Annotated in this window: 54 protein-coding genes and 1 pseudogene (2 of these 55 running past the window's edge); 32 read left to right on the plus strand and 23 right to left on the minus strand. The window is 71.9% G+C overall.

The features are described from left to right. The 3 genes in view from ACIBZJ_RS19685 to ACIBZJ_RS19695 are tightly spaced (at most 56 nt apart) and all read left to right on the plus strand, a layout consistent with a single transcriptional unit that may run on beyond the window. Positions 1–1068: the final stretch of a hypothetical protein gene (locus tag ACIBZJ_RS19685; protein ID WP_395931466.1), read on the plus strand. The gene continues 1191 nt to the left of window position 1, outside the view; the window shows 1068 of its 2259 coding nt (coding positions 1192–2259); the start codon falls outside the window, past its left edge; it ends in the stop codon at positions 1066–1068. Between the two features lie 51 nt (positions 1069–1119). After that, the gene (locus tag ACIBZJ_RS19690; RefSeq protein ID WP_395931468.1) at positions 1120–1530 is read left to right on the plus strand and encodes a VOC family protein; all 411 of its coding nucleotides are present in this window, start codon (positions 1120–1122) and stop codon (positions 1528–1530) included. A 56-nt stretch (positions 1531–1586) separates the two neighbouring features. Beyond that, positions 1587–2708, plus strand: coding sequence for a 5-methyltetrahydropteroyltriglutamate--homocysteine S-methyltransferase (locus ACIBZJ_RS19695; protein WP_395931470.1), 1122 nt, complete (start codon positions 1587–1589; stop codon positions 2706–2708). Positions 2709–2724: 16 nt separating this feature from the next. Here ACIBZJ_RS19695 and mftF read toward each other — a convergent pair whose 3' ends face one another. Next, positions 2725–4152, minus strand: coding sequence for a mycofactocin biosynthesis glycosyltransferase MftF (mftF, locus tag ACIBZJ_RS19700; protein WP_395931472.1), 1428 nt, complete (start codon positions 4150–4152; stop codon positions 2725–2727). A 136-nt stretch (positions 4153–4288) separates the two neighbouring features. After that, the gene (gene mftR / locus ACIBZJ_RS19705; protein WP_395931475.1) at positions 4289–4915 is read right to left on the minus strand and encodes a mycofactocin system transcriptional regulator; all 627 of its coding nucleotides are present in this window, start codon (positions 4913–4915) and stop codon (positions 4289–4291) included. A gap of 103 nt (positions 4916–5018) precedes the next feature. Between mftR and mftA the strand changes: the two genes are divergently transcribed. The 12 genes from mftA (at position 5019) to ACIBZJ_RS19765 (ending at position 16127) form a co-directional block, all read left to right on the plus strand. Beyond that, positions 5019–5144 carry a mycofactocin precursor MftA gene (gene mftA / locus ACIBZJ_RS19710; RefSeq protein WP_395931477.1) on the plus strand — a complete coding sequence of 42 codons (126 nt, stop codon included), beginning with the start codon at positions 5019–5021 and terminating at the stop codon, positions 5142–5144. A 10-nt stretch (positions 5145–5154) separates the two neighbouring features. After that, entirely contained in the window at positions 5155–5472 is a 318-nt protein-coding gene (mftB, locus tag ACIBZJ_RS19715) for a mycofactocin biosynthesis chaperone MftB (RefSeq protein ID WP_395931479.1), read from the plus strand. Continuing rightward, on the plus strand, positions 5469–6722 hold the full coding sequence (gene mftC / locus ACIBZJ_RS19720) for a mycofactocin radical SAM maturase (protein WP_395931481.1): 1254 nt from the start codon (positions 5469–5471) through the stop codon (positions 6720–6722). The genes mftB and mftC overlap by 4 nt, the downstream gene beginning before the upstream one ends. A 7-nt stretch (positions 6723–6729) precedes the next feature. Next, a complete protein-coding gene (locus ACIBZJ_RS19725; RefSeq protein ID WP_395931483.1) occupies positions 6730–8661 on the plus strand; it encodes a mycofactocin system FadH/OYE family oxidoreductase 1 in 1932 nt (643 codons plus the stop codon). Between the two features lie 73 nt (positions 8662–8734). Further along, entirely contained in the window at positions 8735–9547 is an 813-nt protein-coding gene (locus ACIBZJ_RS19730) for a mycofactocin-coupled SDR family oxidoreductase (protein WP_395931485.1), read from the plus strand. A 19-nt stretch (positions 9548–9566) separates the two neighbouring features. Next, positions 9567–10406 carry a mycofactocin-coupled SDR family oxidoreductase gene (locus ACIBZJ_RS19735; protein ID WP_395931487.1) on the plus strand — a complete coding sequence of 280 codons (840 nt, stop codon included), beginning with the start codon at positions 9567–9569 and terminating at the stop codon, positions 10404–10406. Between the two features lie 51 nt (positions 10407–10457). After that, positions 10458–11405, plus strand: coding sequence for an AAA family ATPase (locus ACIBZJ_RS19740; protein ID WP_395931489.1), 948 nt, complete (start codon positions 10458–10460; stop codon positions 11403–11405). A 57-nt stretch (positions 11406–11462) separates the two neighbouring features. Continuing rightward, positions 11463–12416, plus strand: a complete 954-nt coding sequence (locus tag ACIBZJ_RS19745) for a VWA domain-containing protein (RefSeq protein ID WP_395931491.1) — start codon at positions 11463–11465, stop codon at positions 12414–12416. Between the two features lie 16 nt (positions 12417–12432). Continuing rightward, positions 12433–14328, plus strand: coding sequence for a mycofactocin system FadH/OYE family oxidoreductase 2 (locus tag ACIBZJ_RS19750; RefSeq protein ID WP_395931493.1), 1896 nt, complete (start codon positions 12433–12435; stop codon positions 14326–14328). Further along, complete coding sequence (locus tag ACIBZJ_RS19755) at positions 14325–15023, plus strand: FAD-binding protein (protein ID WP_395931495.1); 699 nt, start codon at positions 14325–14327, stop codon at positions 15021–15023. The genes ACIBZJ_RS19750 and ACIBZJ_RS19755 overlap by 4 nt, the downstream gene beginning before the upstream one ends. After that, complete coding sequence (gene mftE, locus ACIBZJ_RS19760) at positions 15020–15697, plus strand: mycofactocin biosynthesis peptidyl-dipeptidase MftE (protein WP_395931497.1); 678 nt, start codon at positions 15020–15022, stop codon at positions 15695–15697. The genes ACIBZJ_RS19755 and mftE overlap by 4 nt, the downstream gene beginning before the upstream one ends. Before the next feature lie 73 nt (positions 15698–15770). Next, positions 15771–16127, plus strand: a complete 357-nt coding sequence (locus ACIBZJ_RS19765) for a VOC family protein (protein WP_395931499.1) — start codon at positions 15771–15773, stop codon at positions 16125–16127. A 59-nt stretch (positions 16128–16186) separates the two neighbouring features. Here the strand turns inward: ACIBZJ_RS19765 and ACIBZJ_RS19770 are convergent, their stop codons facing one another. The 4 genes from ACIBZJ_RS19770 to ACIBZJ_RS19785 are packed head-to-tail and all read right to left on the minus strand — an operon-like array spanning position 16187 to position 18757. Further along, a complete protein-coding gene (locus tag ACIBZJ_RS19770) occupies positions 16187–16684 on the minus strand; it encodes a hypothetical protein (RefSeq protein ID WP_395931501.1) in 498 nt (165 codons plus the stop codon). Positions 16685–16730: 46 nt separating this feature from the next. Beyond that, positions 16731–17864: a WXG100 family type VII secretion target gene (locus ACIBZJ_RS19775; protein WP_395931503.1), complete on the minus strand. Its 1134-nt coding sequence runs from the start codon at positions 17862–17864 to the stop codon at positions 16731–16733. After that, positions 17857–18183, minus strand: coding sequence for a type VII secretion target (locus ACIBZJ_RS19780; protein ID WP_395931505.1), 327 nt, complete (start codon positions 18181–18183; stop codon positions 17857–17859). The genes ACIBZJ_RS19775 and ACIBZJ_RS19780 overlap by 8 nt, the downstream gene beginning before the upstream one ends. After that, positions 18176–18757 (minus strand): YbaB/EbfC family nucleoid-associated protein, encoded by a 582-nt coding sequence (locus tag ACIBZJ_RS19785; protein WP_395931507.1) that lies wholly within the window; start codon positions 18755–18757, stop codon positions 18176–18178. The genes ACIBZJ_RS19780 and ACIBZJ_RS19785 overlap by 8 nt, the downstream gene beginning before the upstream one ends. Positions 18758–18865: 108 nt before the next feature. Here ACIBZJ_RS19785 and ACIBZJ_RS19790 point away from each other — a divergent pair, with 108 nt between their 5' ends. The 7 genes from ACIBZJ_RS19790 (at position 18866) to ACIBZJ_RS19820 (ending at position 25768) form a co-directional block, all read left to right on the plus strand. Further along, positions 18866–19387, plus strand: a complete 522-nt coding sequence (locus ACIBZJ_RS19790; protein WP_395931509.1) for a SigE family RNA polymerase sigma factor — start codon at positions 18866–18868, stop codon at positions 19385–19387. Beyond that, a complete protein-coding gene (locus tag ACIBZJ_RS19795; protein WP_395931511.1) occupies positions 19384–20217 on the plus strand; it encodes a hypothetical protein in 834 nt (277 codons plus the stop codon). The genes ACIBZJ_RS19790 and ACIBZJ_RS19795 overlap by 4 nt, the downstream gene beginning before the upstream one ends. A gap of 34 nt (positions 20218–20251) precedes the next feature. After that, complete coding sequence (locus ACIBZJ_RS19800; RefSeq protein WP_395931513.1) at positions 20252–21073, plus strand: hypothetical protein; 822 nt, start codon at positions 20252–20254, stop codon at positions 21071–21073. Between the two features lie 84 nt (positions 21074–21157). After that, positions 21158–21670 carry a hypothetical protein gene (locus tag ACIBZJ_RS19805; RefSeq protein ID WP_395931515.1) on the plus strand — a complete coding sequence of 171 codons (513 nt, stop codon included), beginning with the start codon at positions 21158–21160 and terminating at the stop codon, positions 21668–21670. Positions 21671–21680: 10 nt separating this feature from the next. After that, entirely contained in the window at positions 21681–22799 is a 1119-nt protein-coding gene (locus tag ACIBZJ_RS19810) for a sensor histidine kinase (RefSeq protein WP_395931517.1), read from the plus strand. Continuing rightward, positions 22796–23515: a response regulator gene (locus tag ACIBZJ_RS19815; RefSeq protein WP_395931519.1), complete on the plus strand. Its 720-nt coding sequence runs from the start codon at positions 22796–22798 to the stop codon at positions 23513–23515. The genes ACIBZJ_RS19810 and ACIBZJ_RS19815 overlap by 4 nt, the downstream gene beginning before the upstream one ends. A 66-nt stretch (positions 23516–23581) precedes the next feature. After that, positions 23582–25768, plus strand: coding sequence for an MMPL family transporter (locus tag ACIBZJ_RS19820; RefSeq protein WP_395931521.1), 2187 nt, complete (start codon positions 23582–23584; stop codon positions 25766–25768). A 16-nt stretch (positions 25769–25784) separates the two neighbouring features. Here ACIBZJ_RS19820 and ACIBZJ_RS19825 read toward each other — a convergent pair whose 3' ends face one another. The 3 genes from ACIBZJ_RS19825 to ACIBZJ_RS19835 are packed head-to-tail and all read right to left on the minus strand — an operon-like array spanning position 25785 to position 30147. Beyond that, positions 25785–27764, minus strand: coding sequence for an ABC transporter ATP-binding protein (locus ACIBZJ_RS19825; RefSeq protein WP_395931523.1), 1980 nt, complete (start codon positions 27762–27764; stop codon positions 25785–25787). Then, complete coding sequence (locus ACIBZJ_RS19830) at positions 27761–29497, minus strand: ABC transporter ATP-binding protein (RefSeq protein WP_395931525.1); 1737 nt, start codon at positions 29495–29497, stop codon at positions 27761–27763. Before ACIBZJ_RS19830 ends, ACIBZJ_RS19825 begins: the two co-directional genes overlap by 4 nt. Next, positions 29491–30147 carry a TetR/AcrR family transcriptional regulator gene (locus tag ACIBZJ_RS19835; protein ID WP_395931527.1) on the minus strand — a complete coding sequence of 219 codons (657 nt, stop codon included), beginning with the start codon at positions 30145–30147 and terminating at the stop codon, positions 29491–29493. Before ACIBZJ_RS19835 ends, ACIBZJ_RS19830 begins: the two co-directional genes overlap by 7 nt. Positions 30148–30551: 404 nt before the next feature. Between ACIBZJ_RS19835 and ACIBZJ_RS19840 the strand changes: the two genes are divergently transcribed. Continuing rightward, positions 30552–31157 (plus strand): TetR family transcriptional regulator C-terminal domain-containing protein, encoded by a 606-nt coding sequence (locus tag ACIBZJ_RS19840; RefSeq protein WP_395931529.1) that lies wholly within the window; start codon positions 30552–30554, stop codon positions 31155–31157. Here the strand turns inward: ACIBZJ_RS19840 and ACIBZJ_RS19845 are convergent. The 6 genes from ACIBZJ_RS19845 to ACIBZJ_RS19870 form a co-directional block, all read right to left on the minus strand. Then, positions 31154–31765, minus strand: a complete 612-nt coding sequence (locus ACIBZJ_RS19845) for a hypothetical protein (RefSeq protein WP_395931531.1) — start codon at positions 31763–31765, stop codon at positions 31154–31156. The genes ACIBZJ_RS19840 and ACIBZJ_RS19845 overlap by 4 nt on opposite strands. After that, entirely contained in the window at positions 31752–33395 is a 1644-nt protein-coding gene (locus ACIBZJ_RS19850; RefSeq protein WP_395931533.1) for a substrate-binding domain-containing protein, read from the minus strand. The genes ACIBZJ_RS19845 and ACIBZJ_RS19850 overlap by 14 nt, the downstream gene beginning before the upstream one ends. A 17-nt stretch (positions 33396–33412) precedes the next feature. Beyond that, the gene (locus ACIBZJ_RS19855; RefSeq protein WP_395931535.1) at positions 33413–34585 is read right to left on the minus strand and encodes a toxic anion resistance protein; all 1173 of its coding nucleotides are present in this window, start codon (positions 34583–34585) and stop codon (positions 33413–33415) included. A gap of 13 nt (positions 34586–34598) precedes the next feature. Next, positions 34599–35717: a hypothetical protein gene (locus tag ACIBZJ_RS19860; protein WP_395931537.1), complete on the minus strand. Its 1119-nt coding sequence runs from the start codon at positions 35715–35717 to the stop codon at positions 34599–34601. A gap of 160 nt (positions 35718–35877) precedes the next feature. Next, on the minus strand, positions 35878–38316 hold the full coding sequence (locus tag ACIBZJ_RS19865) for an ABC transporter substrate-binding protein (protein ID WP_395931539.1): 2439 nt from the start codon (positions 38314–38316) through the stop codon (positions 35878–35880). A 9-nt stretch (positions 38317–38325) separates the two neighbouring features. Continuing rightward, a complete protein-coding gene (locus ACIBZJ_RS19870; RefSeq protein ID WP_395931541.1) occupies positions 38326–38952 on the minus strand; it encodes a TetR/AcrR family transcriptional regulator in 627 nt (208 codons plus the stop codon). A gap of 105 nt (positions 38953–39057) precedes the next feature. On the opposite strand from ACIBZJ_RS19870, the gene ACIBZJ_RS19875 reads away from it, so the two are divergent. Then, positions 39058–40116 carry an MBL fold metallo-hydrolase gene (locus ACIBZJ_RS19875; RefSeq protein WP_395931543.1) on the plus strand — a complete coding sequence of 353 codons (1059 nt, stop codon included), beginning with the start codon at positions 39058–39060 and terminating at the stop codon, positions 40114–40116. 89 nt (positions 40117–40205) lie between these two features. On the opposite strand, the gene ACIBZJ_RS19880 is transcribed toward ACIBZJ_RS19875, so the two are convergent. The 4 genes and pseudogenes from ACIBZJ_RS19880 to ACIBZJ_RS19895 all read right to left on the minus strand — a co-directional run bounded on the left by ACIBZJ_RS19880 (position 40206) and on the right by ACIBZJ_RS19895 (position 43427). Next, positions 40206–40382, minus strand: a complete 177-nt coding sequence (locus ACIBZJ_RS19880; protein WP_395931545.1) for a hypothetical protein — start codon at positions 40380–40382, stop codon at positions 40206–40208. Positions 40383–40390: 8 nt separating this feature from the next. Further along, positions 40391–41098: a GntR family transcriptional regulator gene (locus tag ACIBZJ_RS19885; protein ID WP_395931547.1), complete on the minus strand. Its 708-nt coding sequence runs from the start codon at positions 41096–41098 to the stop codon at positions 40391–40393. A gap of 46 nt (positions 41099–41144) precedes the next feature. After that, positions 41145–41858, minus strand: a pseudogene (locus ACIBZJ_RS19890) (aspartate/glutamate racemase family protein); the annotation flags it as partial. A 57-nt stretch (positions 41859–41915) separates the two neighbouring features. Further along, positions 41916–43427 (minus strand): NCS1 family nucleobase:cation symporter-1, encoded by a 1512-nt coding sequence (locus tag ACIBZJ_RS19895; RefSeq protein WP_395931549.1) that lies wholly within the window; start codon positions 43425–43427, stop codon positions 41916–41918. Positions 43428–43837: 410 nt separating this feature from the next. Here ACIBZJ_RS19895 and ACIBZJ_RS19900 point away from each other — a divergent pair, with 410 nt between their 5' ends. From ACIBZJ_RS19900 to ribA, 5 genes are all read left to right on the plus strand, one after another. Continuing rightward, the gene (locus tag ACIBZJ_RS19900; protein ID WP_395932283.1) at positions 43838–44389 is read left to right on the plus strand and encodes a sigma-70 family RNA polymerase sigma factor; all 552 of its coding nucleotides are present in this window, start codon (positions 43838–43840) and stop codon (positions 44387–44389) included. Then, positions 44386–45090, plus strand: a complete 705-nt coding sequence (locus tag ACIBZJ_RS19905) for an anti-sigma factor family protein (protein WP_395931551.1) — start codon at positions 44386–44388, stop codon at positions 45088–45090. Before ACIBZJ_RS19900 ends, ACIBZJ_RS19905 begins: the two co-directional genes overlap by 4 nt. Then, entirely contained in the window at positions 45087–45845 is a 759-nt protein-coding gene (locus ACIBZJ_RS19910) for a hypothetical protein (protein ID WP_395931553.1), read from the plus strand. Before ACIBZJ_RS19905 ends, ACIBZJ_RS19910 begins: the two co-directional genes overlap by 4 nt. A 68-nt stretch (positions 45846–45913) precedes the next feature. Continuing rightward, positions 45914–46684: a hypothetical protein gene (locus ACIBZJ_RS19915; protein ID WP_395931555.1), complete on the plus strand. Its 771-nt coding sequence runs from the start codon at positions 45914–45916 to the stop codon at positions 46682–46684. Between the two features lie 172 nt (positions 46685–46856). Then, positions 46857–47498: a GTP cyclohydrolase II gene (gene ribA / locus ACIBZJ_RS19920; protein ID WP_395931557.1), complete on the plus strand. Its 642-nt coding sequence runs from the start codon at positions 46857–46859 to the stop codon at positions 47496–47498. Between the two features lie 537 nt (positions 47499–48035). Here ribA and ACIBZJ_RS19925 read toward each other — a convergent pair. Then, complete coding sequence (locus tag ACIBZJ_RS19925) at positions 48036–49424, minus strand: MFS transporter (protein ID WP_395931559.1); 1389 nt, start codon at positions 49422–49424, stop codon at positions 48036–48038. Positions 49425–49483: 59 nt separating this feature from the next. Between ACIBZJ_RS19925 and ACIBZJ_RS19930 the strand changes: the two genes are divergently transcribed. Next, positions 49484–49969, plus strand: a complete 486-nt coding sequence (locus ACIBZJ_RS19930) for a winged helix-turn-helix transcriptional regulator (protein ID WP_395931561.1) — start codon at positions 49484–49486, stop codon at positions 49967–49969. Here the strand turns inward: ACIBZJ_RS19930 and ACIBZJ_RS19935 are convergent. Further along, positions 49947–50477: a BTAD domain-containing putative transcriptional regulator gene (locus ACIBZJ_RS19935; RefSeq protein ID WP_395931563.1), complete on the minus strand. Its 531-nt coding sequence runs from the start codon at positions 50475–50477 to the stop codon at positions 49947–49949. The genes ACIBZJ_RS19930 and ACIBZJ_RS19935 overlap by 23 nt on opposite strands. Positions 50478–50650: 173 nt before the next feature. On the opposite strand from ACIBZJ_RS19935, the gene ACIBZJ_RS19940 reads away from it, so the two are divergent. Then, entirely contained in the window at positions 50651–53443 is a 2793-nt protein-coding gene (locus ACIBZJ_RS19940; RefSeq protein WP_395931565.1) for a DUF4062 domain-containing protein, read from the plus strand. 108 nt (positions 53444–53551) lie between these two features. Here the strand turns inward: ACIBZJ_RS19940 and ACIBZJ_RS19945 are convergent, their stop codons facing one another. Beyond that, a complete protein-coding gene (locus ACIBZJ_RS19945) occupies positions 53552–54052 on the minus strand; it encodes a MarR family winged helix-turn-helix transcriptional regulator (protein WP_395931567.1) in 501 nt (166 codons plus the stop codon). A gap of 139 nt (positions 54053–54191) precedes the next feature. After that, the gene (locus ACIBZJ_RS19950) at positions 54192–55613 is read right to left on the minus strand and encodes a cation:dicarboxylate symporter family transporter (protein ID WP_395931569.1); all 1422 of its coding nucleotides are present in this window, start codon (positions 55611–55613) and stop codon (positions 54192–54194) included. Between the two features lie 588 nt (positions 55614–56201). On the opposite strand from ACIBZJ_RS19950, the gene ACIBZJ_RS19955 reads away from it, so the two are divergent. Continuing rightward, positions 56202–56830: the start of an ATP-binding protein gene (locus tag ACIBZJ_RS19955; RefSeq protein ID WP_395931571.1), read on the plus strand. The gene runs 937 nt beyond the window's last position; 629 of the gene's 1566 nt are visible here — the first part of the coding sequence; it begins with the start codon at positions 56202–56204; its stop codon lies off the right edge, out of view.

A 56830-nucleotide genomic window follows, 5' to 3' on the forward strand; every position in this document is an offset into this window, starting at 1 on the left:
GACGGCTCCGGCACGCTGCTGGCCCGGCCTCCGGCCGTCGTCTCCTGGTCGGCGGTGGCGTTCGGCCTGGAGGTGCTCCTGGTCGCGCTGCTCGGCCTGTTCCTGCTGGTTCGGGTCACGTGGTCGGTCCGCCGCAACTGGCGCGGGGTGCTGGACGAGTACCAGGTGACGGCGACGACGGACGAGACTCCCGGCAGTGGTCCGGTGCCGGCGATCTCGAGCCGGGCCCGGGCGCAGGCGAAGAAGATCGTCCGGATGCGGGCGATCGCCGACCTGACCGACAGCGCGGGCCGCTATCTCGCGCTGCTGATCCTGCCGCTGGTGCTGCTCGGGATCTACGGAGTCGTGACGACGCTGACCCACTGGGCTACTCCGCCGACCCCGGCGACCTACTCGGTGCAGTACGTCAACCCGGTGCCGGGCGCGGTGAACCTGCTCTACAACGCGGGCTCGTGGGTGGTCGGCGCGACCGCGCTCGGCCTGGTCTGGCTGCTGTCGCAGGCCTACCGCAACCTGGCGCTGCGCAAGGTCGTCGGCGTCCTGTGGGACCTGGGCACGTTCTGGCCGCGGGCCGCGCACCCGCTCGGGCCGCCCTGCTACGGCGAGCGCTGCGTGCCGGAGCTGGTCGCCCGCATCAGCAAGCTGACCGAGCAGGGGCACGGCGTGGTCGTGTCCGGCCACTCCCAGGGCAGCGTGCTCGCGGCCGCGACGCTGCTGAAGCTGCCGGCGGCGCAGGCCGAGCGGGTGGCGCTGCTGACCCACGGGTCCCCGCTGCAGCGGCTCTACGGGCGTTTCTTCCCGGCGTACTTCGACGCCGCCGAGCTCGAGGCGCTGGCCGGGCGGTTGCCGCGCTGGCGCAACCTGTGGCGGGAGACCGACCCGATCGGCGGCCCGATCGCCGCGGTCGAGCGTCACGGAGCGTTGGCGGATCCGCTGCGGTTCTTCCCCGACGAGCACGAGGTGGCCTACCCCCCGATCCGCTGGCACCTGGACTATCCGCTGGATCCGGCCTACGGGGAGGAGCTCGCCGCGGCGGCGGACGCTGTCCGTCAGGACAGCGGTGTGTGACGGGCCTCACTACACTGACCACACCCGTCACGACGATGAGGGAGTGTTCCCATGGCCTCACGCCTCAACCCGTACCTGAGCTTCCGTGGTAACGCCCGGGAGGCGATGGAGTTCTACCGATCCGTCCTGGGCGGCGAGCTGAACCTGATGACGTTCGGTCAGTTCGGCGGCGCCGCCGGTGCCGACGCCGACCAGATCATGCACGGCCAGCTCGAGACGCCCGCCGGCTACACGCTGATGGGCTCGGACACGCCGCCCGGCATGTCGTACCACCCGGGCGACAACTTCACGGTCAGCCTCAGCGGCGACGACGCCGAGGAGCTCCGGGGCTACTTCGCCGGGCTCGCCGAGGGCGGCACCGTGCAGACGCCGCTGGAGAAGCAGATGTGGGGCGACGAGTTCGGCGCGCTCACCGACAAGTTCGGCGTCCCGTGGCTGGTGAACATCGGCGCACCCCGGTAACGCCGGGGCATACTCGGGCGCAGTTACCCGTCTTCAGCGATGAAGGGGACCGACGCATGGCTGCCCGAGTGACCCCGCCGTTCCGTGCCGATCATGTCGGGAGCCTGCTGCGGCCCCCGGAACTACTTGCCGCCCGCGCCGATTTCGCGGCCGGACGCATCCCCGCCGACGAGTTGCGCGGGATCGAGGACGACGCGATCCGGACCGTCGTCCGTGAGCAGGAGAACACCGGACTCCGGACGGCGACCGACGGCGAATTCCGCCGGACGTCCTGGCACATGGACTTCATCTACCGCCTCGGCGGTATCCACCGTGCCGACGAGCAGTTGACGGTCAAGTTCCGCAACGCGCAGGGTGGCCTCGAGTTCACGTCGGCCGCCCTGCGTGTCGACGGGCCGATCACGCTGGACTCGCCGATCTTCGCCGACGACTTCTCGTTCTTGAAGGACCAGGTCACCACCGCGACGCCGAAGCTGACGATCCCGTCGCCGAGCATGGTCCACTACCGCGGTGGCAGGGCCGCGATCGATCCGGACGTCTACCCCGACCTCGACCAGTTCTGGGCCGACCTGTCCGCGGCCTACGCGTCCCAAGTCCACCAGATCGCCGCGCTGGGGTGCACCTACCTGCAGCTGGACGACACCAGCCTGGCCTATCTCAACGACCCGGCGCAGCGCGAGCTGGTGGCCGCCCAGGGTGGCGACCCCGACCACCAGCACGAGCGGTACATCGCACAGATCAACGCGTCGCTGGCCGGGCGTCCGCCCGGGCTGTCGGTGACGACGCACATGTGCCGGGGCAACTTCCGGTCGTCGTGGGCGGCCGAGGGCGGCTACGACTTCGTCGCCGAGGCGCTGTTCACGCAGCTCGACGTCGACGGGTTCTTCCTCGAGTACGACGACGAGCGGTCGGGCGACTTCTCGCCGCTGCGGTTCGTGCCGCCGGGCAAGCAGGTCGTGCTCGGGCTCGTGACGACGAAGAGCGGCGTGCTGGAGAGCAAGGACGACCTGAAGCGCCGGCTCGACGAGGCGAGCAAGTTCGTGCCGCTCGACCAGATCTGCCTGTCGCCGCAGTGCGGTTTCTCGTCCACCGTGGAGGGCAATGCGCTGTCCGCCGCCGAACAGTGGGCCAAGCTCCGCCTGATCGCCGAAGTAGCCCACGACGTCTGGGGTTCCTAGGTGGGCGGGCTCCGGGTCAGAGCCGAGATCGGCGGCGGGTGGTGGCGGGGAGTAGCGGGCCCGGGGTGCCGGCCCGCACCGCGCCTTCCCAGGTGCCCGCGGTGCTGACCACGTCGTCGAGGATTCGGGCGGCCAGGTAGCGGTCGAGGCGGGGGTGGCGCCCGGACCGCCACCAGTCGGTGAGGATCGGCGCGGCCAGGGCGGCGGCCAGCGGTGCCCGTAGTTTCGGGACCGCTACCGCCGCCGGGAGCAGCAGCGGCCACCAGACGCGGCCGGTGGCCCGGGCCAGGCCCATCGCGGTGGCCGGGAGGCCGGTGGCGACGAGCCGCGCGGCCTCGGGCACGGCGTCCGGCACCACCGGCTCGAGTTGCCGGGCGAGCAGCCCGACGCCCACCGCGACCGCCGTCGCGGCCGCGGCCGGGCGCCGGACAGCCAGCAGCGCCACCGCCGCGGCCAGCGCCGGGCTGACCCGCGCGGCCGGAAGTGCTCCGGGGTGACGACGCTCGAGCAGGCCGATCGAGCGGGCGTAGAGCCGCCGCCGGGCGACGAACGGGCGCAGGCGCGTCCGGTGCTCGTGGCCGATCGTCACCGACGGGACGTAGTGCACGTTCCAGCCCGCGTCGGCCAGGCGCCATTCGAAGTCGACGTCCTCGCCGATCGGGAGCTCCACGTCGAACGCGCCCCCGATGGCCCGGATCGCGGAGAGACGGACCAGCAGCGTCGCGGTCGGGACGTAGGGCACGAGCGCGCCGGCCCGCACCAGGCCCGCCGACGGTCCCATGTCGAGCGGCGAGTGCGCGGCCTCGTACCCACCGAGCCAGCCGTCGCCGTCGCCGTGGCCGGTGACGCGGGGTGCGACCGCCGCCACCTTCTCGTCCGCGAAGTACGGACGCAGTGCGTGCAGCCAGCCGTCCGGAACGACCACATCGGAGTCGACCAGCGCGGCGTACGGCGTGTCGACGGCGGCCAGCCCGGTGTTGCGGGCCGCGGACGGCCCGAGGTTGTGCGGGTGCGACACCAGCCGGGCACCGAACCGCGCGGCGACGTCCGGGATCGTCGTGTCCGCCGGAGACCCGTCGTCGACCACGACGACGGGTGCCTCGGGCGCGGTCCGGCGGATCGCCTCCAGGCAGCGGGCGAGTTCGGCCGGCCGGGCGTACGTCGGGACGACGACCGTGACGTCGGCGACCCCGGCGGCGGGCTCCCAGACCGGGTGCACCATCCCGGCGTCGAGCAACCGCCGCGCCAGCTTCCGGTGCGAGGCGGACGCGCCGACCGGCGTACCGTCGCCCCACGCCCGGAGGAGGGGCGCGCCGGCGGCCGCGACCCGCAGCAGCCGGCCGGGGGAGCCGCCGAGCAGTGTCCGCCCGTCGGGGCTGATCCGCAGCGCGCGGTCGAGGGCCAGCCGGATTCCGGCCGGCGGGAGCGCCACGCTCGCCGTCATCGGGCCGCGTCCGGTCGTGCGGCGCCCGCCCTCACCGCGGCCCGCCGGGCCGCGCGGCACCCGCCCTCACCGCGGCCTGCCGGGTCGTGCGGCACCCGCCCTCACCGCGGCCTGCCGGGTCGTGCGGCACGCGCCGTCACTGCGGCCTGCTGGGCGCTTCGTGCCCCGTGAAGCCGGAGGCCAGCTCTCCGATGGCCTCGTCGAGGAGCGCTTCCAGATCGGCGTCCTCGCGGGCCAGCCACTCCGTGTAGGCGGCGAGCGAGCAGCCCAGCGCGGCGTGCGCGACCAACTGCGGGAGCAGATCGGTGACCGGCCGGTCGACGCGCAGGGCCACGAACTCCGCGATCACCCCCCGCCACCCGGCGAATCGCAGCGTCGAGTACGCGATCAGCGTCGGCACGCCGATGATCAGGGCCATCCGCCGCCGGTGCAGCGCCACGTGGTCGGTGTCGACCCGGTTGAACGCGACGACCGCCTCGCGGACCGCGGCCATCATCGGGACGTCCGGCGGCGTCGCGGCCAGCCGCTCGCGCAGCCGCGCCAGCTCGGCGTCGAAATCGCCCCAGACGAGATCGTTCTTGGACGTGTAGTACCGGAAGAACGTGCGACGGCTGATGCCCGCGGCGGCCGCGATCTCGTCGATCGTCGTTTCGTCGAAGCCCCGGGTGGTGAACAGCTCCAGTCCGATTTGTTCCAACTCGTCGTGAGACGTCGCTGGTGGCCGACCCATCCGTACCGGGGGCGGACTGGGCCCGTTCGTCATCCGCTCTTCCTTTCTGCATCGAGTGTCATTAGTGTTACCGCTGTTCCTGAGTGACGCCCGCCGTCCCCACGGCGAGCTCCCAATCAGCGCAAAGGAGCTTTTCATGCCTGTCGAGGCTCTGGAGAACACGGCGGCCGCAGATGCTGCCGAGACCGTCGAGGTCGATCTGGTCGAGGAGGACCTGCTGGTCGAGGACGTCTCAATCGACGGGATGTGCGGCGTCTACTGAGGCGCCGATCATGACCGCGGTTCCGGACAGCCCCGCGGTTCTGAGCAGCTTCGACCTGGATCGCGCCTGGGACGTACACCCCCAGGTCGCGGTCCGGCCGGAGCCGTTCGGAGCCCTGCTCTACCACTTCGGCACGCGTCGGCTCTCCTTCCTGAAGGACCCGACCCTGCTCGGGGTGGTCACCACTCTGTCGGACCATCCGTCCGCCCGCGCCGCGCTCGCTGCGAGCGGCGCCGACGTGCCGCAGCAGCGGCGGCTGGCGCGTGCGCTGGCCACGCTGGCGTCCACCGACATGATCATCGCCCGGACTTCGGAGGCGTCCTCATGACCGCTCCCACCGCCACCCGTCTGATCGATCACTTCAAGCTCGGTCTCGACGCCCCGATCTGCCTGACCTGGGAACTGACGTACGCGTGCAACCTGTCCTGCGTCCACTGCCTCTCCAGCTCCGGACGCCGTGACCCGCGTGAGCTGACCACGGCCGAGGCGAAGGCGGTCATCGACGAGCTCGAGCGCATGCAGGTCTTCTACGTGAACATCGGCGGTGGCGAGCCCACCGTCCGGCCCGATTTCTGGGAGCTCGTCGACTACGCGACCGAGCACAGGGTCGGGGTCAAGTTCTCCACCAACGGTGTGAAGATCACGCCCGCGGTCGCGTCGCGGCTGGCGTCGAGTGACTACGTCGACGTGCAGATCTCGCTCGACGGCGCGACGGCCGAGGTCAACGACCACGTCCGGGGTCCGGGCTCCTACGCCACGGCCGTGCGGGCGATGGAGAACCTGTCGGACGCGGGCTTCCGCGGTTTCAAGCTGAGCGTCGTCTGCACCCGGCAGAACGTCGGGCAACTGGACGAGTTTAAGGCGATCGCCGACAGGTACGGCGCCCAGCTGCGGCTCACCCGGCTGCGCCCGTCCGGCCGGGGTGCGGACGTCTGGGACGAGCTGCACCTGCTCGGGCACCAGCAGCGTGAGCTCTACGACTGGCTGGTCGCGCACGGCGAGGACGTGCTCACCGGTGACTCGTTCTTCCACCTCGCCGCGTTCGGCGACGCGCTCCCGGGCCTGAACCTCTGCGGCGCGGGCCGGGTCGTCTGCCTGATCGACCCGGTGGGTGACGTCTACGCCTGCCCGTTCGCGATCCACGAGGACTTCCTCGCCGGATCGGTGCGGGACGAGGGCGGCTTCAGCGGGGTCTGGCGGACGTCCGAGCTGTTCCGGGAGCTGCGTCAGCCGCAGACCGGGGGTGCCTGCCAGTCCTGCCAGCACTACGACGCCTGCCAGGGCGGATGCATGGCGGCCAAGTTCTTCACCGGGCTGCCGCTGGACGGGCCGGACCCGGAGTGCGTCCAGGGGTACGGGGAATCGGCGCTGGCCGGAGTCGTGGCCGGGAGCACGCCGAAGCCGTCGCTCGACCACTCGCACCGCACCGAGCGCAAAGCCCGCACGTCCGGACCGGTGGCGCTCACGCTGACGACGAGACCACCCGACAAGGCCTGTGACGAGAACCCGCTCTCCGGGTTCGCGTCGGCAGGGCCGTCGTCGGGTTCGGGCTGCGCCTCCGGCGCCTGCGGCTGCTGATCCGGCCGTGCTCCTGACGGAGCCGGTCGCAGTCGCCGGCACCTTAGCCCCGTCCCGGGTCGTGTTCGGTCCCCACGAGACCAACCTGGCCCGGGGCCGGGCGCTGGGCGACCGCGCCTGCGCGTACTACGCCGAACGAGCTGCCGGAGGGGCCGGGGTGCTGGTCACCGAGGTCGCGTCGGTCACGCCCGACGACTGGCCGTACGAACGGGCACCGCTCGCGCACGAGTGCCGGGCGGGCTGGGCTACGATCGCCCGCGCTTGCCGCCCGTACGGCACTGTGGTGCTCGCCGGCCTCGGCCACGCCGGGCTGCAGGGCTCCAGCGCGTACTCGCAGCACGTCCTGTGGGCGCCGTCCGCGGTCGCCGACGTGGTGAGCCGCGAGCAGCCGGCCGCCATGGAGCAGGAGCAGATCGACGCGGTCGTGGCCGCGTTCGGCCGCGCGGCCGGGGACGCCGCCGAGGCCGGCCTGGCCGGGGTCGAGTTGAACGCCGGGCCGCACTCGCTGTTGCGTCAGTTCCTCTCCGGTCTCACGAACCTCCGGCCGGACGCCTACGGCACGGACCGCTCCCGCTTCCTGCGGGAGGTGATCACGTCGGTCCGGGCCGCCGCCGGCCCGGACCGGGTGCTCGCCCTGCGCCTGTCGTGCGACGAGGACGCCCCCTGGGCGGGCCTCACCCCGGCGGGCGCCACCGAGCTGGCCGATGTGCTGGCCGGCACCGTCGACCTGCTGACGGTGGTACGGGCCGGGCACTACTCGTCGTCGCGCTACCGGCCGACGGCCCGCACCGAGCCCGGCTTCAACCGCGAGACGTGCGCGTCCGTACGGCGGGCGGTCGCCGGCCGCACGCTGGTCGTTCTGCAGGGCAGCATCGTGGATCCCGCGATGGCCCAGGACGCGCTCGACGAGGGCGTCGCGGATCTGGTCGAGATGACCCGGGCGCAGATCGCCGACCCGCGCCTGGTGTCGGTCGTGCGCACGGGCGGGTCCCCGCGGCCCTGCCTGCTCTGCAACCAGGCCTGTCACGTCCGCGACGTCCGAAATCCCCTGGTCAGCTGCGTCGTCGAGCCTCGGGCCGGCCACGAGTCGGACGAGCCGGACGTTCCCGCCGACGCCACTGGCCGGGGCGCGGCGGGTGAGGTGCTGGTCGTCGGCGGTGGCCCGGCCGGCCTCGAAGCCGCGCGGGAACTCGCGCTCCTCGGTCACGCCGTCCACCTGGTCGAGCGTTCGGCCGCGCTCGGCGGCGCGCTGCGCACCGCGGCCACCGGCCCGGGCCGCGAACGGCTCGCGGCGCTGTCCGATTGGCACGCCGCCGAATGCCGGCGGCTCGGCGTCCGGATGAGCGTCGGCGTGACGGTGACCCCGGCGGACCTGCACGGTCCGGTGATCCTCGCGACAGGGTCGCGGCCTTCGGCCGCCGCGGAAACGGTCGACGTACTCGATGTGCTGAGCGGAGCAGCGGAGCTGCCGTCCGGAGCGGTCGTCCTGGACGACCCGGTGGGCGGACCGGTCGCGGTCGCGCTGGCCGAGGCCTTGGCGACGGAATCCGGGGGACCGGGCGGCCGCGAGGTCCATGTCGTCACGCCGGACCCGGTCCTGGGCGCCCGTACCCCGGAGCTCGCCGACGCGAACTTCCGGCTCGAAGCGCTCGGTGTGCACCGTGAGCTGCGCATGAAGGTCGTCGCGGTCCGCCGGGGCGAGGCGGACCTCGAACACGTCTGGACCGGCGCCCGGCGCACGGTCGCCTGCGTCGCGGTCGTCGACTGCGGTCACCGCAGGCCCGACGAGACGTTCGCCGCGGTCGACGCGCCCCGGGCCGGCGACTGCGTGGCGCCGCGGACCGTGCTCGAAGCCGTCCTCGAAGGCCGCCGGGCCGCCCGGCAGATCGCGGGCGACAGCTCGCCACCGTTACTCGCGGGGCTCGCGCCCCGCACTTGAGCGCTGCAGGTGACAACGATTACCGCGCAGTGGATCCACATCAAGGTAGGACAGATACAGAAGGAGGCGCGCGATGGGGCGTGTCGAAGGAAAAGTCGCATTCATCACCGGTGCCGCTCGCGGTCAGGGTCGTAGCCATGCGATCCGGCTGGCCGAGGAGGGCGCCGACATCATCGCGATCGACCTGTGCGGGCCGGTCCGCAACGTGCTCTACCCGGCCGCGACGCCGGACGACCTGGCCGAGACGGTCAAGCTCGTCGAGGCGCTCGACCGCCGGATCATCGCGACCCAGGTCGACACCCGCGACCGCGACGCGCTCAAGGCCGCGATCGACGGCGGTGTCGCCGAGCTCGGGAAACTCGACATCGTGGTGGCCAACGCCGGGATCTGCATCATCAACGGCTGGGACCAGATCACGCCCGAGGTCTGGCAGGACACGCTCGACATCAACCTGACCGGCACCTGGAACACGGTTCAGCTGGCCGCGCCGCACCTGGTCGCGAACGGCGGCGGCTCGATCATCATGACCAGCTCCGCCGCCGGGCTGAAGGGCCTGCCGTTCCTCGCGCCGTACGTCGCCAGCAAGTTCGGCGTCAACGGTCTCGGCAAGGCGATGGCCCACGAGCTGGCCGAGTACAACATCCGGGTCAACACCCTGCACCCGACCGGCGTCGAGACCGCGATGGGTGACCCGGCCGCGACTTCGGTGTTCGGGCCGCTGCTGGAGGCCCACCCGAAGCTCGGCGGCATGCTGACGAACAGCCTGCCGATCGAGACCACCCAGCCGGTGGACCAGAGCAACGCGGTGTTGTTCCTGGCCTCGGACGAGTCCCGCTACGTCACCGCGCTGTCGATGACCGTGGACGCCGGCAACACGCAGTACTGAGGTCACGGGAGGAACCGTCATGGGACGGGTAGAAGGCAAGGTCGCTTTCATCACCGGTGCCGCTCGCGGTCAGGGTCGTAGCCACGCGCTCCGGCTGGCCCAGGAGGGCGCCGACATCATCGCGATCGACATCGCCGAGGACATCCCCAGCGTCACCCGGTTTTACCCGGGCGCCACCGAGGCCGACCTCGCCGAGACCGTCACACAGGTCGAGGCGCTGGACCGCCGCATCATCGCCACCAAGGTCGACGTGCGCGACTACGACGCGCTGAAGAGCGCGGTGGACGCGGGCGTCGCCGAGCTCGGTCACGTCGACATCGTCAGCGCCAACGCGGGCATCTTCCTGCACAGCGACAAGACCCACGAGGTCAGCGAGACCGACTGGGACGACGTCCTCGACATCAACCTCAAGGGCGTCTGGCACACGGTCAAGGCCGCGATCCCGCACCTGATCTCGCAGGGCACCGGCGGCTCGATCATCCTGACGAGCTCGACCGCGGGCATCAAGGGCCTGGCGAACGTGGCGCCCTACACCGCGAGCAAGCACGGCGTCGTCGGCCTGATGAAGACGCTCGCGCTGGAGCTGGCCGAGTACAACGTCCGGGTCAACAGCGTCCACCCGACCAGTGTGGCGACGACCATGGTCCTGAACGAGACCACGTTCAAGCTGTTCCTGCCGGACGTGGAGCACCCGACCGAGGAGCAGGCGGCCGAGGTCTTCACGACGACGAACGCGTTGCCGGTGCCGTGGGTCGAGCCGGTGGACATCAGCAACGCGCTGCTGTTCCTGGCCTCGGACGAGTCCCGGTACGTCACCGGTCTCGAGATGAAGATCGACGCGGGCTTCACCACCAAGTGAGTGCTGGGCCGGCCCTCCGGGGCCGGCCACCCTCAACCGAAAGAGCGCTGAATGACCACAACCACCGCCCCCGACGTGGTCGCCGCCCGGGGAAGAGTCGGCGCCCGCCTGGTCGGGCGGGAACGTGAGCTCGACCTCGTGCTGGCCGCCGTCGCGGCCGGCCGGGACATCGTGCTGGAGGGCCCGCCCGGGACCAGCAAGACCACGATGCTCACCGCGATCACCCGCGAATGGGGCATCCCGCTGCTGTTCGTCGAGGGCAACGCCGACCTGACCCCGGCGAAGCTGGTCGGTCATCACAACCCGGCGCGGGTGCTCAAGGAGGACTACAGCGAGGACAACTTCGTCCCCGGCCCGCTGTCCGAGGCGATGCGCCAGGGCGGGTTCCTCTACATCGAGGAGTTCAACCGCGCTCCCGACGACACGCTGAACACCCTGCTCACCGCGATGGCCGATCGCCGCCTGTCGATTCCCCGGGTGGGGACGATCGAGGCACTGGCGACGTTCCGGATCATCGCGTCGATGAACCCGTACGACAACGTGGGCACGACCCGGCTGTCGTCGAGCGTCCATGACCGGCTGTGCCGGCTGGCGGTCGACTACCAGGACGCGGTCGCGGAGGAGGGGATCGTCGCGCTCCGGACCGGGCTTTCTCCGGGCGGTTCCTCGCTGGGCGCGTCGCTCGTCGCCGACGCGGTGGCGGTCACCCGGGCGACCCGCGAGCACCCCGACGTGCGGCAGGGCTCCAGCGTCCGCGGGGCGATCGACCTCGCGCTGGTCGCGGTGCAACTCGGCACGCTGCGCGGCCTTTCGGTCGCCGACGTGGTGACCCGAGGGTCGTCCGACCCGTATGCGCTGCTCGTTCTGGACGCGATGTTCGTCGCGTTGTCGGGCCGGATCCATTTGGACGAGGCCGCGGACACCACGCCGGAGCGCGTCCTCACCGAGATCTGGGAGGACCGGTTCATCCTGCAGCCGTCCGCGGCGCAGCCCGGTTGAAGAGCAGTCGAGGCCGACTCGCCGGTCCGGCGTCGTTCCGACCGGGCCGGGCGGGGGATGCCGCTGAAGCGCAAGCCGAAGCAGCTCGAGGAGGAACCGACGGAGTTCCGGCCGTCGCGGTCGTCGTCTGGGTCGGGCCGGGTGCTGACCGGGCGGGGCAGGCGCGACAAGCGCGGGCCGCAGTTGCCGGGCTCGGTGGCGCCGGGGACGACCGAGGAGGAGGCCGAGCTGGTCGTGCTGGACCCCTCGGAGAGTTCTGCTGACGCGGCCGTGCGGGCCCGTGCCCGGGAGATCGCGGCGCGGTTGTCGCTGCGGCGGCCGCGGCGGGACCGGCGCTCGCACCGGGGCGTCGGCGACCTGGCGTCGCTGCCCTACCGGGACTCCTCGGCCGACCTGGACCTCGACCGGACGCTCGACGCGTTGATCGGCAATCCGGACGAGGCCGACGACGCGTCCGGCATCGACCGGCGGATCATCGTGCGCGAGCGGGTGCAGACCAAGCGGTCGGTGGTGCTCGTCGTGGACGTGTCCGGCTCGATGAAGGGTGAACGGATCCGGACCGCGGCGGCGACCGTCGGTGCGGTCGCGGGGGAACTCGCCGACGACGACCTCGCGGTGATCGCGTTCTGGTCGGACGCCGCGGTGCTGCATCCGCTGGGACGCCCGGCGCGGCCGGCCGACCTGCTGGATCTGCTGCTGTCGGTACCGGCGCGGGGGCTGACGAACGTCGGGTTCCCGTTGCAGCTGGCGGCGCGCGAGCTCTCCCGGGTACCGGCCCGCGACGCCCGGGTGCTGTTGCTGTCGGACTGCGTGCACAACGCCGGGCCGGATCCGCGGGTGTTCGCCGCCCGGTTGCCGCGGCTCGACGTGCTGCTCGACGTCGGGACGCCGCCGGGAGAGCACGATCTGGAGCTGGGGCGGGATCTGGCTCACGCCGGTCGCGGCCGGCTCCGGCCGATCTACTCGCACCGGGACGTCGCCCCTGCGCTGACGTCGGTCTTCGGTAGTTGAGAGGAGCCGGGCCGGGATGAGCCTGTTGCACACGCCGTTGCGGCTGGGCCGGCTGACGCTCCGCAACCGGGTGGTGTTCTCGGCTCATCTGACGTCGTTCGCGTCGGAGGGGCTGGTGTCTTCGCAGCACGTGGAGTACTACGCGGCGCGGGCTCGGGGCGGCGCCGGGCTGATCGTCACCGAGGAGCACACCGTCCATCCGTCGGACCGGCCCTACGAGAAGATGATCCGGGGGTTCGACCCCGCGGTCCTGCCCGGTTACCGTGCGCTGACCTCGGCCGTGCACGACGCCGGGTCGTTCGTGCTCGCGCAGCTCAACCACAACGGCGGGCAGTCGTCGGGGACGTATACGCGCCGGCCGGTGTTGGCCCCGTCGGCGGTGGCGGATCCGTTGTTCCGGGAGGTGCCGGTCGCGGTGTCGGCCGGGCAGATCGCGTCCCTGGTGGACGGGTACGCCTCGACGGCCGCGCGGTGTCTCGAGGGTGGGTTCGACGGGGTCGAGTTGCAGGCGTCGCACTCGTCGCTGATCCGGGGGTTCCTGTCCGGGGCCACCAACCGGCGGACGGACGAGTACCGGGACCCGTCCCGGTTCCTGCTCGAGGTGATCGCGGCGGTGCGGTCGGCGCTCGGGCCCGGGCCCGTGCTGGGCGTGCGGCTCGGAGGCGACGAGATGATCGCGGCCGGGATCACGCTGGACTCGGCCGTGGACACCGCCCGGGCAGTGGCCGCGACCGGGGCCGTCGACTACCTGAACACCTCGATCGGGCTGGCCACCGAGACGTTGTTCCTGATCCAGGCGAGCATGCGGGTGCCACCCCGGTACGCGCTGCACATCCCGGCGGCGATCCGGGCGGCGGTGTCGCTGCCGGTCGTCGGCGTGGGGCGGTTCAAGGATCAGCGGCAGGCCGAGCAGGCGCTGTCGGACGGGGTCGCGGACCTGATCGGCGTGGTGCGGGCACAGATCGCGGACCCCTCGTGGGCGTCCGCGGACGACCCGCGGACCTGTCTGTCGTGCAACCAGGAGTGCGTCGGCCGGGTCGGTTTCAACCGCCGGCTCGGCTGTGTGGTCAACCCCAGGGCCGGACGCGAGTCCGTCGCGGTGGCGGCGCCCCGGCGACGGTTGCGGGTGAGCGTGGTCGGAGGCGGGCCCGCGGGATTGCAGGCCGCGGTGACCGCGGCTTCGCGAGGTCACGCCGTGACCCTCTACGAGCGGTCGTCACGGCTCGGCGGGGTCGTGCCGCTGGCGGCTCGGGCGCCGAGCCGGGCGGAGTTCGGGGAGCTGGCCCGCTCACTGGCTTCCGCGGTGTCGCGGGCGGGCGTCGCGGTGCGTCTCGGGGTCGCCGCCGGCCCGGCGTTGCTGGATGCCGATTCGCCCGACGCGGTCGTGCTCGCCACCGGCGCGCGGCCGGTGCGGCCCTCCTGGGCGGTTTCGCCCCGCGTCGTGGACGTGACCGAGGTGCTGTCGGGGCGGGTCGCGCCGTACGGACGCGTGCTGGTCTACGACGAACTCGGGTTCCACCAGGCGACGTCGGTCGCGGAGCTGCTCGCCGCCCGCGGGTGCGCGGTGGAGATCGCGACCCCGGGCATGATCGTCGGCCAGGACCTCGGGGTGACTCTCGACCTGGAGCTCTGGACGATCGCGGCGGCGTCGCTGGGGATCGTGTGCACTCCGGACGTGACGGTGGCGGCGATGGACCGGGACGTCGTGACGCTGGCCCATCACCCGACCGGCACGGTGCTGCGGCGGACCGTGGACTGGCTGGTCTCGGTGGTGCACCCGGCACCGGAGGATTCGCTGTGGCACGCGCTGCGCGGTGCGCCGTTCCCGGTGCACCGGATCGGCGACTGCCTGGCCCCCCGGCGGGCGGACGCGGCGGTGCGCGAGGGCGAGCGAGTGGCGGCGTCGCTGTGAGCGGGTTGTCCTCGGCGCGGGTCGTGCTGTGCGCGGGCGGTGGGCTGCTCGTGGCGTCGGGGTGGCTGGATCCGTTGAGGGCGGTGGCCGGGGCGCTCGGGGCCTCGATCGGTGCGACCCGGGCGGTGGTCGATGCGGTGCAGTTCGACGGGGGACAGTTCGATGCGTCGTCTCTGGTCGGGGCGAGTGGGGTGGTGATCGGGCCGGAGCTGTACGTCGGCCTGGGGGTGAGCGGGGCGCCGTTCCACGACGTCGGCGAGCCGGCGCACGTGGTGGCGGTGAACACGGACGTGGGCGCTGCGCTGATGCGCCGCGCCGACCTGGCCCTGCCCACGGACGCCGCGGCCCTGCTGGCTGCCCTGGCCGATCGCCTGGGCGGTTTCGCGCCGGGCGGTTTCGCGCCGGGCGGTTTCGCGCCGGGCGGTTTCGCGCCGGGCGGTTTCGCGCCGGGCAGTTTCGCGCTGGGGAGTTCCGCGGTGGGGGGTTTCGCGGTGGGCGGCAAGGTCGCGGGCGGCGCGCGGGTGGGCGTCCGGAAGAGGCACGTACCGGGCGGGGGGCCGCACGAGCGGTTGCGGGCGCTGATCGGGGAGTCCGGGCCGGTACGGCCCTCGGCGCCGCTCGGGGCGGCGGACGCCGCCGACGCGCTGATCGGGTTTCTCCGGCACCACGGGTACCTGGGAGACTCACCGGAATGAGCGAACTGGCCGACCGCACCTGGCCGGAGATCTCCGGCGACGACGTGCTGGCGATTCCGGTCGGGTCGACGGAGCAGCACGGTCCGCACCTCCCGTTCTCGACCGACACCGACGTCGCCGTGGCGCTCGCCCGTGCGCTCGCCGCCCGGCGACCCGACGTGCTCGTCGCCCCGGCCGTGCCGTACGGGTCGTCGGGGGAGCACCAGGCGTTCCCGGGGACGCTCTCGATCGGCCCGTCCGCGATCGAGACCGTGCTGGTGGAGCTGGGCCGGTCGGCGACCGAGACCTTCCGGCGCCTCCTGTTCGTGTCGGGTCACGGCGGCAACGCGATCCCGGTCAACCGGGCGGTCCGACGGCTGCGCAGCGAGGGACGCGACGCGCTGGCCTGGGCCCCGCGCTGGAAGGGCGACGCCCACGCCGGCCGCACGGAGACGTCGGTCCAGCTGGCGCTGGGCGCTGCGCGGGTGCGTCTCGACGACGCCGAGCCGGGCAACACCGAGCCGCTGGCCGACCTGCTGCCCGCGATGAGGGAGGCCGGCCTCCGGCCGGTCACGCCGAACGGCATCCTCGGCGATCCCGCCGGCGCGTCGGCGGACGAAGGGGCCCGCCTGCTGGCGGAAGCCACCGAAGACCTGGCCACGACGGTGGCCCGCTGGCTCGGCGAGGACGCCTGACTTCTCGCCCTTAGAACCCGCGAGGCGGGGTATCGCCCTGGAGTTCTGATCACGAAGAGGGCGGAGGGGCAGCATGGCCACAGGTGTCGCGTCGGTGTGGGTTCCGGTAGATGACATGGACCGGGCGGTCGAGTTCTACCGCGACGTGCTCGGACTGGAGCTCACGGATCAGCAGTCGCAGTGGAGTGAGCTCGACGCGGATGGTCTGCGGATCGGTCTGAACGCCCGGGAGGGGGCCTCCGAGCACGCGGACGGAGGCGCGGTGATCAGCTTCCGGCCGGACGGCGCCCTCGAGTCGGAGGTCGATCGGCTCCGGGACGCCGGGGTGCGCTTCACCGGCGAGATCAGTGAGCACGCGTGGGGGCGGATCGTTCCGTTCAAGGACAGCGAGGGCAACGACCTTCAGCTGTACGCACCGCCTCAGAGCTGACCGCCGCACGTCGTGGTGGCCTCGGGCCACCACGATGCGCCCCGGACCCGCACGCAGTACTACTGGGCCTGATCGGTCTCGGCCCGGCCGGTGAGGAGGTCGATCCGGAGTGCCGGTCCGTCCATCTGCTGGATGATCAGCGCGTTGCGCCGGCGCCAGTCGATGTCGGTGATGATGTCGGTCGATACCGACCAGCGGATGGTGACGTCATCGGCGAGGGCAACCACTCCGATTTCGTGCACGACGACGAGGATCCGCTGGGCCGGCAGGAGTCGAACCTCGTAGACGGGGGCGTCGAGCGTCCTCGAACGGACATCCTTGAGGTTCTCGGGGAACGCGTGGATGGTCCTGTCGTGCGCCAGCCAGAGGCAGCCGGCCCATTCGGTTCCGACGAGGAGCGGACCGCCGAGCGCCTTTCCGGACAGGATGACCGCGTCGTCCAGGGGTTGTCCGTCCACGGACAGCTCCCAGGCGGGCGCGTCCCGCTCCTCGACGTCCGGCGAAAGGACCAGCGCGTCGCGGTTGGCCTCGCGGGCCAGGTGGGTGCTGCTCCACACGGTTAGCGTGATCGTGCGCGAGGGATGGGCCAGGCGAAGCACAGCGTCACTCCGATCGGTACAAGAAGCCGGTGATCAGTCGATTGCCTTCCCAGACCGTCTCGGTTTTCAGAAAACCGAGTGGCCCGGCGAGGAGTCCTTCCCGGACCATCCGTCCGTTGTCTTGCTTGCCGACCACCGAGGTCGGATCGTCGTAGACCCTACGGAAATGCTGGTTCAGCAACGCGTGGCCGGCTGGGTCGTCGCGGATCCCGATCTTGTGGAGTTCGACTTCCATCGATCGAGAACGTTGGATGTTGTGTGGGTTGCCGGTCGCGTTGCCCAGGAAGAATTGAGTTTTGGCTCCGAGCTCGGCGGTCTTCGCCGGGTCCGCCGAGGGCGGACGGCGCGGTGTGGGCGGGGTCGGGGGCGCGGCTCGGCCTCCGCGGCGCAGGAGCTGGCGCAGGTTGGCAATGAGGTCCTCCAAGCGGCGGACCAGTGGGGTGAGGCGGCGGAGGCTGGCGGTCAGGGCGTGCAGCAGAGAGGCGATCCTGGTTATCCACTTGGACGCCAGGGTCGTGACCTGGGTGATCACCCAGGGGGAGGCCAGGCCCAGAGTGAGCCCGGCTTCGGCTAGCCACTCCCAGAGACGGACGGCCAGCACCGAGACGAAGTCGGCGATCAGGTCTCGGACGAACGTGCGCACCGCTGCCACCAGGAGGCCGACGCCGGTGGTGATTTCCGCCAGGGCGGTCGCGGCCGAATTCAGGGCGTCCAGCGTTTCGCCGTGCGACCGGGCGGCCGACCGGTAGGCGGAGCCTGCGGGGCCGGTCCAGGTCCGGGTCTCGGTGGCTACGGCGTGATCGAGCGCCGCGCGTTCGGACGACGCCCGGTGAGCGACGTTTCGCCAGGTGGCGGCATAGGCCGTGATCTGGTCGGGGTCCCCGGCCAGGGTGTCCAGCGCGTCCGACAGCGGCTTGACGTGTTCGATCAGCCAGCCGACGCCCCAGGAGACCAGCTGCCCCAACGGGTCGGTGACGAAGACCAGCGCGTCGAGGGACGAAGCGACACCGCCGATGGTGGAGTCGATCCAGCTGCCGCGGTGGAAGCCGGTGACCAGCTGGTCGATGTCTTCGGCGATCGGGATGCCGCTGAAGCCCCTGGTGGTGTCGTGCCTCGCGGCGACCAGTTCGTCAGCCATCTCCGATCAGCTCCGCGGTGCTCCGGTCCGCGCCCCGGTAGCCGGTGGCAGCGGCGCGCAGGTCGTCGGCGGTGCGCTGGAGAGCGTCCACCGAATCGCGGAAGGCATCGACGGCGGTGCGCTGGGCCGGGTCGAACAGCGACGGAAGCGCCGAGCAGAGGACGCCGTAGGCGTCCCGGCCGAGGCCGACGGTGGCCGAGGCGGAGCGGGCCTGGTCGACCCGGGTCGCGACGTCGTCGACGCTCGTCGCGTGCCGGATGACGTCGGCCGGCCGTACGCCGAATCCACCCGACGGATCGGACGCGGATTCCTCAGCCACGACCCTCACCCGGCCGGTCGCCGCCCGAACGGCCGTCGTCCGTCCAACGCCCGGTCGGGCCGTCGTCCGTCCAGCGCCCGGTCGGGCCGTCGTCCGTCCAGCGCCCGGTCGGGCCGTCCCCCGTCCAGCGCCCGGCCGGGCCGTCGTCCGCCCAACGGCCGGCTGGGCCGTCGTCGGGCCGGAAAGCCGGGCCGGGGGAGCGCCACGGGTCGGCCGGCGCGCTCGGCGGGGCCGGGAAGCGGGCCGCGTAGCTGCGGACGAGGGACCGGGCCGTTTCCGAGTCGGCACCCACCGTCCGGGCCGCGATCTCCGCCACCCGCTCGGCCAGGCCCGCCTGGGCCCGGTGCATCGTCGCCAGGATCTCCCCGGCCAGCCGATCGACCGGCCAGCCGCGGACCGCGTCCGCGAGCCGTAAGCCGGTCACGACCCCGGAGCCCGCCACCGTGACGGCCACGCCGGCCGAGCGGGCCTCGACCGAGAGGGCGGCGACCTCCTCCGCCAGCTGCATCGTCCGCGCCGCGCGCTCCGAGGCCGCTGCGGACCACCCGCGGATCCATTCGTCGCCGAAGTCCATGCGTCCCCCTCGTCTAGTGACGAGTTGCACGCGCTCGGTAACGGAAAAGTTCGGGGCAACCTTTGTGACGGTCCGGTCGTCCTTGGTGAGCGACGGAAGGAGTTGCCCGTGCGCGGGAAATCGGAAGCTTTCGCCGGACTGGACGCGTTCATCGCCGAACGCGGCGACGCCCTGCTGGCGACGGCGATCCTCCTGGCCGGCGGGCGGGACGCCGGACAGGACCTGCTCCAAGCCGCTATCGAGCGGTTGATGCGACGGTGGCACAAGATCGACGGCGACCCGGAGGGGTACGCCCGCCGGATCCTCTACCACCTCGCAGTGGACACCTGGCGCCGCCGCGCCCGCCGCCCCGAGCTGCTGACCAGCATCGATGCGAGAACGACGCCGGACGAAACCGAAATGCTCGACCTTCGCGACGCGCTGATCCGCGCGCTCTCCCAGCTGCCGCCGAAGCAGCGTGCGGTGCTGGTGCTCCGGTACTGGGAGCACCTCACCGAGGCCGAGGCGGCCGAGCGGCTGGGCTGCTCGGTCGGCACGGTGAAGTCCTCCACGTCCCGCGGACTGGCCCGCCTCCGCGACCTCACCTCCGGTTGGACCACCGACAAGGAAAAGAACGGAGCACCGGCATGACCACCGGCCTGGAACACGAACTCGAGGCGGCGATGCGCGCGCACGTCGCCGGCGCCCGCGTCACCACCGACCTGCTCACCCGCGCGGCCCGCGCCGAGCGGAAGCGCCTGGTGGCCCGGCGTACGGCGTTCGTGGCCGGCAGCCTCGGACTCGCCGCCGCGGTCACCGGGGTCGTCGCGCTGAGCGGACCCGAAAACCCGGCCCCGGCCCCCGCCCCGGAACTCCGGCCCGCCGGCTACGTCGCCGCCCAGGTCACTGACTCGATCGAGCGGAGCGCGACGAAGATCACCGCGGTGTCGGTGCGGCAGACCGCCGACGCGACGACGACCCGGTCAGAGCAGTGGTGGGACGGCAAGACCGGCAACTGGCGACGCCACTCGGCCGGCGGTGATTCGCTGATCACGTACACCGGCGGACGCGCGACGTTCACGGTGGTCGATCACACGACGAAAAGCTGGTGGGCGATCAGCTACCAGGCCGACCCGAACGAGGGCGGCCTCTGGACCAAGGAAGACCTCCGGGCCGCGCTGAAGAAGGACAGCGGGCTCGAGGTCGTCGGGCCGGAGACGGTCGACGGCCGACGGGTGATCCACCTGCGGGTGGCGAAGAACCCCAAGGGCGTGAACCTCGAGCTCTGGGCCGACGCCACGTCGTACGACCTGGTCCGGACCGTGGAGGAGGATCCGCACGGCGGGGTGAGCCAGTGGGACTACACGTTCCTGCCGCGAACCGAGCGAGACCTGGCGCGCTTCGCGCTCGACATCCCGCCGGGCTACACCCGCAATCAGGCCGACGCTCCGCAGAAGTCGAACGCCGAACCGGCGAACTGACGAAGACTGGACCATACGGGGCAGACTGGGTCGCATGAAGTTGATCAGCGCAACAGTAAAGCTGGGTGCGGCCGGTCTGCTGCTCGTCGGGGCGGCCGCGTGCTCGTCCGGCAACAGCACCGGCCCGGCCAAGGCCTCGGAACCCACCGCCTCCCGACCGGCGGCCTCCCAGTCGGCGGGATCCCAGTCCGCGGGATCCCAGTCCGGGGGTGCGGGGCCCGACGCGTCCCAGACCCCGGAGCCCGCCGGAAACGGCTGCCCGTCGAACAACGCCAAGGTCCCCTCCGGCGCCCACACCGCGGCCACCGCCGACCTGGACCTGGACGGCGATGCCGACACGCTCTGGATCGCCGACGTCGACAACACCCGGTACCTCGGCGTCCGCACCGCCACCGGCGCCACGTTCTCGACGACGTTCAACAGCGCGGCGCCGCAGGCCGCGGCCGCGGTCGGCCAGAAGCTCGACCCGGCCGGCCCGTCGATCGTCCTGCTCAACCTGGGCCGGTCGGTTCAGCTGTACGACGTCATCGACTGTGGTCTGGTGCCGGTCAAGAACGCCCAGGGTGCGCAGTACACGTTCGATCTCGGCTTCACCGGTTACGGCACCGGTGTGCAGTGCGTGCCGCAGGGCTCGCGGTACGCGCTGGCCGGCCTGCTCGCCGCGCCGGAGAAGTCGGGTGGTGGGTTCCGGGTGACCCGGACGACGATCACGCTCAGCGATTACGGCCGCCGAGCCCGGAACGGCACGAGCACGGTGCTGGCCCGGCATGCCGCGGTGGACAGCGCTGTCGTGAAGCAGGCCCACGCGGTGACCTGCGGCCCCGCCGCCCCGGTGACCGAACCCCAAACCAGCTGATCCGGCCGGCTGATCCGGACTACCACCCTCGGCACCAACCGGGGGTGGTACCCGAGCGCGGCGCGGTGACCGATCGTGAGCGGCATGACGTTCACGACGCTCACCGACATCGTTCTCGGCCTCGCGTTCCTCGCCTACATCGTGTCCCGGCAGCTCCGCTGGATCCCGGTGGACACCGCCTCGATGTGGCGGATGCCGATGATCCTCGGCGCCGTCGGCCTGCTCTCGCTCGCCGGCCACACGGCGACGATCACTACCGTCGACGTGGCGATCCTGGTTCTGTCCGCGATCCTCGCGGTCGGCTCCGGCCTCGCGATGGGCCGCCTGGCGACGTTCCGGCCGATCGCCGCCCCGGCGCCGAAGCCGCTCCGCAACGGCACGCTGCCGACGACCGAGAGCCGGGTCGGCTGGGTGGGCGCCGGGCTCTGGATCGGCCTGATCGCCGCCCGGATCGGCCTGGACGTCGCCGGCGCCGAGATGGGGGCCGGAACGGCCACGTCGGCCGGGGTGATCCTGCTGGTCGTGGCGATCAACCGGGCGGCCCGCGCGCTGGTCTTCTCGGCGCGGCTCGGTCACCACGTGACCCGCGTCGCGTGAAGATGGAGGCGTGATCCCCGCCAACTGGCGGCCCCTGACGATCGCGCTCAACCTCCTCGGGGCCGCGTTCATCTCGTACGACCTGGTCGACCGGGCGTTGAACGGTGATCCGCTCTGGATCGCCGTGATCGCCTGGTCGGCCATCGGGATGTGGGTGACCGTGACGCTGCTGCCGGAGCGCTTCGCCCGGCCCCGCCTCGCGCTCCAGGTCGCCATGATCGTGGCCGGCTCGTTCGTGTCCTGCGCCACCGACGTGCTGGGGTTCGTGCCGGCCATCGCCGGGCTGATCCCGTTCATCGGGTCGGCCGGACGCTCCTGGAAGGCGATCGGTGCCGCGGTCGCCGGGTCCGCGGCCCTGCTGTCGATCGGCGCGCTCGCCGTGGGTGCTCGTCCCGGACTGCTGGTCACCGCGCTGTCGTTCCTGCTGATCATCTGCCTGGGCGGCCTCTCCCGGCGGCAGTACCGGTCGAGCGAGGTGCAGACCCTGGCGTTGCTGGAGGAACGTCTCGCGGTCGAACAGGAACGCGCGCTGGTCGCTGCGCTCTCCGAGCGGTCGCGCATCGCGCGCGACCTGCACGACGTGCTCGCGCACTCCCTCGGCGGTCTGGTCATCCAGTTGGACGCGGTGGACGCACTACTGGAGTCCGGACGTGAGACCGAGGCGCGACAACGCGTGATCGCCGCTCGCGAGCTGGCCGTGTCCGGTCTCGACGAGGCGAAACGCGCGGTCAGCGCGCTGCGAGACCCGGCCACCGACATCCCCGAGACGCTGGCCGCGCTGACCGAGACGCACCGCGAGCTGGGTGGTCGCGTGGTTCTCGAGCAGCAGGGCGAGCCGGTGCCGTTGAGCCCGGAGGCGCGGATCGCGTTCCGGCGGGCGCTCCAGGAGCTCCTCACGAACGGCCGCAGGCACGCGCCCGGCTCGGTCACGGCGCTGACGCTGGGCTGGGAACCGTCCGGGCTGACGGTCACCGCGTCGACCGGGGCGACCTCCTCGGTCGCGGGCCGGGGCGGCGGGCACGGACTGGCGGGGATGCGTGAGCGGGTCGAAGGCCTCGGGGGCACGATGTCGGTGCGGCGTGGATCCACGTTCGACGTGGTGCTGACGTTTCCGAAGGGAGCCGCGTGATCCGGGTGCTGGTCGCCGACGATCAGGCGATCGTGCGGGACGGGCTGGTGACGCTGCTCGACCTCGCCGACGACATCGAGGTCGTCGGGGCGGCGTCGGACGGGGAGGAAGCGGTGCGCCTGGCCGGCGACGCGCGCCCGGACGTCGTCCTGATGGACCTGCGGATGCCCAACGTGGACGGGGTGGAGGCGACCGCGCGGATCACCGAACGGTTGCCGGGGACGGCCGTCCTGGTGCTGACGACGTACGCGGACGACGAGTCCATCGGCGGGGCGCTGCGGGCCGGCGCCCAGGGCTACCTGACGAAGGACACCGGACGGGTGGAGCTGGCGGCCGCGGTCCGGGCCGTCGCGGCCGGCCAGACGACCTTCGCGCGCGAGGTCGGCGAGCGCCTGATCGGCGGGTTCTCCCCGGCGACCCCCACCGGTCCGGCGGCGCCGGCGCCCCCACCGGGCTCGGGGACCTCAGCCGGTCCGGCGGCGCCGGCGCCCCCGGGCGGGTTCCCGCTCGACCTGGGGGAGCGATTTCCGGGGCTCACTCCCCGGGAGCGGGAGGTGCTGCACGCGATCACCCAGGGGCACAACAACGCGCGGATCGCGGGGGAGCTGTTCCTGTCGGTCGCGACCGTGAAGAGCTACGTGAACACGATCTTCGCGAAACTCGGCGCCCGGGACCGGGCCCACGCGATCGCGATCGCGCTCGGACGCGACGGCTGATCCCCACCCGCAGGGCCACCCGTGGGTGGTGACGGTCCACCCGGGTGGACGCCGACGATCGGCGCCATGGCTGGATTAATAGAACGGATCGGCGGCTTCAGTGCCCGCCGGCGGTGGTGGGTCCTACTCGCGTGGGTGGTGATCCTGGTGTCGGCCCTGGTCGGCGCGGAGCGGTTCGCGGAGCCGCTCACGTCGGAGTTCGCGATCGCGGGCATGCAGTCCACGGACACCCTGGACCAGGTGCACCGGGACTTCCCGTCCTCGGACGCGGCGGGCGGCCGGATCGTGGTGTCCGGAGCGCTGACGGACGCCGACGCCCCGGCGGTGACCGCGCTGGCCCGGGCGCTGGCAGCGGTACCGGGGGTGACCCACGTGTCGACGCCGACGCTCGCGCCCGGCGGCCGGGTCGGCTTCCTCGACGTGACGCTGCGCTCCGGCACCGTGCCCGACGGGGTCGCCACCGCGATGAAGGACGCCCGGGCCACCGGGCTGCGGGTCGAGGCGTCGTCCGGGCTCGCGGCCCCACCGGCGTCGTCGAGCTCGTCGGCGATCGGGGTCGTGATCGCACTGGTGGTGCTGCTGATCACGTTCGGCTCGCTGGTCGCGGCCGGGTTGCCGCTGTTGACCGCGATCCTCGGGCTGGTCGTGAGCCTGGCGACGGTCCACGCGATCACGGCGGTGGTGTCGCTGAACTCGGTGGCGCCGACGCTGGCGATCCTGCTCGGGCTCGCGGTCGGGATCGACTACGCGTTGTTCGTGGTCAACCGTCACCGGCAACAGTTGCGGGCCGGGGCGGGGGACGTGACCGCGTCGATCGCGTCGGCGATGGGGACGGCGGGGACCGCGGTGTTCTACGCTGCGCTGACCGTGATCGCGGCGCTGGCCGGGCTGGCGGTGATCCGGATCGGGTTCCTCACCCAGATGGGGCTGGCCGCGGCCGGCGCGGTGCTGGTCGCGATGCTGATGACGCTCACCCTGACACCGGCGCTGCTCGCCGTCGCCGGGCCGCGCATCCTCGGCCGCCGGCACCGGCGCGCCGCCCAGCGCCGCCGGCCCGCGCTCCCCGCCCTCACCGAGCCCCCCGTGCTGACCGAGGCCCCCGCGCTCACCGAGGCCCCCGCGCTCGGCGCGGGCTCCGGGGCCGAGACGCATCGGTTCGCCCGCCGGTGGGTGCGGGCGATCAGCCGGCACCGGGTGCTCGCCGTCGTCGGGTCGGTGCTCGTCCTGGCGGTGCTGGCCCTGCCCGTCGCCGGGCTCCGGCTGGACCTGCCGAACGACGGGACCGACCCGTCGTCCTCGACCGACCGCAAGGCCTACGACCTGATCGCCGAGGGCTTCGGGCCCGGCGCGAACGGCCCGCTGCTGGTGCTCACCTCCGACCCGGCGGCGGCCGCGAAGATCAGCGCCGTCCACGGCGTCCGACGGGTCGTGCCCAGCGGGAAGCACGGCGACGACCTCCTGCTGACCGTCCTCCCGGCCAGTGGCCCGTCGGACGAGGCGACCGCGACGCTCGTGCGCACGCTGCGCGACGACGGCTGGCTGGTCACCGGCCAGACCGCGGTCGCGATCGACATCTCGCAGCGGCTCGCCGACGCCCTGCCGATGTACCTCGCGCTGGTCGTCGGGTTCGCGTTCCTGCTGCTGCTGGTCATCTTCCGGTCGGTGCTGATCCCGGTGACCGCCACGCTGAGCTTCCTGCTGAGCCTCGGTGCGGCGCTCGGGTGCACGGTGGCGGTGTTCCAGTGGGGATGGCTCGGGGACGCCTTCGGCGTCGATCCCGCGGCGCCGTTGCTGAGCTTCCTGCCGATCCTGGTGATCGGGGTCCTGTTCGGACTCTCGATGGACTACGAGATGTTCCTGGTGTCCGGCATGCGGGAGGAGTACGTCTCTCGTCCGGACGCCCGGCGAGCGGTCGAGAACGGGTTCGCGCGCGGCGCGATGGTGGTCGTCGCGGCCGCGCTGATCATGATCGGCGTGTTCGGCGGCGGCGTGGTGCGCGGCGACGGCACGATCCGCCCGATCGCGTTCGCACTCGGAGCGGGCGTGCTGGTCGACGCGTTCGTGGTCCGGCTCGTGCTGGTGCCGGCGACGATGGCCCTGCTCGGCCGCGCGGCGTGGTGGCTGCCGCGCCGCTCGCGGCCCAGCGGGCCCAGCACCGCCGGGCCCGGCACCGCCGGCACCAGGAGCGCCGGGATCAGCCCGGCGACCGCGCCCGGCCCGGGAGTTTCGGCGAGCGCGGCCCCGCCCCAGTAGCGGCGCGGGCGATCCTCTACAGGTCCTCCGCCACCGGCTGGGCGAACTGGGCGTTGTAGAGGCGGGTGTACGCGCCGTCGGAGGCCAGCAGCGAATCGTGCGTACCCTGCTCGACGATGCTTCCGTTCTCCATGACGAGGATCAGGTCGGCGTCCCGGATCGTGGAGAGCCGGTGCGCGATCACGAAGCTCGTCCTGCCCTGCCGCAGCGAGTTCATCGCCCGCTGGATCAGCAGCTCGGTGCGGGTGTCGACCGAGCTCGTCGCCTCGTCCAGGATCAGGATCGCCGGCTCGGCCAGGAACGCCCGCGCGATCGTGATCAGCTGGCGCTCACCGGCGCTGACCGAGGAGCCCTCCTCGTCGAGCACCGTCTCGTAGCCCTCGGGCAGCGTCCGGACGAAGTGGTCGACGTGGGTGGCCTCGGCCGCCGCGACGATCTCCGCCCGCCCGACGTCGCGCCGGGCCCCGTACGCGATGTTCTGGGCGATCGTGCCGCCGAAGAGCCAGGCGTCCTGGAGCACCATGCCGGTGGCGGCCCGCAGATCGGCGCGGTCCATCGTCGCGATGTCGACGCCGTCGAGCGTGATCCGCCCCCCGGTGACCTCGTAGAACCGCATCAGCAGGTTGACCAGCGTGGTCTTGCCCGCACCGGTCGGCCCGACGATCGCGACGGTCTGGCCGGGCTCCACCGCCAGCGACAGGTCGTCGATCAGCGGCTTGTCGGGCACGTAGCGGAACGACACGTGCTCGAACGCCACCTGCCCGCGGATCCGCTCCGGCCGCGACGGCGACGCCGGGTCGGGGTCTTGCTCGTGGGCGTCCAGCAGCGCGAACACCCGCTCGGCGGAGGCCACGCCCGACTGCAGCAGGTTCGCCATGCTCGCGACCTGCGTCAGCGGCTGGCTGAACTGCCGCGAGTACTGGATGAACGCCTGCACCTCGCCGAGCGTCAGCGACCCGGACGCCACCCGCAGTGCGCCGACGACGGCCACCAGCACGTAGTTCACGTTGCCGATGAACATCATCGCGGGCTGGATCAGCCCGGAGATGAACTGCGCCCGGTAGCTCGACTGGAACAGGGCCTCGTTCTGGGCGGCGAAGACCTCCCGCGCCTCGTCCTGCCGTCCGAACGCCTTGACCAGCGTGTGGCCGGTGAACATCTCCTCGACGTGACCGTTGAGCCGCCCGGTCGTCGACCACTGACCGATGAACTGCGGACGGGCCCGCTTGCCGATGCGACCGGCGACGAACGTCGAGAGCGGGATCGTGACCAGCGCGATCACCGCGAGCAGCGGCGAGATCCAGAACATCAGGCTGAGCACGCCGACGATCGTCAGCAGCGAGATGATCACCTGGCTGAGCGTCTGCTGCAGGGTCTGGGCGAGGTTGTCGATGTCGTTGGTGACCCGTGACAGGATCTCGCCACGGGGCTGCCGGTCGAAGTAGTTCAGCGGCAGGCGCGCCAGCTTGGCCTGGGTCTGCTCACGCAGCCGGTAGACGACCCGCTGCACGACGACCGTCGTCACCCGGCCCTGGAGCAGCGCGAACAGTGACGCGGCCAGGTAGATCACGAGCACGAACAGCAGCACGCGCCCGACCGCGTCGAAGTCGATGCCCTGGCCGGGGACGACGTTCGTCCCCTGGACGATGTCGGCGAGCGTGCCGTCGCCCCGATCACGGAGGCTCTGGACGGCCTGTTCCTTGCTGAGGCCGGACGGCAGGCTCCGGCCGATCACCCCGGCGAAGATCAGGTCGGTCGCGTGGCCGAGGATCTTCGGGCCGGTCACCGACAGCCCGACGCTCACCGCGGCGAGCAGCAGACCGAGCGCCATCAGCGGACGTTCGGGCCGCAGCGTCCCGAGCAGGCGCCGTCCGGAGGACTTGAAGTCCATGGCCTTCTCGCCCGGGCCACTCAGGAACCGGGCCGGCCCCGGCCCCGGAGGACCACCCGGGCCGCGTGGGGGTGTCGGCCGCTCCGTGGTGCGAGGACTGCTCATGCCGCGGCCTCCTGTTCGGTGAGCTGGGAGAGCACGATCTCCCGGTAGGTGTCGTTGGTGTCCATCAGCTCGCTGTGGGTGCCGGTGCCGACGACGCGGCCCTCGTCGAGGACGACGATGCGGTCGGCGCCGCGGATCGTGCTCACCCGCTGGGCCACGATGACGACGGTCGCGTCGGACGTCTCGCGGGCCAGCGCGGCGCGCAGCGCCGCGTCGGTGGCGTAGTCGAGCGCCGAGAACGAGTCGTCGAACAGGTAGATCTCGGGATCGTGCACGAGCGCGCGGGCGATCGCCAGGCGCTGGCGCTGCCCGCCCGAGACGTTCGATCCGCCCTGCGAGATCGGCGCGTCCAGCCCCTCCGGCAGCGTGCGGACGAAGTCCGCGGCCTGGGCGATCTCCAGCGCCCGCCAGAGGTCGGCGTCGGTCGCGGCCGGATTGCCGTACCGCAGGTTGGACGCGATCGTCCCGGTGAACAGGTACGGACGCTGGGGCACCAGCCCGATCACCTTGGCCAGGTCGGCCGGGGAGAGCTCGCGCACGTCGATACCGTCGACCAGCACCGCGCCCGCGGTCACGTCGGACAGCCGGGGCACCAGGTTGAGCAACGTGGTCTTGCCGCTGCCGGTACTGCCGATGATCGCGGTGACCTCCCCGGGGTTCGCCACCAGGTCCACATCGCACAGGATCGGCTGTTCGGCCCCGGGGAACCGGAACGACGCCCCGCGCAGTTCGAGGTGCCCGTGGACGTCGCCGAGCGGTACCGGGTTCTCGGGCGGCACGACCGTGGTGCCGGTGCTCAGCACTTCTTCCAGCCGCTCCGCGCTCACCTCGGCGCGCGGCGCCATCATGAACATGAACGTGGCCATCATGACCGACATCAGCGTCTGCATCAGGTAGCTGAGGAACGCGGTCAGCGCACCGATCTTCATGTCGCCGGCGTCGATGCGGTGCCCGCCGAACCAGAGCACGGCGACGCTGGAGATGTTCACGACCGCCATCACGGTCGGGAACATCAGCGACATCAGGCGACCGGCCTTCAGCGAGACGTCGAACAGCTCGTCGTTGGACTGCCGGAACCGCTGCGTCTCGTACGGTTCGCGGACGAACGCGCGGATGACCCGGATACCGCTGATCTGCTCGCGCAGCACGCGGTTGATGTCGTCGAGCCGGACCTGCATGAGCCGGAACTGCGGCCGCATCCGGCTGATCACGATCGCGATGACGATGACCAGCAGCGGCAGCGCGATGAGCAGGATCGACGCCAGGGGGATGTCTTGGTGCAGCGCGAGCAGGATGCTGCCCACGCACATCACCGGCGCCGCGATGACCATCGTCAGCGTCATCACGACGAGCATCTGGACCTGCTGGACGTCGTTCGTGATGCGGGTGATCAGCGACGGGGTGCCGAACGTGCCGACTTCGCGGGCGGAGAACGACTGGACCCGGTCGTAGAGCGCGGCCCGGACGTCGCGGCCCAGCGCCATCGCGACCTTCGCCCCGACGTACACCGCGCCGATCGCGCAGACGATCTGACCGAGGCTCACCACGAGCATCACGGCACCGATCCGCATGATGTAGCCGGTGTCGCCCTTCACCACGCCGTTGTCGATGATGTCGGCGTTCAGCGTGGGCAGGTAGAGCATCGCGAGCGTTTGCAGCAACTGCAGGACGACGACCGCGGTCAACGGCTGTTTGTAGGGCCGCAGGTGGGTCCGCAACAGGGTGATCAGCACGCCTGGCTCTCTCGGTTGGACTGGGTGTGGGGAGACCGGGTCAGGGGAGACTGGGTCAGGGGAGACGGTGCAGCATCCAGCGCACGCGCCGCCGGCGCGACCCGGTCGAGCGCGGCGCGCAGGTAGTCAGTGAACGGCACGTCGCCGTCTTCGCGAAGCCAATATTCGCTCGCCGCCCGGATGGCGCCCGCGTAGGCGCTGCCCAGCACCGCGGCGCCCAGCGGATCACAGCCGGTGCGCGCGACGATCGCGTCGGCGAGCGCGTATTCGCTCGCCACCGCGTTGCGCAGGTACTCCGCCTGCATGGCCGGGGTGGCGGCCAGCATCCGGATGACGGCCCTGTCGGGCGCGCGCCGGCCGCGGACTTCGAAGATCGCCTCGGTCAGTGCCCGGTCGAGCGGTTCGGTGACCGGCCGGGCCCGGACCGCGTCCCCGAGCTGGTGCGCCCACTGCAGACGCTGGGCGCAAATCGCTTCTTCGCGGCTGGAGAAGTAGTTGTTGAACGTCCGCGGGGACACCCCGGCGGCCGCGGCGATGTCGTCGACCCGGACGTTCTCCGGGCCGAGCTCCATCGCCAGCTTGAGGGCGGCTGCCCCGATCGCGTCGCGCGTCGCCTGCTTCTTCCGTTCGCGCCACGGATAGTCGCTCATGGCGCCCACCGTACACCGCGACTGCGGGCCACGCACTTTTTCGGGGCACGCAACTTTGCGGACTACGCACGCGGATCGGCGTCCTACTATGCGGGAGCGCCGACTGTGGAGTGTGCCGACGCCGACCCGCTCCCCGGGCCGGTCCGGGAGGAGTCGTCGCCGGTGTCTCTGCGTCCGCCGTCGGGGCTCCGGCCTCGGACGAGCGTGTTACTGGCGAGTCGGGTTCTTGACCGAGGTTCAAAATCCGGATCGGACCCGCGAGGGTGCGACCGATTTCGGCGTCTCGCTATGCGGGAATTGCATGGACTCGCTTCGCTGTGTGACCCCATGAACGCGTTCCGGTGCGATATCACTGTTCGGGGGAGCGACCAGCGTCCCCACGCGACGAAACGGGTCACACAGCAATGACAACGAAGCGACGTGGGAAGAGCCGAGAAATCGCCAGGTCGGCCATTTCCGTACTCAGTGAGCACGGAGTCCGGAACGCCCGGTTAGCTGACATCGGCGCAGGTCTCGGCATGACCGGGGCGCATCTCCTCTACTACTTCGAGAGCAAGACCGACCTGTTCATGGCCGCCCTGCGAATCGTCGAGTCCGACCTGCGCGAGAAGGCCGTCGCGGCGTTCGCGGATCTTCCCACGGCGAAAGAACGCTGGCGCTGGCTGCTCAACGCGGCCGCACCCAACGGCCTGCGCGACAGCAACCTGATGATGTGGCTCGAGGCCTGGACCGAGGCCGTCCACGACCCGGCCGTGCACCAGCTCATCACCGAGCTGGAGGCCGGCTGGCAGGGCCTGGTCCGCGAGGTGCTGGAGTTCGGCAAGACGACCGGTGAGCTCGAACCCGACCTCGACGTCGACACGTTCGTCGAGGGCTTCTCGGCCCTGCTCGACGGGCTGACGATCCGGGTCGTGGTCGGCTACCGCCCGGTCGACAAGGCCCGCATCGTCGAGATCTGCGACCGGTTCGCCGACTCGCAGCTCCGCTGGAACACCGCCGCTGCGGTCTAAGGACCCTCCAGCGGGTTGGGCCGGTCGCCCCGCTCCTCCAGGTAGCGGGTGTGGTCGGCCAGCCGCTGCTCGTCGGCGGCGTAGACCGCTTCGGCCACCCGCCGGGTGTCGGCCCGGATCAGGTCGAGCTGCTTCATCAGCTCGGCCGACGGCCGCCCGCCGCCGTACCAGCGGGGTAGCGCCAGGTACGACTCCAGTGACGTCGGCAGGTCGGAGCGCACGACCCGTGACACCGCGTACGCCTGGTCGGGCACGCCGGCCAGCGCGGCCGGCCGGTCGAGGACACCCAGCAGCAGTTCCGCGGTCTCCCGGACCCGTTCCAGTGCGCCGGCGGGCAGCCGTCCGCTCACCGCGTCCACGCGCTTGACCAGCGAGGCCAGGTCGGCCCTCACCGCGGCCGCGTCCTCGGAGGAGTCGCCCGCGACGACCAGCCGTACCCGCTCGGACGGCGTCGCCAGCGCGCCGGCCGCGTAGAGCCCGACGGCCATCACCCACCACCAGGCGCCGCCGAAACCGGCGGCGCCCAGCCCGAGCCCGGCCAGTCCACCGACGCATCCGACGATGTTCTTCCGGGAGCTCAGGTAGACCAGGAACCTATTGGTACCCACGAATCTCCTTGAAGACCGTGTTCAGCGCATCCGTCCGGGCGTCGAACGTCCGCCCGCCGGTCAGCGTCGCGATCTGATCCATCTCGCTGTCGCGGCTCTCGCCGAACAGCACCGGGTACACCGGGACCGTCCGCTGTGCGGCCGGATACCCGGCGAAGAACCTCCGGAAGTCGGCGAGCTTCGGTCCGCTGGTGTTCTCGCCGTCGGTCATGAGGACGATCGACGTGACCGGGCCGCCCGTCGCCGGGCTCGACCGCAGCAGCGCGTACGCCCGGTCGAGCGCCTGGTAGACCGCGGTGCCACCCTCGGCCTTCAACACCGACACCGCGTTCCGGATGCGCGCCAGCGCCGCGTCGGCAGTGCCGTCGGCGGGAACGGTCACCGTCACCGGAGCCTTCACGTCCGACGCGAACGCCAGCAGCGTGATCTCCTCCCGTGCGCGGAAACGGGCGAACCGGCCCGACAGCGTGGTGTCGGCCCCGGTCAGCCCGGTGAGCGCGGCGCGGAGCCGGTTGATCCGATCGCCCTTCATGGAGCCCGACGCGTCGAGCACGTACACCGTGCGGGACGGTCGCCGGATCTCGTTCTGATACGACGACAACAGCGCGTCGACCGCGTCGCGCCGGGCCGGGAACGGCAACTCGATCAGCGTCGGCTTCTTCAGCGGATCGGGCAGCGGCACGGTGGGTTCGATCGGCCGCCGCCGGGTGGCGTCCAGAATGGCTTTCTGACGCTCGGGGGACCGCAGGTCGGTCACCACCCGCGTGTAGGCGTTGCGCGCCGACGCGGAGGCGGAGTCGAGCAGGGTCAGCGGGTAGTCCGCGGTGACCACGCCGTCGCTCGGGTAGACGAGCGTCAGCGGCTCCGGCAGCTTCGCGGTCGCGTTGAGCGACAGCAGCACCGACTCGTAGTTGATCAGCCCGTCGACCGGGGCACCGGGCGACCGGCCGGTCGCCCGTTTCACGTACGCGTCGGCGAGCCAGCCGGACGACCCGGCGGTCAGCGTCTGACCGGCGAACATCGTCTTCAGCCGCGGCCCGACCTTGGCGACGTCGGCGGTGGTCAGCGCGTCGCCGGCGCCGGAGAGCGCGGCCGCGACCCCGACCAGCGCGGAGAAGCCGGTGTTCGACGCCGACGGGTCGGTCATGCCGAACGTGAACTTCTTCGCCGCGGCCGCCGCGGCGATCTGCGCCCAGGTGACCGGTCCGGTGTCCCAGCCGAGCTTCTCGGCCACCGACCGCTTCACGCCGAGCACGACCGGCGAGGTCATGATCTTCTCCTGCGGGCCCAGGTGCGCGCGGGCCTCGGGCAGCAGGCCGAGGTACCGGTTGGACGAGAACCAGACCGCGTCGTACTTCTTGCCCGCGCTCCCGTCCGCGACCGCTTGCGCCCCGTCGAGCGTGCCCGCGTAGTCGAGTTGCACGGTGACGCCGGTCTCGGTCCGCAGGTCGTCCAGGATCGGCTTGAGGTCCTCGAGCTCGCTTCCGGCGAGCACCCGGAGGGTCGTCTCCGGCCCCCGCGTGCCTCCGGAGGACCCGGGGGAGGGATCCGTCGACGGCCCGGTGCAGGCCGCCGTCGCCAGCACCGCGACGAGGACGACGACGAGGCTGCGGACCTGGAGTCTGGGCACCTGGAGTCTGGGCACGCTCAGCCCTCGAGTTCGTTGCGGCGCGACCGGTCGAGATGGGCCGACGACCGCTGCAGCTCGCTGTTGAGCGTCTCCACGGTGGTGGCCATGTTCTCCACCGCGCGCGCCTTGAACGTGTCGATGCTGTCGAGCGTCGTGTAGATCTGGTCGAACGCGGCCTTGAGCGTCGCAACGCCGACGGCCGGGTCGGCGGCGATCTGCTGGATCTGGCCGCTCTGCGCGGCGAGCATCGCGGCGTTCGAGCGGATCAGGTCTTCCGTCGTGCCGCGCAGCGCGGTGACCTGCTCGATGACCTGCTTCTGGTTGGCCAGCGCCTGGGCGATCGTCACCGCGACGCGCAGCGCCGAGACCGTGGTCGTCGAGGCCCGCTCGACGCCCTTGATCAGCTCCTCGTTGCTCCGGCGGATCGTGTCCATGGCCAGGTAGCCCTGGGCGCAGACCGCGAGCTGGACGAGCAGGTCCTGGTACTTCTGGCGGACCGGGAACAGCACGTCGGCACGGAGCGCGTCGGCGTACTGCGGGTCGGTGACTCCGGCGATCTTCGCCTCGACCGCGGCGTCGAGCGCCTGGGCCAGCACCGCGTATTCCTGGAGCTTGCCCATCGTGTCCCAGAGCCGGGTGCGCTCGCCCTGGATCGCGGCGTTGTCGCGACGCAGTTCGTCCTGGCCGGACCGGAGCGCGACGACGATCTTGTTGATGTTCGTGTTCGCGGACTGGTACCGCGAGACCAGGTCACGCAGCTTGTTGCCGAACGGCAGCTTGGAGAGCAGCTTGCGGCCCTTGGCGTTCGGGTCGCCCGGGTCGAGGTCCTCGACGATCCGGCGCAGCTCGACCAGGTTCTTCCCGACCCGTTGCTGGGCGTCGGCACCCTCGCCCTTCGCGCCGGCCAGCGTCGACAGCGACCGGTCGAGCATCCGGTTGGTGACCTGCGCGGACGCCCGGACGTCGGAGTCGCCCAGCGTGGCGACCGAGTTGACCCGGCTCAGGAACTCCGGCGTGCGCGGGTCGAGATCGGCGATCGAGTCGACGAACGTCGCGGCGCGCTCCTCGAGCTGGCTGCGGGTCGCGTCGGCGATCGGGACGAGTGTGGCGGCTCTCTCGGCGGGAATCGCGGCTACCGGCTCCGGGGGAGTCAGTACCAGCGGATCCGGCTCGGGGGGTTGCAGTGTCACGGGGTGGTTCCTCTCAGCGGTCGTACGCGCCGGCGATGGCGGTCAGCAGGCGCTCGAGCGTTTCGTAGGTGGGCGGATCGACGACGTCCACCAGGTCACGGGCCACCGGAGCGGCCGGCGGACCGGCCTTGGTCAGCACCGTGTCGAAGGCTTTCGGGGTGGCCGTGCGGAAGCCGAACGTGGCGGCCAGCCCGGTCAGCGTCGGGTCGCTGGTCAGCAGCTGGCCGACCTGGTTGCCGGTCGGCCGGAGCGGCACCAGCGTGTGCTTGGAGAGCACGGTCGGCGACGGGTAGATCAGCGTCATGTCCGGCCGGATCGAGCCGTCCTTGCGGTTGAGCCGGTCGACGTACTGGGCCTCGTAGACCATCACCATCGGCGTCTTGCTCATGCCGGTGGCGAGGTAGTCCTCGAACGGGCCCTCGGACGAGCTGTCGGTGTACCCCTGGTTGAGGAACAGCTTCGCCATCGTCGGCACGACGTTCCGCTCCTGCGCGGCGTTCTGCACGACGTCGTTCCCGTTCAGCACGTAGGACGCGATGCTGGTGTACATCGCGGCCGAGTTCGACGAGCGCGGGTCGGTCGTGCTGATCAGCACCGACTTGCGGGCCGCGTACGCGGTGTTGCCCGGCAGTGCGTTCCAGCGGGTGTTCTTCGCGACCAGGTCGAGGTACTTCTCCATGTCCAGCACCGTGTACGAGCCGCTCTTGTGCACGACGCCCGCCCGGGTGAGCACCTCGACGATCGGCGTGAACGTCGCGATGGCCATCGGTGAGGTGAACGGCGTGTAGACCCGGCCGGCCTTGCGCAGCCGCTGGATCTTCTCGCCCGCCGGCGCACTGGACGGGAACGCGAACGCGTACTGGTCCAGGTTGACCGTGGTCGCGATCTCCCGGGAGCCGGCCGGGTCGACCTGGACGTCCAGACAGTGGGTGGCGAACGCGTCCTTGACCCGCTGATCCGCGAAGAACGCCGACTTCTCCGAGCCGACGACGCCGCGGACCGTGGTGGTGCTCCGGCAGCCCCCGGCGGTGGTGCCCCGGTCGTCGTTGCCGCGGTTACGGCCGAGGACGGCGACGACCGCTACTCCGACGACCAGCACGACGGCGAGCGCGATGCCCAGCCAACGCCTCAATCCGATGTCCCCATTTCTCCTGAAAGCGCAGCGACTGTTCGGGGGAAAGGCTGCTGTTCAGGCCCCATGGGTCGATCGTGTCGCGGCGAGACAAGCGATGCCGGGTCCGTCGGCCAACACCCGGAATCGGGGTGGTGAACGTTAGGCGAAGCGGACGTGATTACTTGATGCCACGCTCGGCGACGATCGAGGTCGCGGTGAAGCGGTAGGCCCAGATCGTCGGATCCTTGGCCCGGCCGTCGTCGTCGAACGCGAGGTGGCCGGTGAGGCCCTCGTGGTCGTAGCCGTCGACGAAATCCATCATCTGTTCCCGCGAGCCGTTGCCGGCCTCGATCCCGGCCAGGAACACCTGGGCGGCGTCGTAGCCCTCGGCCGAGTAGACGCCGGGGCCGGCGCCGAACATGGCCCGGTAGGCGGTGGTGAACTTCTGGTCGAGGCGCTCGGGAGGCGCGCACGGGCAGAGCGTGATGGTGCCGTCGGCGTACGGCCCGGCGATCCGGAGGAACTGGTCGTCCTTGACGCCGTCGCCGGTGACCAGCGGGGCGGTGACATGTGCCTGCACCAGCGCCTTGCGCAGGCGTCCGGCGTCGTCGTAGTAGCCGCCGAAGAACACGGCGGCGGCGCCGGAGGAGAGGATGCGCCGGGTGACGTCGGCGTAGTTCGTCTGGCCCGGCGTGATCGTCAGGCGGCCGACCATGGCGTCGCCGAGCGCGTCGGCGACGGCCCGGCCCTGCTGGTCGCCGTACTCGGAGCCGTCGTCGAGCACGTAGACGCGCTGGATCTTGAGGATCTCGGTGACGTAGGTCTTGGCGGCGAGTGCGGTGGCGTCGTCGTCGCCGGGGACGCTGTGGAACGCGCGCCAGTGGTTCTTCGACAGCGCGGGGTTCGTGGCCGTGGGCGTGAGGAACGGCAGGCCGGCGGCCTCGAACGTGGCGCCGGTGGCGGCGGTCTCGCCGGAGAACGCCGGGCCGATGACGCCGATCAGGGGCGTGTCGGCGACCAGGCCGGGTGCGAGTTCGACGGCGCGGCCGGCCTCGCCCTGGGTGTCCTTCTTGGTGAGCGTCACCGTGCAGGCGGGGTGCTTGCGGTTGTACTCGGCGACCGCGAGCGTCGCACCGCGGAAACTGTTGATGCCCAGGTCGGGAGCTACGCCGGTGAGTGGGCCGGCCCAGCCGAGGTGACGGCCGCAGACCGGGTTGGTGACGACCGGGGTCGTCTCGTTGCCGGTGGCGGTGTCGTTGTCGCGGCCGTTTTCGAAGTCGGTGATGCGGCTGCGGCCGATGATCAACGCGACGATGACCGCGGCGACGGCGAGGAGGGTCGCGACGACCTGCCACGGTCGCCACGTCGGGTGGCGTGGGGGCGTCGAGGGCGGGGCGGCTGCGGCGATCGGGGAGGCCGGCGGCCGGTGATCGCCGCCGCCGGAGGCCGGGGCGGGGGCGGCTACGGCGGCCGGGGCCTGGGCCTGGGCCTGGGCCGGGGCTGAGGCCGGAGCCGGAGCTGAGGCGGAGGCGGCGTCGACGTACGCCGGGGCGGCCAGGGTGCCCTGGGCTACCACCAGCTCCGGGCTCTCGACGACCGTCGGGCTGATCCCGAGCCGCTGGAACAGCAGCGTCGACGCCAGCGGGATCCGGCTCGACCCTCCGACCAGGAACAACCCGGCGACGTCGGCGGCCGTCACCCCGGCCGCGCGTAACGCGTTCCGGGTCGTGCTCACGGTCCGGTCGAGCAGCGGCCGCGCCAGCCGTTCGATCTGCTCCCGCCCGAGCGGCAGGTCGTCGCCCAGCAACGGCACGTGCACGGTCGCCGACGACGCCCGCGACAGCAGTTCCTTCGCCGTCCGCACGTCGTCCCACAGCAGCCGCGCGGCCCGCCGGTCGGCCGCGTCCTCGGGCCACTCCAGCCGGTGCCAGTGTTCGGCCCCGCGTGGCCCCAGCGCCGCACCGAGATAGCCGAAGATCGCCGCGTCGATGTCCAGGCCGCCGAGATCCCCGAGCCCCTCGGTCGCGGTCGGCGTGAACCCGTCCGGGGTCCGGCGCATCACGGTCGCGTCGAACGTCCCGCCGCCCAGGTCGTACACCACGACGCTCTGCCCGGGCTCCACCGTCACGTCCGGCAGGGCCAGGAACGCGTACGCGGCCGCGACCGGCTCCGGCAACAGCCGCGGCGCGGCGAGCCCGGCCAGCGCCGCCGCCGTGGTCAGCAACCCGAGCCGCCGCGACGCCCAGCTCACCGGGTGCGTGAGCGTCACCGACACCGGCGGACGCCCGGCCACCCGCGTCGCCTCGGCCCGGACGCGCGCCAGCACTGCGGCGATCAGCTGGGTGACCGGCAGCTCGGCGTCCCCCAGAAGGACCGTGCCGTCGTCGATGCGTCGCTTCGGATTCGGTTCGAACCGGTCCGGGCGCGACCGCGCGGCGTGGGCCGCGTCGCGGCCGGTCAGCAACTGACCGCTCGGATCGGCGAAGACCGCGGACACCAGCAACGGCGAGCCGTCGAACAGGAGCGTCTCCGGCGGACCGCCACCCCGGCGCAGCACCGCGACCGTGTTCGACGTGCCGAAGTCGATCCCCAGAGCGGGTCCGGTGGGGTCGGTCATGCGCGCAACCTAGCGCCCGGTCCCTCCGGGCGACGCATCGCGGTAGTAGGCGCCACGCAGCGTCATGTCGACGACGTCGGTGACGTACTGCTCGGCTTGCTCGACCATCTTCGGACGCAGCTCGGCCGGGGTCGCGAGCACGTGCATGAGCACCGCGCCGAACACGCTGTCGATGATCGCCGTGGGATTGGCCTCGGCCGGGAGCGAACCGGCGTCCACGGCGTCCCGGACCAGCTGACGGGTCCGGCGCACCGCGGGCGTGATGACCTCGCGGTGGAACAGCTCGAGCAGTTCCGGGTCCTGCGGCGCCTCGACGTAGAGCCGCAGCAGCGCGTTCCCGCCCGGAGCCAGGTAGCGCTCGAGGCTGCTCAGCGCGGTCCGCAGCAGCGTGTCGCGCAGGCTCAGCCCGTCGACGGACGTCGGCGCCGGTTCGACCCGGGCGATCGCGTCGACCAGCAGTGCCCGGCGGTCCTTCCAGCGGCGGTAGAGCGAGTCGCGGCTGACGTCGGCGGCGCGGGCGACCGCCTCGAAGTTGAATCCGGCCCAGCCGTGGTCGCCGTAGATGGCGAGGGCGGCGGTCGCGATCCGGTTCTCGACCTCGGGATTGCGCGGACGGCCCCGTGCGGTCCTGACCAACGCCACCTCCCCGGCGTTTTGCCGACGATCGTCGTCGGTTAATAATTGCCGACGACGATCGTCGGCATTATCGTCGGAGTGTAGTCGGGCCCGAGGGAGACAGCGGTGGCAGCGAGCGGGATCGTCGTGCTGGGTACCGAGCAGCAGGCGGCCTGGGGGCGCCGGGAGATGCCACCGGTGGAGAAACTCCCCGCCGGGCTCTGGTCGGTGCCGGTGCCGATCCCCGACAACCCGCTGCGGTACACGCTGAGCTACCTCGTTCCGGGTGACACCGGCGTGGTGGTCGTCGATCCGGGCTGGAACGACGACGAGACCTGGGCCGCGCTCGTGTCGGGCCTGGGCACGGCGGGGTTCGCGCTGAGCGACGTGATCGGCGTGGTAGCGACGCACGTCCACCCCGATCACCACGGGCTCTCGATGAAGCTGCGGGCCGAGACCGGCGCGTGGGTGGCGATGCACCCGGCCGAGCGCGACTCGATGCCGCAGCGCTTCGGCATCACGACGGGGGAGCAACGGCACGCCGGGATGTCGCAGATCCTGCGGGTGTCGGGCGCGTCCGAGGACGAGATCGAGGCCCTGCTCGGCGGCGGCGACCCGCGCAGCCAGCCCGACTTCCGGATGGCCGAACCCGACGTGCTGCTCGCGGACGGGGACCTGGTCCCGCTGCCCGGGCGGCGGATCCGTACGGTGTGGACGCCCGGGCACACGCCCGGCCACATCTGCCTGGCCGAAGAGGACGCGAAACTGCTCTTCACCGGCGACCACGTGCTGCCGCGGATCAGCCCGAACATCGGCCTCGGCCCGTCGCAGGACGCGGAGCCGCTCGCCCGGTTCCTGGAGTCGCTGGCGAAAGTCGCCGCGTTCGACGACCACGACGTGCTCCCGGCGCACGAGTACCGGTTCCGCGGGCTGGCCGCGCGCACCGCGGAGCTGATCGCGCACCACGAGGAGCGCTGCCAGGAACTCGTCGCGGTCGTGCGTTCGTCGGGGGAGCCGACGACGTGGGAGATCGCGAAGACGCTGACCTGGTCGCGCCCCTGGGAGGAGATCGGCCGGATGCGGTTCGCCGCGCTCGGCGAGACCTCCGCCCACGTCCAGTACCTGGTCGCCCGCGGCGAGCTCGCCTGGGTCCCGGAGGACGCCCCCCGCGTCCGCGTCGCCTAGGCCGGGCCTCCGCGGTCGGGCGGACGCCCGGACCGAACGAGAGGAGCAGCCGGACCGGGGTCAGGACACGGCCGGGCTGCGCCATTCGATCAGGACCGTGTCGCGCCAGGCACCGTCGCGCCGGCCGATCCGACGAACCGGTGCGACGGCAGGCGGGCCGCCGAGAACGTCTCCGACGACGGCACCGAGGTCTCGAACGTGGCCAGCCCGGTGGCCATCCCCAGCCGGTAGATCTCGAGCACCGCGTCGGCGTGCTCCGAAGCCATCGCGAGGATCACGGGGCCGCGAACAGGCCGGTTTCCGGCGGCAGGTCGGCGATCGAACTCTCCAGGCGCTGGTGATGCGTGGCCGACAGCGCGAGCAGCGCGTCGGCGTCGCGGGCCACGAACGCGGCCAGCATCGCGTGGTGATCCGCGTGCAGCGCGGACCGCTCCTCGACCCCGATGTAGGCCATCGGACGGCACGGCTCGGTGACGTTCCAGGCCGACTCCAGGACGTAACGCAGCCGCTGCATCCCCGACGGAGCCAGCAACGCCATGTGGAAGCGCCGGCTCTCCCGGTGGTAGCCGGCCGAGTCGTCGTCGGTCACCGCCTGCTCCAGCGCGGCCAGTGCCTCCCCGGCCCGGACGTCGTCGCGGGGCCCGGCCAGACCCACGGCGGCCGACAGCGCGGCCGCCTCCAGCACCCGCCGCACCACGTACACCTCGCGGAGCTCGGCCAGCGTGAGCTGGGCGACCGCGTAGCCGCCGCGCGGACGATGGTCGACGAGACCCTCGCCGATGAGCGTCATCAGCGACTCGCGGACCGGGATCAGGCTGATCGCGAACTTCTCGGCGACCTCGCCGACCGCGATCGGCGCTCCCGGCGGCACCTCACCGGCCAGGATCACCCGGCGCAACTCGTTGAGCACCTCGGCCCGGGACGCCCCGGGAATCGGCGCCACCTTGCTCGCGAAGTAGGACGATCGCTTCTTCGGCGCCATGGCCGCCACCTCCCGCAAATACGGTAGGGGCAGACGGTTTCCCACCGATGTCGAACGACCGCAATAGCCCGGTGTAGGCCTTCGGCGGCGGGGGTGCGTACTCCAGCCGCGTGCTGGTCCGCAGCCCGAGCGCGACCAGGCCCTCCACCATCTTCGTGGCCGCCGCGACGCCGTCCACGACCGGGACGCCGACCGCCGCGCTGATCCGCGCGCAAAGGTCCGCCATTCCGGCGCACCCGAGCACGATCACGTCGGCCTCGTCCTCGATCACCGCGCGCCGGCACTCCTCGGTGATCCGCGCCTCGGCGGCCGGCGACTCCAGATCCAGCACCGGGATCTCGCAGGCCCGGACCCGCCGGCACGCGTCCGCCAGACCGAAACGCGACGCGAGCTCCCAGGCGCGCCCGGCCGTCCGGCCCAGCGTCGTGACGACGCTGAACCCGCGGCCGAGCAGGACCGCGGTGCGCATCGCGCCCTCGGCGATGCCGAGGACCGGGCCGGCCGCGAGTTCGCGGGCCGCGTCGACCCCGGGGTCGCCGAAGCACCCGACGACGTACCCGTCGGCCTCTCCGGCCGCGATGACCTGCAGCAGGCCGGGAACGGCGAGCGCCTCGTCGTAGTGGCTCTCGATCGAGGCCGGGCCCATCGGAGACGTCACGGCCTCGATCGTCGTGCCGACCGCCGCGACCGCGGCCGCGCACGTTCCCATCTGCCGGGTCATCGATTCGGTCGTGTTCGGGTTGATGATGCGGATCAACACGAGGGTCTCCCACGACGAAGGCGGCGGAGGCCGTGCGGGCCTCCGCCGCGCCGAGCGTCAGGCGTCCACGGACGCCGGGGCCGAGTGCGGAATCCGCGACTTCAGCCCGATGTAGACCGCGAACGAGATCCCGGCCCCGATGAACCAGCTGAACGCGGCCACGTCGGACGACGCGGTGAACACGACGACCACGCCGATCACCGCGGCGATCGCGGTCGCGAGGATCGCTACCGGGTTGTACCCGCGGACGTAGTGGTACCGGCCGCGCGGGCTCAGCGTGTAGAGCTCGTCGACGACGACCTGCTGCTTCTTCACCAGGTAGTAGTCGGCGATCAGGACGCCGTAGAGCGGGCCGATGAACGCGCCGAGGACGTCCAGGGTGTAGTGGATCGTGTCCGGCGAGTTGTAGAGGTTCCACGGCGTGATCAGCACCGAGCCGACCGCGGCGATCATGCCGCCGGCCCGCCAGCTGATCCGCTGGGGCGAGACGTTCGAGAAGTCGAACGCCGGCGAGACGAAGTTCGCGACGATGTTGATGCCGATCGTGGCGATCATGAACGTCAGCGCGCCCAGCACCACCGCGAACGTGCTGTCGAGACGGGCCACGGTCTCGACCGGGTCGGTGATCAGCTCGCTGAAGACCGGACGGGTCGCCGCCGCGGTCACCACGACGAGGATCGCGAAGACCAGGAAGTTGACCGGGAGCCCGAGGAAGTTGCCTTTCTTGACCGCGCCGAACGTCTTGCCGTAGCGGGCGAAGTCGCCGTAGTTCAGCATGGGGCCGGAGAAGTAGGAAACGACCAGGGCGATCGCGATGATCGTTTCCTGCCAGGCCGGCCAGCCGGTGAGCGTCTCGCCGCTCTCCGACAGGTTGAAGTCGAGATTCGACCATCCGGCCTTCCAGACCAGATATCCCGCCAGCAGGAACATCACCAGATAAACGGCCGGACCGCAGAAGTCGATGAATTTCTTGATCGCTTCCATTCCGCGCCAGAACACGACCGCCTGCAGTACCCACATGACGCCGAACCCGGCCCAGCCCAGCGCGGACAGGCCGAGGAAACCGTGCTGGTCGACGTCGGCCCAGGGCGCGAGCCCGGAGTCCAGCCGGAGTGCGACCACGATCAGCGCGGCCGACGCCAGATACGTCTGGATGCCGTACCAGGCCACCGCGATCAGGCCGCGGATGATCGCCGGGATGTTGGCGCCGAGCACGCCGAACGGGATCCGGGAGGCGACCGGATAGGGCGTTCCGGTGCGCTGCGAGGGTCTGGCGACCAGGTTGCACAGGAAGTACACGATCGTGATGCCGACGAGCAGCGCGATCAGTACCTGCCAGGCGACGAGCCCGAGCGCGAACAGGCTACCCGCGGTGAGATAGCCGCCGACGCTGTGGACGTCGGACATCCAGAACGCGAAGAAGTTGTACGAGGTCCAATTCTGTTTCCTGAGCGGCGCGAGGTCTTCATTGGCCAGCCGGGGGTCGTAGTCCGGTTTGATCAGACTGTCACCGGCCGCGTTGTGGTGCGTCTCCGCGGGTAACGACTCGGTGGCTTTGACTTCGGTCATTTGGCCTCCTCGGTGGGCAAGCCGCAATCGGTTCGTGGTGACGTTAGGGCCGCGAAATTGCGCTTCTATTGCCGTGCGGATATATCTGCCGTTCGCCCGGGTGCGCTGTACACGAATGGGGCGCGCGTGACGCCGGTGGTGTGTTCCGCTCCGGTCCGGGCCACGGCCGGCCGTGAACCTTCTTCCGGCGGCACCCGTGTCAGCGTGGGATCCACCCAGCATGAGGGGCCACCGTGACCGTACTGACCCTGACGCCCGGCACGTTCCGGGCGGACCGCCGAATCGAGCTCGGCACCGTCCCACGCGTGCCACCGAAACGTCAGGCCGCACCGGCCTACGGGCAGCCGGGCAGCGCGGTGCCCTACAGTCAGGGTCTGTCTCGCGACGCGGTGCCACGAGGGGAGCGGCGGATGGTCCGAAGCGCTGGTCAGCGACCCGGCCCGGCTGGGAACGAAGCGCTGATCCGGTCGCTGTTCGCCGAGCACGGACGCGCGTTACTGGCCTACGTCACCCGCCTGACCGAAGACCGATCACTGGCCGAGGACATCGTCCAGGAGACGATCCTCCGGGCCTGGCGAAATCCCGACGTGATGGTGAACGGCAAAGGCTCGGTGCGGGGCTGGCTGCTCACGGTGGCCCGCAACATCGTCATCGACCACACGCGCGCCCGGGCGGCCCGGCCCACCGAGGTTCCCGAGGTGCCCTACAAGCCGCCGGTTGCCCGCGACCACGCCGATCACGTCGTCAACCAGATGGTCGTGATGGACGCGCTGGAGCAGCTGCCGGCCGAGCACCGTGACGTCCTCATCCAGATCTACCTGCGGGGCCGCACCATCAAGGAGGCGGCCGACGCGCTCGGAGTTCCGGTCGGGACCGTGAAGAGCAGAACGTTCTACGCGCTGAGAACCTTGCGCGATTCGTTCGGCGGGCGCGACGCGGGCCTGGGGATGGTGACCCGATGACCGCGCCGCACGGACACGTCGACATCGCCGGCTACCTGTTCGGCCTGCTCGACCCGGCCGACTACCGCCGGGTCGAGGAACACCTCGCGACCTGCCCCGCCTGCCGCCACGAGGTCACGATCCTGCGCGAGATCGAGGACGCGCTGGACGAGGTCCCGCCGGAGCTGTTCATGGACGGCCCGGATCCGGAGGCCGACCTGCTGCTGCAGCGCACGCTGCGGGCGGCCCGGGAAGAGTCCGCGGCCAAGCCCGGCCGGGGCCGGTTTCTGATCGCCGGGGCCGCCGCCGTGGTCGCGCTCGCCCTCGGAATCGGTGGCGGCGTCATCGTCGGACGCTCGGGCGAGCAGCAGCCATTGGCGGCCGGACCGTCGGCCTCGGCCACCGTGCCCGGCAGCCGGACGGTCAGCGCCACCGACCCGTCGACCGGGGCGCACCTGACCGCGACCATGGTGCCCGCCGCCGGCTGGGTGCACGTGAACGCGGTGATCAAGGGCATCAAGGCCGGCGAAGAGTGCCGGATGGTCGTGCACGGCAAGGACGACGTCGACGAAGACGCGGGCAGCTGGGTGATCTCGGAGAAGGCGGCCAACGCCACGAACGGCTGGATGGTCACCGGTAACGCCGCGATCGGGCCCGACAACGTCGAGTCGATCGAGATCGTCACCACCGCGGGCCGTCATCTGGTTACTGTCGAGATGTGATCCCGGACGAACCGGCGGACGATGGGCGAGACCGGACTTTGCTCAGCCTGGGCCTGGTCTTCCTCGCGTTCGTGGTCGTCGCGGCGTCCTGCGTTGGTGGCGTCGCCGGGCTGAAGCGGCTCTACGGCCGTCCGCCCGCGCCGGAGATCGACAGTGCCGGGCTGGTAGCGGCCCGGGCGGACGCCGCGCGCCGGGTCGCCGAGGTGGTCGGCGGGATCGCGCCGGCCGGGACCTCGGCGGTCGAGTCGGCCCAGGTCGACGCGTGCTTCCGCGGCTCGCGGGAGTTCATGCGGTGGGACCGATTCTCCTGGCGGTGCTCGAGCAGGCACATGTCGGTGCGATCGGTCGCGCTCACGAGCATGCCGGGGGCGATCCGCGCGGCCCAGGCCGAGCTCGTCGGTGCCGGGTGGCACAAGGAGTACGACTACCTCAACCAGGGCCTGACCGATCGCGTGCTGGCCGACCCGACCGTGACACCCGGCCCGTCGTCGTCACCGACCGACGGAGCGCTGGCCGGCACCGTGCAGGCGGCGGGCTACTCGCTCGGCGGCACCCAGGTGACGCTCGGCTTCGGACGGCCGTCGCCGGGCTTCGTCCAGGACTGTCTGCTGTTCCAGCAGGTTCAGCTCGGATCGTCGACGCAGCCGTACTGGATCGAGCGCGGTGCGGTGCTGCGCGGCGGGCCACTCCAGGCCGTCGGCCCGCGGACGCTGCTCCTCACCGTCACCGCCCAGCGCACGTGGTTCAGTCGCTGACGTGTCCGGACGCCCGGCCGGGTGGCCGCGTGCCGACGCGGTGGTGGCGGGTCAGTAGGGTCGGACCGATGTCCGAAACCACGCCGGTCGACGAGGCCTTCGAGGCGCCCGAGGCCCCCGAGGGCGCGCTGGAAGACGTCCTGCTCGGCGACGAGGCGGTTCCGGCCGTCCGGCGGCGCAAACGGACGATCGTGCTGCTCGTGGCCGCGTTCGTCGTGCTCGTGGCCGGCTGCCTGGTCGGCTCGGTCGTGGTCACCGGCGTCGTCCACCGCGACCCGCCGCCCGACCTGCGGAGCGACGCGCTGGCCGACGCGTTCGACGGCGCGGCGGAGCAGACCGCCGCCGCGGCCGCGGTCGTCCGGCAACGCGACACCGTCGCGGTCGGCACCGCGCAGGACGCGACCTGCTACAAGGGCTCGCACTGGAGCACCTCACCAGACGACTTCGACTGGCTCTGCGCGACCAGGCAGACCGAGGTGCTCGCGATCGCGCAGACCGGCCTCGAGCAGGCGGTGAGCGCGGCTCAGGACCAGCTCGTGCGGGCGGGCTGGACGGTGGCGTCCGACCGGGTCGCCGCCGGCCGGTCGAGGCCGTTCGCGGAGAACGCCGCCGCCTACGACAAGGACGGCACCCGGGTCACGCTGAGCTTCGGCCGGGCCGCTCCCGACAGCGTCTCCGCGGCCGTGCGCCTGCAGTACGTCGACGTCGGCACGGCGTCGAAGCGTCATTGGGATCTCGCGTCGAGCACGCTGGAGGAGTCGCGGCTGGCCGGCGCAGCGACCCGCCCCGCCGACGCACTGATCGTCGTCACCGCCCAACGCACCTGGTTCCGCAACTAGACCCGAGGCAGGCTGGGGGCATGAGACCGCACCCGACCCGCCGCCCATCCGAGCAGGAAACGGATGAACCCTTTTTCGTCGCGCGACGTGCTCACCTGGTGAACTTCTGTCGCACCCACGCGGTGATTCCTGCCGAGCCCTCCCTGGACCCGACAGCCGAAGGTGGTGACCGATGACCACGACCGCTCCGGCGACCGTCCGTGTCCTCGCACGAGCCACGCTCCCGACCCGCCACGGGGTCTTCGACGCCGTGTGCTTCTCCGGCAGCGACGACGTCGAGCACTTAGCGTTGTCGATGACGACGCCGCCGGCCGGTCCACCCGGCGGTGAACCACCGATCGTGCGGGTGCACTCGGAATGCCTGACCGGCGAGGCCCTCGGCTCCCAGCGCTGCGACTGCGGCCCCCAGCTCGACACCGCGCTGCGGATGGTCGCCGAGACCGGCCGCGGCATGGTGCTCTACCTGCGCGGACACGAGGGGCGGGGCATCGGCCTGGCCCAGAAGATCCGGGCGTACGCGCTGCAGGAGGCCGGTCTCGACACGGTCGAGGCGAACCTCGAGCTCGGCGAGCCGGTCGACCGGCGCAGCTACGGTCCGGCGGCGGCCTACCTCCGCCAGATCGGCGTCGACTCGATCCGGCTGCTGACCAACAACCCCGACAAGGTGGCCGCCCTGCGCGCCGCCGGGGTGCAGGTCTCCGAGGTGCTGGCGATGCCGGCCGCGGCGGTGCCGGCCAACGAGGTGTACCTGACCACGAAGTCCGAGCGGATGGGCCACCGCGGCCTCCGTCCCGGCGACGAGGCGCTGAGCTAGACCCGAGCGGGGCGTGGCGAGGGCCACGCCCCGCTCGCGGTTCTCTTCACTTGCTCCCGGGGGCCGGCTCGATCGGCGAGGCGAGGTCCGAGAGGCGCTCGAAGTCGGCCACACGCCTCCGGATCTCAGCGTCGGTGAGGTCCCGGCCGCGGTCGAACCTGCCCGGCGCCGCGACGGCCAGGCGCCACGACTGTTGCCGGCAGGTAGGACGAGCGCTCGTTGCCGGAGGTCTGAAGACAGCGCCTCGAGGAGCGTCGCGCGCGGCTCGCGACGGTCTCGAGCCGATCCCGTTCACGGGGTCCTACCTGCTCGGGTTCGCCGCCGTGCTCGCGTTCCTCATGCTGTCGGGAATCGTGGCGTTCGCCCGCGCCGACCACTGGCCTCGCGGTGCGGATGCTCGGCCCGGGACCGCGCGGCGACTACGAGCGGCGGATCGCCGAACTGTCGGTGGCCCGCACCGAGGCCGTGACGGCGGTGGACGGCGAACGGCGTCGGATCGAGAGGGACCTGCACGACGGCGTCCTTGGCGGAGGGCGGCTACAGCCGGCGGGTGCTCGCCGTGCTGCGGTATCTCAGCGCCTGACTCGGCGCGGCCGGGTTGAGGCCGAGTGCGGCGACGGCGGCCACCACCGCGATGGCGGCGATCACCGCCCAGGCGCGGCGGAACGCCTCGGGCTCGCTGGTCGTGAGCACCGCGACCAGCACGCTCACGCCGAGCACGGTGCCGACCTGCCGGCTCATGTTGACCACCGCGCTCCCGGTCGCCGACCGGGCCGGTGGCAGCGACGCGGTCGCGGTGGCCAGGATCGTCGGCAGCGTCAGCCCGACCCCCACACCGCCGAGCAGCCAGCCCGGCAGGATCTCGGTGGCGTAGGCCGGCGTCGGGCCGACCGACGTCAGCATCAGGACGCTGCCCGCCGCCCACAGGAGGCAGCCGGTCGCGGCCAGCCACCCGGCCGGAACCCGGCGGATCAGCGCGGCGCCGCCGAGCGCGAAGATCGGCACCATCAGCGGCCCGGGAGCGACCGCCAGACCGGTTCTGACCGCGGAGTAGCCCCAGACCTCCTGCAGCCAGAGGATCCCGGCGAGCAGGCCGGCCGCGAACGCGGCGCTGAAGATCCAGACGGCGACGTTGGCCCAGGCGAACGTCCGGGCCCGGAACAGTGCCAGGTCGATCAGCGGGGACGGATGGCGCGCGGTGTTCAGCGCGAACCCGGCGAGCGCGGCCGCGGCGACCACCAGCGAAGCGACCACTCCACTGCTTCCCCAGCCCCAGTCGTTGCCCTCGACCAGCGCCAGTGCCAGCGCGCCGATTCCCACCGTGAGCGCGGCGGCGCCGACCAGATCGAGGTCGGTGGCCGGGTCGGGCACCCGGTAGTCGGGCACCGCGCGCAGGGCCGCGATCACGAGCACGACACCGGTCGGCACGTTGATCAGGAAGATCCAGCGCCAGGACAGTTCGACGAGCAGCCCGCCGACCACCGGGCCGATCGCGGCGGCGGCCGCGTTCGTCGCGGCCCAGATGCGGACCGAGAGGGCGCGGCGGGCGGCCGGCACCGCGTGCAGCAGCAGGCCCATGCTCGTCGGCGTGAGCGCGGCCGCGCCCACCGCCTGCACCAGCCGGAACGCCACCAGGACGCCGACCGAAGGCGCCGCCGCGCAGGCCGCGCTGGCCGCGGTGAACACCACCAGCCCGGCGACGAACGCCCGGCGGTTGCCGACCCGGTCGGCCAGCCGCCCGATCGGGATGAGCAGGGCCGCGTAGACGATCGCGTATCCGTTCAGGATCCAGCTCAGGTCGCCGAGCGTGTGGCCCGGGAAGCTCGCACCGATGTCGGCGAACGCGACGTTGACGACGAACAGGTCGAGACCCGCCAGAAAGGGCGCGCCGCACAGGATCGCGAGCACCTGGCTTGACTTCTGCATAGCCAGGGACGCTACGGGGCTGGCTACGGTCGTGTCCAGTCAGGGGTACCGTTGTCCACATGCCGATGCGACTCGAGGGCCCGCTGGCCGACCGGTCCGGCTGGCAGGCCGACGCGTGCTCGGTCGGGAAGGCGATGGACGTCGTCGGGACGAGGTCGGCGATGCTGCTGATCCGGGAGGCGTTTTACGGCACGACGCGGTTCGACGACTTCGCCCGGCGCGTGGGCATCACCGACGCGATCGCCGCCGCCCGGCTGAAAGAGCTGGTCAGCGCCGGGATCTTCAGCAAGCGGCCGTACCGCGAGCCGGGGCAGCGCACCCGGAACGAATACGTGCTGACGCCGATGGGGCAGGACCTGCTACCCGCGGTGCTCGCGCTGATGCAATGGGGAGACCGGTACCTGCAGGAGAACGGCGAAGGCCCGCTCGACGTCGTGTACGGCAGCAGCGGCGAGCGGGTCGAGGTGACGGCCCGCACGCACGACGGCACCGCCCTCGACGCGGACAGCCTCCACGTCCGCGTCAATCACCGGCGACCTCGGTAGCCGCCGGGGCCGCGGGCGGGCTCGCTACCGCCTCGCGGAGCGTCTTGCGGTGCCAGAGCACCAGCTCCGGGCCCGGGTTGATGCCCAGCTCCGCCACCAGCTGCTGCCGGTGGTTGTCGTACCGGGCCAGTGCCTCGTCGACCGGCTCCAGCCGCAGCAGTTCGAGCAGCACCTCCTCGTCGCGGGGCAGCTCGTCGGCGAGCGCGCACAGCAACGGCAGCGCCGGACCGGACTCGCCCAGCCGGGCGAGCGCCAGCGCCCGTGCCCGCACCAGCACCCGGTGAACCCCCGCGGCCTCGCCCGGCTCCGGCGAGCCGGGCTGGGCCTCCGACGGCGAGCCGGGCTGGGCCTCCCGCGGCGAGCCGGGCCGGGCCTCCGGCGGCGGGCCCGACTCCCATAGCTCCAGGCCGGCCTCGGCCGCGGCCAGCGCCGCCGAAGGGTTGCCCTCCGCGGCCGCGAGGTCGGCCGCGTCTACCAGCTCGTGCAGCCGGGCCAGGTCAATCGTCACGTCAAAAGCCTAGGGCCTGGTTCAAGGGCCGGCACCGCCGGCCGGACACGCCCACGGCGGCCTGAACCCGGGAAACAGACCCTGTTCACACCGGTGGCGGGGAATCACGGGGTACGTGGACTGAACCCTGTCGCCGGGATTCCGTAGGCTGGCTCTCGACGCGGGAGGGGTCGGTGCGGGTCTTCGTCAGCAGCACGTCCGAGGAGTCGGCGCAATATCGGCGGGCCGCTCTCGCGGTCTGCCGCCGTCTCGGCGGCGATCCGGTCGACGCCGAGCTCACTCCCGACCCCGCGGAACGGCGGGCCGCCCTGCAGAGTTGCGATCTCCTGATCTTGCTGGTCGGCGCGGAGTTCGGCGCGGGCCCGGAGGGAACGCACGCGTCGTACCTCGAGCTCGAGTACGAGTGGGCGGCCGCCCGGGCCCGCCCGCGGATCCTGCCGTTCGCCGTCGGCGAGTCCGCCCGCGACAGCGACGTCGGCCGTTTCGCGATCGTGCTGCGCACCCGGCACGGCCTCACCGAGGCGCCCACCGTCCCGAAGTTCCGGGCCGCGCTGCTGCGCTCGCTCGCTCCCTACGCCGGGGATCCGCTCCCCGAGCCCGTCGTCCCGGCCCCGCCGGCGTTCCACGCGGTCCCGCCGTACGCGGGCAGCGCGCCGTTCACCGGCCGGACCGACGCGCTGGCGACGCTCGACGTCTGGGGACGTTCGTCCGACCCGGTGCTCGTCGTCGAATCGATCGGCGGCATCGGCAAGAGTGCGCTGACCTGGCACTGGGCTCAGAACCGCGCACCCGAGGTGATCGAGGGCCTGCAGGGCCGCTTCTGGTGGAGCTTCTACGGCGGCTCGGCGTCGATCGTCCGGTTCCTGCGCGAGGCGCTGGTCTACCTCTCCGGGCGCTCGCGGGACGACGTCGGCCGCCTGGGCCGCACCGAGCTCACCGACGCCGTGCTCACCGCGTTAGGGGAGAAGCCCTACCTGATCGTGCTCGACGGGTTCGAGCGTCTGCTCACCGCCTACCACCGCTTCGACCCTTCGAAGCTGCGCGACGAGGACGTCGAATCCGCCCGCCGGTCGCTGATCGAGCCGCACGCCGACGAGGTGATCCGTGCGCTCTGCTCGGCCGGCCCGTCGAAGGTGCTGATGAGCACCCGGCTGATGCCCGACGTCGTCGCGGGCCGGTTCGGCCGCCGGGCCGACGGCATCGCCCACCTGCGCCTCCCCGGTCTGACCGACGACGACACGGCCGCGCTGCTCGACCGGCTGGGCCTGGAAGAGACGGGCGACGCCCGGGAGTTCTTCCGCGGCCTCGACAACCACCCGCTGCTGGTCGGCATCGTCGCCGGGCTGGCGCGCGAACACCCGGGCGGCCTCGACGGCTGGCTCGCCGACCCGGACGGCGGCGCCGGTCTCCGCCCGGACGACAAGGCCGACGCCGGTCTCGGCCCCGACGTGGGCCTGGCCCGGCGTCGCGCCCGGCTGCTCGACGCGGCGCTCGCGGCCGCCCCCGGCCCGCACCGCCAGTTGCTCGGCTGGATCTCGGTGCTACCGGGCGCCGTCGACTGGCCGACGATGGAGGCGATCAACCCGTTCCGGGCCGAGAACGCCCGCGACTGGGACACCCCCGGCGACGAGGCCGACGCCCGCCTCGACGTCGCGCTGACCGACCTGGAAGAGCGCGGCCTGCTCTGGTGGGACCGCGCCGACAACACCTACGACCTGCACCCGATCGTCCGCGCCTACGTGCACGACACGCTGGAGGCACCCGACAGGGTCGCGGCCAACGAGCGGATCCGCGACCACTTCCAGGCCCTGCCCCAGGAAGATCCGGCCGCGGCCACCAGCGTCGAAGACCTCCGGCAGACGCTGACGCTGTTCTACGCGCTGGTCGGGGCCGGTCAGATCGCCGAGGCCGGCACGGTCTGGACCCGTGGCCTGGGCGACCCGCTGCTGATGAACCTCGGTGCGGCCACCACGGTCGTCGAGCTGCTCTCGCCGCTGGCCGCGGACGGCAGCCGCGCGGTCCGCGCCGACCTCGCGATCGCGTACTTCCTGCTCGGCCAGTACACCGTGGCCGGCGCGCAAGACACCAGCCTGCTCGCCGACGCGCTGCTGGCCCGCAACCCCGAGGCGGTGGCCCGTAGCCTCGCCCGGCTCGCCGTCGACCAGGCGGCAGCGGGATCCGAGCTCGTCGCCGCGCGTCTGCTGGAGCTGTACGCCGAGGTCCGGGACGCCGGGGGAGCCGGTAGCGCGAAGTCGGATCCCTGGTTGCTCGGCGAGCGCGGCATCGCCGCGATCCGCTGCGGCCGCTACGACGAGGGCCTGGGGCTGCTCGACGAGGCCGACAAGGCCGCTGCTGCGCAGCGGTACTACCTCGATCCGGGGTCCGAGGGGTACTGGCGCTGCGTGGCCGCGTTCGCGGTCGGCTCGCTCACCGACGAGCAGCTGGACGCGGCCGAGGCGCGGTCCGGCGAGTGGCGGCACCGCCGCCGGGTGACCCAGCTGCGGGCCGAGTGGCTCCTGAGGTCCGGTCGTTATGCGGACGCTCTGCAGGCGGACGCCGCCGTCGAACGCTTCGATCGGGACGCCGGGCGGGAGACGACGCCGGCGACGAGCGCGTACCTGCTGGCCCGCCTCGGGCGTCGCGAGGAGGCGGAAGAGGCCGTGACCGACGCGCTCGAGCGGCTCGCCGGGTTGCACGCGTCCGCGCGTCCGCACGGCCGGGTCGGGCGGGCGCTGCTCGCGCTCGATCGCCGCACCGAGGCCGCCGACCAGGCCTGGCTGGCCTACCGTCAGGCCTGGCGCGACGGGCCGCCGATGGCCGACGACCTGGCCCTGCGTGATGCCAGGGAGCTGCTCGAGGAACTCGGTGAACCGGAGCCGGAGCTGAGCCCGACCGACCCGGCGTCGGTACGGGTGCCGCTGGAGAAAGAGGTCTCGGCGTTCGTCCGGTACCTGGAGGAGCGCTGACCGATCTGATCGACGAGCCCCCAGCTCAGCGCCGTGGGAGCGTCGATCCGCCGGCAGCTCGATGCCCCGCGACGGCGGTCAGCACGTCCAGATCGCGGACACCGATGATCAGGGGTTCCTCCGGCGGGCTCGGGGAGCGGCCGACCGGGGCGGATCGGCACGCAGGTGGTCGCGGACCTTGGTGAGCGCCTCGCCGAGCGCGGTGATCTCCCGGCGGCTGAGCGGGTCGATCAGCAGCCGCCGCACGACGCCGATGTGGCCGGAGAGCACGTCCTCGATGCGCTGCCGCCCCTCGGCGGTCAGGCTGAGCGTCGTGCTGCGCTCGTCCTCCGGCGACGGCGTGCGCACGACCAGACCGGCCTTCTCCAGCAGGCCCGCCTGGTAGGTGAGCCCACTGCGGCTCACGACCAGGTCGTCGGCCAGATCGGTCATCCGCAGCCGCCCGCCGGGCGCCTCCCGCAGCGTCATCAAGACCTTGAATTGGACGTTGGTGAGCCCGCCGTCCGTCCGTAGCTGTTGATCGACCGCGTGTTGCACCAGGCTGCTGACTTCCATCAGCGCGAAGAAGGCCCCGAGCTCGGTGGCGTCGAGGCGCTCGGGATCCGTCACGGACACGGATTGTACTTGCTTCGAATTCGAAGCGTGGTGCGGTCGGGCGGTGCATTGACATCGAAGCGGTCGGCCGGCCGATGACGGCCGTTCGATCCGCCGGCGGCTGACCGGGGCGGCGCCGGCGGATCGAGTCGCTTTACCGGTCGGCGGTCGCCAGCTCGCGCTTCTCCGGTGCTCCGTGGTCGTTGTCGAGCATCGTGGCCTCGTCGAACGGGGCCTCGCCCGCCATCACCCGCAGCGCCTGCTCCCGGTCGAACCCGCCGGTCCACACACCGATCAGGATCGTCGCGACCGAGTTGCCGGCGAAGTTCGTCAGGGCCCGGGCCTCGGACATGAACCGGTCGATGCCGACGATCAGCCCGACGCCGTCGACCAGCGCCGGTTTGTGGGCCTGCAGGCTGCCGGCGAGGGTGGCCAGCCCGGCGCCGGTGACCCCGGCCGCCCCCTTGGACGCGATCATCATGAACAGCAGCAACCCGAGCTGCTCGCCGATCGACATCGGCTGGCCCATCGCGTCGGCGACGAACAGCGACGCCATCGTCAGGTAGATCGCGGTGCCGTCCAGGTTGAACGAGTACCCGGTCGGCACGACGATGCCGACCGTGCCCCGGTCGACCCCGAAGTGCTGCATCTTCGCGATCAGCCGCGGCAGCGCCGACTCCGAGGACGACGTCGAGAGGATCAGCAGGAACTCGCGGGCCAGGTATTTGAACAGCGACCAGATACCGATCCGCGCCACCGTCCAGAGCAACAGGCCCAGGATCAGGAACACGAAGATGATGCAGGTGACGTAGAAGCCGAGCATCACCTGGAGCAGCGCGGTCAGCGCCTTCCACCCGGTCTGGCCGACCACCGCGGCGATCGCGCCGAACGCACCGATCGGGGCGACCCACATGATCATGCTCAGGATCCGGAACACCAGCTTCTGGAAGTAGCCGATGCCCGTCACGATCTTCTGACCGGTCTCGCCCATCGCCTGGACGGCGAACCCGGTGAGCAGCGCGACCAGCAGCGCCTGCAGCACGACGCCCTCGGTCAGCGAAGACACCAGCGTCGTCGGGATGATCCCGAGCAGGAACGTGACGGTGTCGCCCTCACCCTGCTCGACGTACTTCTGGACGCTGTCCGCGTTCGCGGCCGACAGGTCCAGCCCCGAGCCCGGGTGGATGAGGTTGCCGACCACCAGGCCGATGGCCAGCGCGAACGTCGACATGATCAGGAAGTAGACGATCGTGAGGCCGCCGACCTTGCCGACCTTCGCGGCGCTGCGGATCGAGCCGATGCCGAGCACGATCGTGCAGAAGATGACCGGCGCGATCATCATCTTGATCAGGTTGACGAAGCCGTCACCGAGCGGCTTCAGCGCGACGCCCCAGTCCGGCTTGATCAGCCCGACGGCGGCTCCGAGCACGACCGCGGCGATGACCGCGAGGTAGAGCAGGTGGGTCCGGTCGCGCCGGGGCACGGGCGGGGTGGGGTCCGCGGGCCCGGAATCCACCGGCGGGAGGTCCGTGGGCGGAGGACCGTCGTTGCCCGGCGGGGCAGAGGTGGTCGACATGGGACGCCTTCTTTCTGCGCAACGTCAGTGGCGGCATAACGAGACGATGGCGCTCAATATCGCGTCCCCCGTGACCCCGGTCACTGTTCTGTACATTGCGTTCTCCCCGCCGAGCAGATTCGCTACTCGCCTTCGGCGGAACCCGCGGCGAGCCTCGACGTGGCGAGAGCGGCACTCCCCGTAACGGCGGGATAACAAGTCCGTCCGAGACTGTGGCCGCGTGGCTCCGGCTGGGAGGGTGTGCACCACCATCCGGGAGGAAGGGGCTCATCATGACGGCACTGAGCACGGCGCGTCGTTTCGGCCGAAGGATCGTGGTGGTCGGGGCAGTAGCGGTAGTCGCTGTAGCAGCCTCGGCTGCTCCGGCGTCGGCCTGCTGGATCTGGACCTGACGCGACCTTCGGCGCTTCACGACGGGCGGCCACCTTCGCGGTGGCCGCCCGTCGTCGTGGTGGCTGGGGAACTGTCGAGCGTGGTTCGGCGGGCGCAGGCCGACGACTCGGTTAGCGCAGGTCGGAAGGTACGAAGGGGCCGTGGGGGTCCCTCGGCTGGTTTTAACATGGCGATCATCAACGAGAGGTTGCCATCGTGTTACGCGGGAAAGAGTGGAGCCTCGCGAGGCAGCTGTTCCTGCTGCAGATCGCGGTGATCACCGTCGTCGTCGCGGCCGGCCTCGGCGCCGCGATCTACCAGGCCCGGCACGCCGCCGCCGACAACGCGCAGGCCCGGGCGCTCTCGATCGCCCGGGCGGTGGCCGCCACCCCGCAGGTGCAGGACGCGCTCTTGTCGCCGCGGCCGACGGCCGTGCTCCAGCCGTACGCCGATCAGGTCCAGCACGCGACCGGTACCGACTTCGTCGTCGTGATGAGCCCGGACGGCATCCGCTACAGCCATCCCGACGTCACGCAGATCGGCAAGAGGTTCCTCGGGCACACCGACGCCGCACTGCGCGGCGAGAGCGTCACCGAGACCTACACCGGCACGCTCGGCCCCTCCGAGCGCGCGGTCGTGCCGATCACGATCGCCGGCACCGTCCGCGGGCTGGTCGCCGTCGGCATCGTGCAGAGCGCCGTCGACCGCGGCCTGCAGAGTCAGCTACGGACGCTCGCCCTCGCCGGAATCGTGGCGCTGATCGTCGCCGCGGGCGGAACCTGGCTGGTCAACCGGCGCCTGCGGCGCCAGACCCACGACCTGGGTCCGCGTGAGCTGAGCCGGAT

This window comes from Cryptosporangium sp. NPDC051539, assembly GCF_044454545.1.
In the GTDB taxonomy this organism is placed as follows: Bacteria; Actinomycetota; Actinomycetes; order Mycobacteriales; family Cryptosporangiaceae; genus Cryptosporangium.

Coding starts and splice junctions, on each gene's coding strand:
- ACIBZJ_RS19745 (WP_395931491.1), top strand. CDS start 11,463: ATGCCGCTGAAGCGCAAGCCGAAGCAGCTCGAGGAGGAACCGACGGAG.
- ACIBZJ_RS19805 (WP_395931515.1), top strand. CDS start 21,158: ATGACGTTCACGACGCTCACCGACATCGTTCTCGGCCTCGCGTTCCTC.
- mftC (WP_395931481.1), top strand. CDS start 5,469: ATGACCGCTCCCACCGCCACCCGTCTGATCGATCACTTCAAGCTCGGT.
- mftR (WP_395931475.1), bottom strand. CDS start 4,915: ATGACGAACGGGCCCAGTCCGCCCCCGGTACGGATGGGTCGGCCACCA.
- mftA (WP_395931477.1), top strand. CDS start 5,019: ATGCCTGTCGAGGCTCTGGAGAACACGGCGGCCGCAGATGCTGCCGAG.
- ACIBZJ_RS19930 (WP_395931561.1), top strand. CDS start 49,484: ATGCCGATGCGACTCGAGGGCCCGCTGGCCGACCGGTCCGGCTGGCAG.
- ribA (WP_395931557.1), top strand. CDS start 46,857: ATGACCACGACCGCTCCGGCGACCGTCCGTGTCCTCGCACGAGCCACG.
- ACIBZJ_RS19950 (WP_395931569.1), bottom strand. CDS start 55,613: ATGTCGACCACCTCTGCCCCGCCGGGCAACGACGGTCCTCCGCCCACG.
- ACIBZJ_RS19785 (WP_395931507.1), bottom strand. CDS start 18,757: ATGGACTTCGGCGACGAATGGATCCGCGGGTGGTCCGCAGCGGCCTCG.
- ACIBZJ_RS19835 (WP_395931527.1), bottom strand. CDS start 30,147: ATGAGCGACTATCCGTGGCGCGAACGGAAGAAGCAGGCGACGCGCGAC.
- ACIBZJ_RS19750 (WP_395931493.1), top strand. CDS start 12,433: ATGAGCCTGTTGCACACGCCGTTGCGGCTGGGCCGGCTGACGCTCCGC.
- ACIBZJ_RS19740 (WP_395931489.1), top strand. CDS start 10,458: ATGACCACAACCACCGCCCCCGACGTGGTCGCCGCCCGGGGAAGAGTC.
- ACIBZJ_RS19800 (WP_395931513.1), top strand. CDS start 20,252: ATGAAGTTGATCAGCGCAACAGTAAAGCTGGGTGCGGCCGGTCTGCTG.
- ACIBZJ_RS19735 (WP_395931487.1), top strand. CDS start 9,567: ATGGGACGGGTAGAAGGCAAGGTCGCTTTCATCACCGGTGCCGCTCGC.
- ACIBZJ_RS19865 (WP_395931539.1), bottom strand. CDS start 38,316: ATGACCGACCCCACCGGACCCGCTCTGGGGATCGACTTCGGCACGTCG.
- ACIBZJ_RS19820 (WP_395931521.1), top strand. CDS start 23,582: ATGGCTGGATTAATAGAACGGATCGGCGGCTTCAGTGCCCGCCGGCGG.
- ACIBZJ_RS19825 (WP_395931523.1), bottom strand. CDS start 27,764: ATGAGCAGTCCTCGCACCACGGAGCGGCCGACACCCCCACGCGGCCCG.
- ACIBZJ_RS19880 (WP_395931545.1), bottom strand. CDS start 40,382: ATGGCTTCGGAGCACGCCGACGCGGTGCTCGAGATCTACCGGCTGGGG.
- mftE (WP_395931497.1), top strand. CDS start 15,020: ATGAGCGAACTGGCCGACCGCACCTGGCCGGAGATCTCCGGCGACGAC.
- ACIBZJ_RS19730 (WP_395931485.1), top strand. CDS start 8,735: ATGGGGCGTGTCGAAGGAAAAGTCGCATTCATCACCGGTGCCGCTCGC.
- mftB (WP_395931479.1), top strand. CDS start 5,155: ATGACCGCGGTTCCGGACAGCCCCGCGGTTCTGAGCAGCTTCGACCTG.
- ACIBZJ_RS19695 (WP_395931470.1), top strand. CDS start 1,587: ATGGCTGCCCGAGTGACCCCGCCGTTCCGTGCCGATCATGTCGGGAGC.
- ACIBZJ_RS19775 (WP_395931503.1), bottom strand. CDS start 17,864: ATGGCTGACGAACTGGTCGCCGCGAGGCACGACACCACCAGGGGCTTC.
- ACIBZJ_RS19885 (WP_395931547.1), bottom strand. CDS start 41,098: ATGGCGCCGAAGAAGCGATCGTCCTACTTCGCGAGCAAGGTGGCGCCG.
- mftF (WP_395931472.1), bottom strand. CDS start 4,152: ATGACGGCGAGCGTGGCGCTCCCGCCGGCCGGAATCCGGCTGGCCCTC.
- ACIBZJ_RS19905 (WP_395931551.1), top strand. CDS start 44,386: ATGACCGCGCCGCACGGACACGTCGACATCGCCGGCTACCTGTTCGGC.
- ACIBZJ_RS19915 (WP_395931555.1), top strand. CDS start 45,914: ATGTCCGAAACCACGCCGGTCGACGAGGCCTTCGAGGCGCCCGAGGCC.
- ACIBZJ_RS19795 (WP_395931511.1), top strand. CDS start 19,384: ATGACCACCGGCCTGGAACACGAACTCGAGGCGGCGATGCGCGCGCAC.
- ACIBZJ_RS19895 (WP_395931549.1), bottom strand. CDS start 43,427: ATGACCGAAGTCAAAGCCACCGAGTCGTTACCCGCGGAGACGCACCAC.
- ACIBZJ_RS19925 (WP_395931559.1), bottom strand. CDS start 49,424: ATGCAGAAGTCAAGCCAGGTGCTCGCGATCCTGTGCGGCGCGCCCTTT.
- ACIBZJ_RS19900 (WP_395932283.1), top strand. CDS start 43,838: ATGGTCCGAAGCGCTGGTCAGCGACCCGGCCCGGCTGGGAACGAAGCG.
- ACIBZJ_RS19690 (WP_395931468.1), top strand. CDS start 1,120: ATGGCCTCACGCCTCAACCCGTACCTGAGCTTCCGTGGTAACGCCCGG.
- ACIBZJ_RS19840 (WP_395931529.1), top strand. CDS start 30,552: ATGACAACGAAGCGACGTGGGAAGAGCCGAGAAATCGCCAGGTCGGCC.
- ACIBZJ_RS19765 (WP_395931499.1), top strand. CDS start 15,771: ATGGCCACAGGTGTCGCGTCGGTGTGGGTTCCGGTAGATGACATGGAC.